The following is a 56,720-nucleotide window of genomic DNA, read 5'->3' as shown; positions in this document are numbered from 1 at the left end:
GGCGGTGAGGCCGCTGGACTGGCCCAGGTAGTCGGACACGCGGCCTTCGCGCACCGCGTGCACCTCGCCCATCGACAAGGCGTACTCGCGCAGCGCCTTGGCGGTGTGGCTGCTCGCGTGTTCACGCACCTGCTCGGGCGCGCCCTCGGCCACCACCAGACCACCGGCGTCACCGCCCTCGGGGCCGAGGTCGATCAGCCAGTCGGCCGAGCGGATCACGTCCAGGTTGTGTTCGATCACCACCAGCGAGTGGCCGGCATCGAGCAGCTTGCGCAGTGAGCGCATGAGCTTGGCGATGTCGTCGAAGTGCAGGCCGGTGGTGGGCTCGTCGAACAGGAACAGCGTGCCCTTGCGCGAGAGCGCCTGGCGGCTGGCGCTCGCACTCTTCGAGGCCTCGGCCAGAAAGCCCGCGAGCTTCAAGCGCTGCGCCTCGCCGCCCGAGAGCGTGGGCACGGGCTGGCCGAGCTTCACGTATTCCAGGCCCACGTCGACGATGGGTTGCAGCACGCGGATGACTTCGCGATCGCCGGCGAACAGGGCCGCAGCTTCGCTCACGGTGAGGTCGAGCACATCGGCCACGTTGAGCGAGCGAGCGCCGCGTTCGATGCGCACTTCCAGAATCTCGGGCCGGTAACGCTTGCCGTCACAGTCCGGGCAGCGCAAGTACACGTCGCTCAGGAACTGCATCTCCACGTGCTCGAAGCCCGAGCCACCGCAGGTCGGGCAACGTCCATCGCCGCTGTTGAAGCTGAACTTGGCGGGGGTGTAGCTGCGCTGGCGCGAGAGCGGCGCATCGGCGAACAGCGCGCGGATCGCATCCCACGCACCCACGTAGCTCACCGGGTTGGAGCGCGCGGTCTTGCCAATGGGCGACTGGTCGACGAACACGACCTCGGAGAGCAGGTCGGCACCCAGCAAGCGGTCGTGCGCGCCGGGCGTGTCGGTGGACTTGCCGAAGTGGCGCAGCAGCGCGGGGGCCAGCACGTCTTGAATGAGGCTGGACTTGCCCGAGCCCGAGACACCGGTGACCACCACCAGGCGCTGCAGCGGGAACTCGACCGAAACGTCCTTCAGGTTGTGTTCGCGCGCGCCTTCCAGGATGAGGCGCGGCGTGCTGTCGGTCACCGCGCGCTTGAAACCCATGCCGATGGTCTTGCGCGCACCCAGGTACGCGCCGGTCAGCGTGTCCGCCGAGCGGATCTGCTCGGGTGTGCCGTCGAACACGATCTGCCCGCCGCGCTCGCCCGGGCCGGGGCCCATGTCGATCAGACGGTCGGCCGCGAGCATCACGGCCGGGTCGTGCTCCACCACCACCAGCGTGTTGCCCGCGTCGCGCAGGCGCAGCATGGCGTCGTTGATGCGCGCCATGTCGCGCGGGTGCAGGCCGATGCTGGGCTCGTCGAGCACGAACAGCGTGTTCACGAGGGACGTGCCCAGCGCGGTGGTGAGGTTGATGCGCTGCACCTCGCCGCCGCTGAGCGTGCGGCTTTGCCGGTCGAGCGTGAGGTAGCCGATGCCGACCTCGCAGAGGTAACGGATGCGGGTGTTGATTTCGTCGAGCAGCAATCGCAGCGCCTGCGCCTGGCCGGCGCCGGCGGCGTCCGAGCCGGCGGGCACCAGGGTGTCGTCGAGCGAAGCAAAAAACACCCGCAGCTTGTCCAGCGGCAACAGCATCAGGTCGTGCAGACACAGGCCCGGCAAAGCCTCCACCTGCGCGCGGCTCCACTTCACGCCGCGCGGCAAGTAGCGTTTCCCCGACTGCAGCACCGCGTCGGCCTGCACCTTCGAGCCCAGGCGCCAGAGCAGGCTGTCGGTCTTCAGGCGCGCGCCACCGCAGCTCGGGCATTCGGTGTAGCTGCGGTACTTGGACAAGAGCACGCGGATGTGCATCTTGTAGGCCTTGCTCTCCAGGTATTCGAAGAAGCGGTCCACGCCGTACCAGTGCTGGTTCCACTTGCCGTTCCACTGCGGCGAGCCGGCCCTGACCCAGTGTTTTTGCTCGTCGGTGAGTTTGGCCCATGGGGTGTCGCGCGGGATGCCCGCGGCTTCGGCGTGGCGCATCATGTCGTCCTGCGCCTCTTTCCAGGCAGGCGTCTGGAACACCTTGATGGCCCCGGCGCGCAGCGTGAGCTTGTCGTTCGGAATCACCAGCCCGTAGTCCACCCCGATCACCCGCCCGAAGCCCCGGCAGGCCTCGCAAGCCCCCACCGCCGAATTGAACGAGAACATCGACGGCGTGGGCTCGCTGTAGCGGATGTCGCTCTCGGGGCAATGCAGACCGGTGCTGAATCTCCAGATTTCAGGCTCACCCGATTGGGGGTCGGATTCCGATTTCAGGGCATAGACCATCAACTTGCCGCTGCCGCGCTTCAAGCCGACCTCGATGGCCTCCATCACGCGAGCGGGTTCGGTGGTGCCGATGCGGAAACGGTCGGCCACCACGTCGAGCACCTTGATGGCCTCCATGGGCGCGGCCTTGGCCTTGCCTTTGGTCTTGGCCTTGTCGTCCACGGCGGGCGCGGCGCGCTGCACGACCCGCTCGGCCTGCACCCGCGTGTAGCCGCTGGCCGAGAGCCACTGCTCGATTTCTTCGGGCGTGGTGCTGGCCGGCAGCTCCACCGGGAACGTGACCACCAGCCTCGGATCCCCGCGCTCCACTGCCCGTTGTTTCAATTCAAGATAAATCGACTCCGGCGAGTCGTGCCGCACCAGCGCCGCGGTGTCGCGGTCGAACAGCTCGGCGCCGCGCGCGAACAACAGCTTGAGGTGGTCGTTGAGTTCGGTCATGGTGCCGACCGTGGAGCGCGAGCTGCGCACCGGGTTGGTCTGGTCGATCGCGATCGCTGGCGGCACACCCTCCACCCGGTCCACGGCGGGCTTGTCCATGCGGTCGAGAAACTGGCGCGCGTAGGCGCTGAAGGTTTCCACGTAGCGGCGCTGGCCCTCGGCGAACAGGGTGTCGAACACCAGGCTGGATTTGCCGGAACCGCTGGGTCCGGTGACGACCGTGAGCTCGCCGGTGCGGATGTCGAGATCGATGTTCTTCAGGTTGTGCTGGCGCGCGCCGCGGATGCGGATCAGGCCAGTGCCACCTTCCGTCGGTCGGTCGCGCCCCTCATCGTCGGACGCGGGTGCAATCGCGGCCACGGACAATTCGGCGGGCAAAAAGGCATCGGACATGCAGGGGCTCCAGAGGGGGACGCAAAGATTCTACGGAGCCGCGTGACATACCCCCCGTCGTGTACGTCATACCCACAATTTCCCGTCCAGCCAGGCTGCCTAGACTGTGCCCACTTCAGGAGACAAACCCATGAAAAAAACCATCGCATCGTGGCCCAAGTGCCTCGCCACCCTCGGCCTGGCCGGCCTCGTCTCCGTCACCGCGCCCACCTGGGCGCAGTTGCGCATCGGCAATCCTTCGGGCATCACCGGCTCGGTGGCGGCCGGCGTGAAGGAGAACATCGATGGCGCCAGGCTGTACTTCGACGCGGTGAACGCGCGCGGCGGTGTCAACGGGCAGAAGATCGAACTGGTGTCGGTCGACGACAAGTTCGACCCCAAGGTCACGGTGGAGGTCTCGCGAAAGCTCATCACCGAGCAGAAGGTGCTGGCCTTGTTCCTGAACCGGGGCACGCCACACTCCCAGGCGCTGCTGCCCATGCTGGCCGAACTCAAGGTACCGCTGGTGGGCCCGAGCACCGGTGCCATGGTGCTGCACGAACCCGTGAACCCCTGGGTCTTCAACGTGCGCGCCACCTACCAGCGCGAAGCGGCCAAGGCCATCGAGCACCTGGCGAGCATCGGCATGACGCGGATCGCGCTGCTGGAAACCGACGACTCCTTTGGCGCCGACTCGGCCGCCGGTGCGCTCAAAGGTTTTGCCACCGTGAAGCAAACGCCGGTGCTGCAGGAAAAATTCCCGCGCGACAAGCCCGACTTCACCGAACTGGCGGCCCGCGTCGCCAAAAGCAACGCCCAGGCGGTGATGGTCATCGGTTCGGCCGGCAACGCGGCGAACGGCATGAAGGCGATCCGCGCCGCAGGCTCGCGAGCCCAGCTGGTCACGCTGTCCAACAACGCCTCCGACGGTTTCATCAAACTGCTCGGCGAGCACGCCCGCGGCGTGATCGTGACGCAGGTGTTCCCCAATGAACGATCCGTGGCCTACCCGCTGATCAAGGAAGCGCAGGACCTGGCCAGGGCCAAGGGCCTGGAGGGCGTGTCGCCGGCCATGATGGAAGGTTTTGCGGCGGCCAAGGTGGTGACGGAGGGCCTGCGGCGCGCCGGCCCCAACCCGACACCGGTGGCCTTGCGCGACGCACTGGAAGGGATGCGCAGTTACGACATTGGTGGTCTGCAGATCAACTACAGCCCGACCGACCACACCGGTCTGGATTTTTCCGATTTGTCGATCGTGAACGCCTCCGGCAAGTTCATGCGCTAGAACCAAGTTCCCCCCCGATGCGCCTGCGGCGCTTCCCCCTCAGGGGGCAACACCTGCGGCCCGGCAAAGCCGGTTCCGCGGTGTTATGGGTTGGGTGGTCTGCACTCGTTGTAGGTTGGTGACCCTCAAGATTTGACGATCAGCACGGGGATCTTCGCGTGGGTCAGCACCTTCTGCGCCACGCTGCCCAGGATGAGCGCCTTCACGCCCTGGCGGCCGTGTGAGCCCATCACGATCAGGTCGCAGCCCTCGGCCTCGGCCGTCTCGATGATCCCTTCGTAGATCACGTTGCGCTCGATGGTGTCGCCCTCAAACGGCACACCGGCGGCCGCGCAGGCCATGCGTGCGGCATCCAGCGCCACACCGGCCGCGGCCTTGGCCTCGGTCAGGTAGGACTGCAAGCCAACCGCCGAGGCGTCGCCGATGCCGATGTAGGGGAACGGATCGATCACGTACACGCCCACCACTTGCGCGCCCTGGCTCTTGGCCAGGCCCACGGCCGCGCGGGTGGCAAAGATACCGAGTTCGGAACCGTCGGTGGGCAGCAGGATTTTTTTGAACATGGTCGATCTCCTCCAGGTGATGAATGAACAAGGCCGCTCGGGCCGCATCTCTCCATGGTAGGGAGGGCCGGACCGAGAGACCTTGCGTCAGATCAAACCCGGACCGACTCCTGCGTGGTGACCGCGGGCCGCACGTCCACAGCACAGTACTTCAGTTCGGCGATCTTGCCTACCGGATCCAGTGCAGGGTTGGTGAGCAGGTTGGCCGCTGCTTCGGCGTAGGCAAACGGGATGAAGGCCGTGTCCAGCGGCATCGCGTCGTCCAGCCGCACCGGCAGCGCCACCTCACCGCGGCGCGAACGCACCTGCGCCACCGCACCCGCCTTCAGCCCCAGCCGCCGCGCGGTGGTGCTGTGCAGGCTCACCACCGGGCCCGGTTCCAGCGCATCGAGCACCTCGCTGCGCCGCGTCATGCTGCCGGTGTGCCAGTGCTCCAGCTGGCGCCCGGTGATGAGCACCATCGGGAACGCGGCGTCGGGCACCTCGGCCGGCGGCGTGACGCTGGCACCCACCAGCGAGGCGCGCCCGCTGGCGGTGGGAAAGCCATCGGTGAACACCACCGGCTGACCAGGATCGTCCTCGCTGGCCACCGGGTAGGTCACCGCGCCTTCGCGCTGCAGCCGCGCCCACGACAGGCCGGCGATGCTGGGCATCATGGCGCGCATCTCTTCAAACACCGCGCCGATGCCGCCCCGCGCATCCGCCGCGGCGCTGCCGTCGGCCGCCACGCCGTAGGTCCAGTCCAGGCCCAGCCGGCGCGCCAGCTGTTCGGTGATCCAGGCATCGGCCATGGCCTCGCCCGGCGCTCGCACGGCCTTGCGGCCGAGCTGTACGCAGCGGTCGGTGTTGGTCACGCTGCCGGTCTTCTCGGGCCAGGCGGTGGCGGGCAGCACCACATCGGCCAGGCTCGCGGTTTCGGTCAGAAAGATGTCCTGCACCACCAGGTGGTCCAGCCCCGCGAGCGCTTCGCGCGCGTGGGTGGCGTCGGGGTCGCTCATGGCGGGGTTCTCGCCCTGGATCAGCATGGCGCGGATCTCGCGGCGGTGGGCCGCGTCGATGATCTCCACCACCGTGAGGCCCGCCTCGCTGCCCAGCGTGCCGGACGGCAGGTGCCACAACTGCTCGGCCTTCTCTCGAGCGTGCACGTCACTCACCTTCTGGTAGTCGGGCAGCACCATGGGGATCAGCCCCGCGTCGCTCGCGCCCTGCACGTTGTTCTGCCCGCGCAGCGGATGCAGCCCCGTGCCGGGCCGTCCGATCTGCCCGGTGATGAGCGAGAGCGCGATCAGGCAGCGCGCGTTGTCGGTGCCGTGCGTGTGCTGGCTGATGCCCATGCCCCAGAGGATCATGGCGTTCTTCGCCGTGGCGTAGGCGCGCGCCACCTCGCGCAGCGTGGGGGCGTCGATGCCGCACACCGGCGCCATGGCTTCGGGTGAGAAGTCGGCCAGGTGCGCCTTGAGCTGCGCGAAGTCCAGCGTGTGGGCCTCGATGTAGGCCGGGTCGGTGAGACCTTCGAACACGATGGTGTGCAGCAGCGCGTTGAGCAGGGCCACGTCGGTGCCGGACTTGAAGCCCAGGTGCTTCCAGCTGTGGCGCGCCAGCTCGGTGCTGCGCGGGTCGGCCAGCACGAGCTTCATGCCGTTGTTCTTCACCGCGTTCTTGATCCAGGTCGCGCCCACCGGGTGGTTCTGCGCCGGGTTGGCGCCGATCAGCAGCACGAAGTCGGCGTGCTGCACGTCGCGCAGCGGGTTGGTGACCACGGCCGAGCCCAGGCCTTCCATGAGCGCGGCCACGCTGGAGGCGTGGCACAGGCGCGTGCAGTGGTCCACGTTGTGGGTGGCGAACGCGGTGCGGATCAGTTTCTGGAACAGGTAGGCCTCTTCGTTCGTGCCCTTGGCCGAACCGAAACCGGCCACCGGACCCTGGCGGCCACGCGCGGTGGTGCTGGCCATCGCCTGCTTGAAGCCGTTCGCGGCGGCGTCGAGCGCTTCGTCCCAGCTGGCTTCGCGGAACAGTTCGCGCCAGTCGCGCAGCATCACCGCGTGCGGATCTTTCGGTGCGTCGGCGCGGCGGATCAGCGGGCGCGTGAGCCGCTCGGGGCTGTGCGCGTAGTCAAAGCCGAAACGACCCTTGACGCACAGTCGGCCCTCGTTGGCCGGGCCGTTGATGCCTTCGACGTGTTCTATCTTCTCGTCAGTCACGTGGTAGGTGAGCTGGCAGCCGACGCCGCAAAACGGGCAGACCGAATCCACCTGCTTGTCCGATGCCCTGGCGTAGGCGCCGTTGGCCGGTGCGATCGCGCCCGTGGGGCAGACCTGCACGCATTCACCGCAGGCCACGCAGGTGCTCTCGCCCATGGGGTCGTTCTGGTCGAACACGATCTGCGCGTGGCCGCCGCGAAACGCGAGACCCAGCACGTCGTTGCCCTGCGTCTCGCGGCAGGCGCGGATGCAGCGGGTGCACTGGATGCAGGCGTCGAGGTTGACGGACATCGCCGGATGACTCAGGTCTTGCACGGCGGCGGCACGGGCGGGAAAACGCCCGGCCCTGGCGCCTGCCTGCTCGGCCCAATGCGCCAGCTCGCTGTCGTGCTTGAGCGCAGCCGTGTCCGGCGCATCCGACAACAACAGCTCCAGCACCGTCTTCTGCGCCGCCGCCGCGCGCGGGCTGTCGGTGGTGACCACCATGCCCGGCGTGGGCGCACGGCAGCACGAAGGTGCGAGCACGCGCTCGCCCTCGATCTCCACCACACACGCCCGGCAGTTGCCCGGGCTGCGCAGGCCGTCCTTGTGGCACAGGTGCGGCACCGCCACGCCGGCGCGCCGCGCGGCTGTCAGCAGGGTCTCGCCCGGCGCGGCTTCCACCGCGCGGCCATTGAGCGTGAAGGCGATCGGCGTGGCGTGGTCCGGCAGGTCGTTGGTCTTCATGCGATCACCTCGTGAGGAAAGAACCGCAGCACGCTGTCCACCGGATTGGGCGCGGCCTGGCCCAGTCCGCAGATGCTGGCGTCGCGCATCACCTGCGAGAGTTCGGCCAGCAGCGCGGCGTCCCACACCGGCGCCTGGATCAGCTCCACCGCCTTGGTGGTGCCAGCGCGGCACGGCGTGCACTGGCCGCAGGATTCGTGTTCGAAGAACTGCATGAGATTGAGCGCCGCGTCGCGCGCCTTGTCGTGCTGCCCCAGCACCACCACCGCCATGGAACCCACGAAGGCGCCGTGCTCGGCCAGGGTGTCGAAGTCCAGCGGCACGTCGGCCAGCGCGGCCGGCAGGATGCCGCCGGACGCACCGCCAGGCAGGTACGCATACAGCGTGTGGCCCTCGGCCATGCCGCCAGCATGTTCATCAATCAGTTCTCGCAACGTGATGCCGGCGGGCGCGAGATACACACCTGGCTGCTTCACGCGACCCGACACCGAAAAGCGCCGCAGGCCGTTGCGTCCGGCGCGCCCGTGCGTGGTCAGCCACGCGCCGCCGTGCGCCAGGATCTCGGGCAACCACCACAGGGTCTCCGGGTTGTGCGCCAGCGTGGGCCGGCCAAACACGCCGTGCAGCGCGACGATGGGGGGTTTGAGGCGTGGCAGGCCGCGCTTGCCTTCCACCGATTCGATGAGCGCCGACTCCTCGCCGCAGATGTACGCCCCCGCGCCACGGCGCAGCTCGATGCGCGGCGGTGTGTAGCCCGGGTACCGCACGGCCAGCGCCTGCAGCCGGGTTTCCAGCGTGTCGAGTTCGCGCTGCAGCAGCACGCGCGCGTCGTGGTATTCGTCGCGCAGGTACAGCCACACGTGGGCGATGCCGACCACCTGCGCGGCAATCAGCATGCCTTCGAGCACCTGGGGCGCACCGGCCTGTGCGCTGGTGAGCACGTGGCCATCCTTGAAGGTGCCGACTTCGCCCTCGTCGATGTTGACCACCATGTGGCGCGGGCCGGGTTGCGCGCGCACCGTCTCCCACTTGCGCCAGGCCGGAAAACCCGCGCCACCCAGGCCGCGCAGGTTGGAGGCCTTGAGCTCGGCGAGCACCGCCTCGGCGCTGAGTTCGCCCGAGAGCAGGCGCTGCAACTGGGCCAGCTCGGACGCCTCGGGCACCGGCAGCTCGCGCGGGCCGGTGTCGCCGCTGGCGAGCAAGGCCTGCACCTCGGCCACGCTCGCATGCGGCAACTGGCGCTGGCCCACGCAGGCCGCTGGCGCGCGGTGGCACTGGCCGATGCAGGGCGCGGCCTGCACGCGCACTGAAGCGTCGTGCGCCAGGGCAGCCTGCAGGTCGGTCATCAGGGTCTCGCTGCCAGCCATCGTGCAAGAGAGGCTGTTGCACACGCGGACCACGGTGGCGGGCACGGCCGCGGCGTCGTCGACGACCTCGAAGTGGTGGTAGAAGCTCGCGACCTCGAACACCTCGACCTGGCTGAGCTTGAGGTGTTCGGCCAGCGCGGCGAGGTGCCCGTGGCGCAGCGCGCCCTCGCCGTCCTGCAGGCGGTGCAGGTGTTCGATCAGCAGGTCGGCGCGCGGCGCCAGGCCGGCACACAAGAAGGCCACCCGCTCGCGCGCGGCGGGCTGCACTTGCCGACCCTTCGGTGCGTGGCGTGGGCGGCTGCGGACGGGGCCGTTCAGGGGGCGGATGGGGATCACGGTGTTCATGTTGTCAGCCTAGCACCGCAGGCCGGCCTTAATATGTTCATCATTTCATAAACCTCCACCGCCACCATGCTGCGCATCACCCTGCAACCCCAATGGCGCGTCAGCCAGGACGACGGTCCGGCGCTGGACGCCAACACCCTGCTGCACCTGCTGGCGGCCGTGCAGGCCTCGGGCAGCATCTCAGAGGCGGGTCGGGAGCTGGACCTGTCGTACCGCCATGCCTGGGGCTTGCTGCAGCAGGCCGAGCTGCTGTTCGGCCAGGCGCTGCTGGTGCGCGGACGGGGTCGGGGATCGGTGCTGACCGAGCTGGGCGAAAAACTCATCTGGGCCGACGCCCGCATTGGCGCCCGGCTGCAGCCGCTGCTGGAGTCGCTGGCCTCGGAGCTCGAAGGTGAACTCGGGCGCGTGCAGCGCCGCCAGCGCGCCGTGCCACGCCTGCACGCCAGCCACGGATTTGCCGTGGCCGCGCTGCGCGAGCAACTCGCCGCGCGCCAGGTGCCGGTGGAGCTGCGCTACCGCAACAGCCAGGAAGCCGTGGCCGCGCTCGCCCAGGGCGACTGCGAGCTGGCCGGTTTCCACGTGCCGCTGGGGGAGTTCGAGGCCGCCGCGGCCCAGCGCTACCTGCCATGGCTCAAGCCCGACCAGCACCTGCTGGTGCACCTGGCGGTGCGCACCCAGGGCCTGTTCTGCGCGCCCGGCAACCCGCTGGCCATCCATGGCCTGGCCGACCTCACCCGGCGCGGCCTGCGCTTCGTCAACCGGCCTGAGGGTTCGGGCACCCGGGTGCTGACCGACTTGCTGCTGCAGCGCCAGGGCATCGCGCCGCGCGAGGTGGCCGGCTTCGAGAACACCGAGCTGACCCACGCCGGCGTGGCGGCCTATGTGGCCAGCGGCATGGCCGACGTGGGGCTGGGCGTGCAGACCGCCGCACACCGCTTCGGCCTGCACTTCATTCCCCTGCTGAAGGAGCGCTACTTCTTCGCCTTGCCGCCCGACGCGATGGACCGCGCGGAGCTGCGCCCGGTGCTCACCGTGCTGCGCTCACCCGCGTTCCGCTCGCGCGTGGCGGCGCTCAAGGGCTACGAGGCCGCCAGCACCGGACAGGTGACGACGGTGGGCGAGGCATTTCAAGCAGTTTGAAGCCCCCAACGCTCCGCCGCTGCGCGGGTCGCTGCCCCCCGAGGGGGCTGGACCTGCCTTGGGAGCGGCCCGGCGGCTGGCCCTAACGCCGGCGCGCGCCAAGCGGGCGATCTGTCGCGGCCGCCCACTGGGTGTCGAACCAGCCATCGCCATCGAGGTAGGCCCGCAGCATCGGCAGCGCGTCGAAGCCCCAGAACACGCGGCCGTCGACCACCATGGCCGGCACACCGAACAGGCCGAGCGCGATCGCTTCATCGGAGTTGGCACGCAGGCGCTGCTTCACCACGTCACTGTCGGGCGTGTTCCAGGACTTGTCGCGCTGGGCCATGTGGTTCTGCAAACGGCCTTGCAGTTCGGCCAGGCGAGCCGGGTCGGCGGCGTCCAGGCCGCCGTGCCACACGTGGTGGAACAACTGCTCGGTCACATACCGGTTGGTCTCGCCGGGGGCGTCGTCGGTGGCGCAGGCCAGGCCCAGGCGCAGCAGGGGCAACGGGTTGAACGGGTGCGCCGCCGGCAGATCGAGCCGCACACCGTGGTGGTGCGCCAGCCAGCTCACCTGGCGGTAGGTCCAGTCGCGCTTGCTCGGAATTTCGGCCGGGCCGAGCTGGCCGTGGGCCTTGAGCAGGGCGGCGAACAGCACCGGCTTGTAGCGCACGGCCACGCTGTGGCCCATGAGCGCCTCGGGCAGTCGCTCGAACGCGAGGTGCGCGTAGGGCGAGATGGGGTCGTAGTGGAAGGTGATCTCGCGCAGGGCGGTGCTGGGCGTGCTCACTGGACTACCCTCCGCGCTGCGCGCTCATGGCGCAGCCACCGGCAACTGCCGCGCCTCGATCTGCTGCCACACGGCCAGCTTGTCCGCATCGGCCATGCGGCTCCATTGCGAGATCTCGGCCAGCGTGCGGAAACAGCCTTTGCACGACTTCGTGCTTTCGTCCATCTCGCAGACCGAGATGCAGGGCGAGGGCACGCCGGGGGCCAGGCCGGTGCGCCGGCGCGCGGCCTGCAAAGTGACGGGGGTGGAGCGCAAGGTCATGGCGTCTTGAAGGTTCGGTCAGGTGTCGGAACGGGGTCGACAAGGATACCGCTGCGGCGTTCCACGTCACGGCCGGCAGCCACAGCGGCTTTGCCTTCGGGCCGGGGCTTGAAGACCGCGGCGGTCACGCCACCGTGACGTCGTGCACCGGCGCGCCGGTGAGCGTCTGGAGCTGGTGAGGGCTGAGGCAGAAGACGGCATGCGGATGACCGGCGGCGGCCCAGATCTCGTCGAAACGGAACAGCTGGGCATCGATCAGCGTGACCACGGGCGTGGCGTGCGCCAGCGGCGCGACGCCTCCGATCGAAAAGCCGGTGCGGGCTTTCACGAAGTCGGCATCGGCACGGCCCAGCTTGCCGCCCCCGGCGCACGCGATGGCCCGCACCTTGGTCTCGTCCACACGCAGGTCGCCCGAGGTGACGACCAGCACCGCCACGTCATCGGCTTCGCGACGAAACACGATGCTCTTGGCAATCTGGCCGAGCCTCACACCCAAAGCGTCGGCGGCTTGCTGCGCGGTGCGCGCTGCGTCGTCCAGCCAGCGCGGCAACTGGGTGTGGTTCAGCAGAACCAGCCGGTCTGTCACGCGCTGCAAGGCCTCGGTGGGGAGTGGAGATGTGTTGTTCATGGCGCTCGATGTTATCGACCCCGCATCCACCTGGCCCGTGACCGGACCGAAGCACGCCAAGCCCCTGGACCACAAGCAGGCGGTGGAGCGATCGCGTGCGCCGCGACCGGCGGTCGAACCCTCGCAGCCCAGCGCGAGCGCCGGATGGGCAACAGCCCGTCGAAGCACAAAACTGGGCAACTTCCAACCTTGGAGCAAACCATGTACGGCTACCTGAACTTCGACATCAAAAACCCCCTCACCCCCTGGATCGCCCACTATTTCGCCCTGCCGGACGTGGCCGACACGCTGCCACCCAAGCAGGAAGGGGCGCGCAAGATCGGCGTCGAATATCTGGTGAAGTCGAACTGCCCGGAACTGACCGACGCCAACAGGAAGCTGCTGTGCGACGAGGTCTACAACGTGATTCGGTTGCTGCCCGCCAACATGCTCCAGATCAGTTTTGAGTTGTACATGGCTTTGGCTCACTGCCGCCTGGACGCCGGTATGCGGGCAGCCCGCGAGCAGCGCATCGCCTCGATCATGAACGCCTACCTGCCTGAACACCCCATTGAAAGCGTGCGGCAGCGCGTCAAGGGCCTTCAAGCGCTGGCGGTGCTGGTCCCGGACGCGGCCATGAATGTCGTGCTGCGGTCACGGGTGGTTCTCACGAACCGCAGCATTCTGACCGTGCCCTATGGCCAGGCGGTGTTCAAGCGCTCCATCCATCTGTTTGACGAAATCTGCCGTGAATTCGGCTGGAAGGATCCCAGGTTCCAGGAGGCCCTGCAAGCCTGCCACTTCAGCCGCTTGCCGAGCGACCAGGCGGTCTGTCTGGACCTCATCGAACAGGCGCGGAGCGCGGACCTGAACAAATTGCTGCCCTTGCTTCTGGATCGCCTCGCGGCCTGCGAACAATATCTCTTCGAGGCAGACCTCGGCGATGCGGTCTACGGCCTGCTGCAGGGCTGGATGGCGCTGGCACAACCCCAGCGGGACGGCAGCGCCATGGAGGATCTGGTGGCCATCGAAGTGGAGCGCTTCGTGACGCAACGCACAACGCGCTGCAGCGACATCTGCTCGGCGACCCTGGACGCCATCAACCGGAAGGTCCCCTTCGACCCGGCGTCCATGGCTGCAAACACCGCCGCGATAGTGGCCTGTACCGTGATCCAGGCGGAAATAGATCTCGCCTTGAGCGGCACGCGCTTGCGCAAGGAGCTGTCCCAGGACAAACCCACACCCACGCCGGTGCAGGCACCCGAAGCACCCAAGCCCGACACCGACGCCATGCATGCGCGATCGGTGGAGTGGCTGGTGGACTGGATCGAGGGACCCGCTGCAAGCACCCAGGCACCGGTGCGCCTCAACCGCCAGGCGATCGCCAAAGCAGAAAGCGAGGGGCTCCGGCGTGCCCGCACCACGACGAAACGGTCCGCACCGGCCGAGCACAACGACGAGGACATGACCGAGAAGGACGTGGGCCTGGTGTTGGACAGCGGCCTGAGCACCTACGCCAGCTACGTGCTCGGCGACATCAGCAGCCTGCTGTCGCGCTCCAGGAGTCTGAAGCTTCAACCCGAACTGCTCGCGGTTTGTGAGGGCTTGATCAAACCGCTGCAGGACTTGGCCCAGCGGCACCACACGGACGAGCTGCAGGCGCAGGGCCTGCTGCACCGGGCGAATGCTGCCATCGCGGCCGTGGAGCAGGACATCGCCGCGACCACCAGGGCTGAAAAGCCGGAACGGGTGCATCAGCACTTCGAGCGCGCGCTCTACGAGGCGCTGAACCGTGAGCCTTTGGTTTATGGCAAGGGCCACGGCGGCGTGATCGATTGCGCCATGCGGGAGGCCGACTGGTCATGGGTCCACCAGTCGTTCCATCAGCGTTGGATCAACGCACAACGGCTGGAGATCGACGGGAGGCTCACGGCGCTGCGGGCAGATCGGGCAGTGGCGATGTACGTGACCGGCAGCAGCCACAGCGGATACGCGTTCGACATATCGGTGCACCTGTGGTGCCGCAAGTCAGGGTGCACGGGCTCGCCCTGCATGGAAGGAGGTGGACTCTACCCTCGCATGAACACGCGCACCTGGCACGACAGCCGCATCACCTGCCTGGTGCTGCACGTGCCGTCCAAAAACTGAGCGAGCGGGAAAGCTCGCAAGAACAGGCTGAAACGGCTGGGTGCCGGCCTGCTGGCCTCAGCCCGCCCGCTTGGCCAGCAAGGCGCGCGCCACGCGCGAGCCGCTCGGACGGCCGAGCTGTTCGCTGATGTACACACCGGCGTCGACGAGCGCATCCAGATCGATGCCGGTGGCTATGCCCATGCCGTGCAGCAGGTAGACCACGTCTTCGGTGGCCACGTTGCCGGTGGCGCCCTTGGCGTAGGGGCAGCCACCCAGGCCCGAGACGGACGACTGGAAATTCCAGACCCCCATCTCCAGCGCAGCCAGCGTGTTGGACAGGGCCTGGCCGTAGGTGTCGTGGAAGTGGCCGGACACCTCGTCGATGCCGTAGTGCTGCAGCGTGGCCTCCAGCGCGGCCTGCACCTTGCGCGGCGTGCCCACACCGATGGTGTCGGCCACATCCACGCGTTGCACGCCGATGCCCTTCATGAGCCCCGCGAGGTAGGCCACGCGCTCGGGCGCGATCTCGCCTTCGTACGGGCAGCCGACGGTGCAACTCATGGCGCCGCGCACGGCGATGCCGGCAGCCCTGGCCGCTTCCACCACGGGCGCGAAGCGTTCGATGCTCTCGGCGATCGAGCAGTTGATGTTCTTCTGGCTGAAGGCCTCGCTGGCGGCGCCGAACACCACGATCTCGTCGGGCTTGTCGAGCACGGCGGCATCGAAGCCCTTGAGGTTGGGCGTGAGCACCGAGTAGCGCACCCCACCCTGGCGCGACAGACCGGCCATCACGTCGTGGTTGTCGGCCATCTGCGGCACCCATTTCGGGCTCACATAGCTGGTGACCTCGATCTCTTTCAGGCCCGCGGCCTGCAGGCGGTGCACCAGCTCGATCTTCACAGCAGCGGGCACCGGCTGCTTTTCGTTCTGCAGGCCGTCGCGTGGGCCGACGTCGATGAGCTGGACGCGGGAGGGAATGTTCATGAGGGACTCGCTTTCAGCTTTCAATAACCTCGGTCGCGGTGCACCACACCGACGATCGGCTCGCCGCGCGACAGCGCCACGATCTTGCCGGCGATCTGCGCGATGCTCTCGTCGCGCAGGGTGCGCGCCGAGGTGTGCGGGGTGACGGTGACTTTGGGGTGTTTCCAGAAGGGATGCTCGGCGGGCAGCGGCTCGGTGCGGAACACATCGAGCGTGGCGCCCGACAGATGACCGCTGTCGAGCAGGGCGATCAGGTCGTCCTCGACCAGGTGCGCGCCGCGCGCGACGTTGATGACATGGCCGCCGGGCTGCAGGCGGCCCATCGTTTCGCGGTTGAGGATGTCCTGGGTGTCGGGCGTGAGCGGCAGCAGGTTGACCAGCACCTTGCTGGCGGCCAGAAACCCGTTGAAGCCGGCGGCGCCCGAATGGCAGGTGATGCCGTCGATCTGCTTGGGGCTGCGGCTCCAGCCATGCACCGGGAACTCGAACACGCTCAGGGCCCGCGCCACGCGCTCGCCCAGCACGCCCAGGCCCATCACGCCCACGGGCCAGTCGGCGCGGTTGCGCGGCTTGCGGTAGGACCACTGGCCGGCCGCGACGTCGGCCTCGTAGCCGTCGAACTCGCGGAAGTGGCGGATGACGGCGTGGCACACGTACTCGGCCATCTGCACCGACATGCCGGCGTCGTCCAGCCGCACCACCTGGGCCTGCGGCGGCAGGCGCAGCTTCATGATCGCGTCCACGCCGGCGCCGATGTTGAACATGGCCTTGAGGCCGGGTTGTTCGTCCAGAAACGCTTGCGGCGGCGACCACACGATGGCGTAGTCGGCCTGCGGGTCGCCTGTTTTCCAGGTGCTCACGTGGGCACCGGGCAGCAGGGAGCGAAAGCCCTCTTCCCAGGGGGCGGCCTTGGTTTGGGCAACGCAGATGGTGATGTTCATGCGTCGAGCTTAAAAGAAGCGGCCCGCGCGCGCTGTCACGGGGCCATCGCCTCGATCACGCCGTGGTGATCTTGAGCAACTCGGCGCCTTCGCTCACCTGGTCACCGGGCGCGTACAACAGCTCGGCCACGGTACCGTCGGCGGGGGCGGCGATGGTGTGCTCCATCTTCATCGCCTCCATCACGGCCAGGGCCTGACCCTTCTTGATCACGTCACCGGCCTTCACCGCGAACGACAGCACCTTGCCCGGCATGGGGGCGGTGAGCCGCCCACCGTCGGCCGCGGCCACGCCGGCGTGGGCCAGCGCGTCGATCTCGGTGATCTGCGTGGCACCCAGAGCGCAGAACACATGCACGATCTCGCCCAACTGCCAGGTCTGCACGGTCTGCCGCTGGCCCTGGAATTGCAGATCCATGCGGGCGCCGCCCTCGGTGGGCAAGGTCTCGAACCGCAGCACGCCGCTGACCTCACCGAAAGCGAGCTGCAATGCGCCGTCGTGCAGGTAGGTGAGGTGCGCGAGCAGGGACTCGCCCAGGTACTCGAAGTCGAAGCGGCGCACGGTGAGCCCGTGCGGACGCCAGCCGTCGCGGCGCGAGAACGGGTCGGCGGCCTGCGCGGCACGCTCGACCACCAGCGTCTGCGCCACGGCCGAGGCCACCGCCAGCGCCAGGCCCACCTTGTCCTGGTGGAACAACACCGCGGCCTCGCGCGGGATCAGCGCGGTGTCCAGGTTGGCCTGCGCGAACGACGGGCTGTTGACCACGTGGCGCAGGAACTGCACGTTGGTGGACAAGCCGACGATGCGCGTCTCGGCCAGGGCCGCGTCCATGCGCGCCAGGGCCTCCGCGCGCGTGGCGCCATGCACGATGAGCTTGGCGACCATGGAGTCGTAGAACGGGCTGATGGTGTCGCCCTCGCGCACGCCGTCGTCCACGCGCACCACGCCCCGTTCAAACGCGGTGCAATCGGGCTTGCGGTAGACCGTGAGCGTGCCGGTGGCGGGCAGAAAGTTGTTGTCGGGCGTTTCGGCGCAGATGCGCGCCTCGATCGCGTGGCCGTGAATGCGCAGGTCTTCCTGCTTCAGCGGCAACGGCTCGCCGCTGGCCACGCGCAGCTGCCACTCCACCAGATCGAGCCCGGTGATGGCTTCGGTCACCGGGTGCTCGACCTGCAGGCGCGTGTTCATCTCCATGAAGTAGAAGCGCATGCCGCCTTCGGGTGGCTGTTCGACGATGAACTCCACCGTGCCGGCGCCCACGTAGTTCACCGCCTTGGCCGCGGCCACCGCGGCCGCGCCCATCTGCGCGCGGAACTCGGGCGTCATGCCGGGCGCGGGCGCCTCTTCCAGCACCTTCTGGTGGCGGCGCTGCACCGAGCAGTCGCGCTCGAACAGGTACACGCAGTTGCCGTGCGTGTCGCCGAACACCTGGATCTCGATGTGGCGCGGCCGTTGCACGTACTTTTCGATCAACACCGCGTCGCTGCCGAAGCTGTTGCGCGCCTCGCGCTGGCAGCTCGCGAGCGCCGCTGCAAAGTCTTCCGCCTTGTCCACGGCGCGCATGCCCTTGCCGCCGCCGCCCGCGCTGGCCTTGATCAGCACCGGGTAACCGATGCGGTTGGCCTCGTGCTGCAGCATGGCGGGGTCCTGGTCGGCCTCGTGGTAACCGGGCACCAGCGGCACGCCGGCTTTTTCCATCAGTTGTTTGGACTCGGCCTTCAGACCCATGGCCAGGATGGCGGAGGCTGGCGGGCCGATGAAGGCGATGCCGGCGTTGGCGCAGGCGTTGGCGAACGCATCGTTCTCGCTCAGGAAACCGTAGCCGGGGTGGATGGCCTGTGCACCGGTGGCCTTCGCGGCCTCGATGATGCGCTCCCACTGCAGGTAACTCTCCTTGGGCGCGCTGCCGCCGATGTGCACCGCCTCATCGCAAGCGGCCACGTGCTTGGCGCTGGCGTCGGCGTCGGAATACACGGCCACGGTGCGCACGCCGAGCCGGCGGGCGGTGGCCGCCACACGGCAGGCGATCTCTCCACGGTTGGCAATCAGGATTTTGGTGAACATCAGGTTTCCTTGACAGGTCCGGAGAAGAAGCCCTGCGCGCGACGGAACACCACGCGCAGGAATTTGAAAAGCATCCAGGTGACGATCCACATCAGCACCACGGTGATGACCAGCAGGACGCCGAAGGCAACGGGGTGGTGGGTGGCCAGCCACACCGCGCCGACCACCAGGCCGTCCTCGACCAGGCTCATGGCGATGTTGGAGAACGGTTCGGGCGAGGCGTTGATGGCCGCGCGGGTGGTGGTCTTGGCGGCCTGGCTGGTGGCCGCGAGCGAGCCGCCCAGCAACGCGGCGGCGAGGGCCATGGCACCACTGTCGGCACCGAACACGCCGGCCGCCAGCGCGGCGCCGGCGGGGATGCGCACCACGCTGTTGACCATGTCCCACAGGGAGTCGACCACCGGGATCTTGTCGGCGAAAAACTCGACGAAGAGCATGAAGCCGCTGGCCCCCAGCAAGGCGGGGTGCTGCAGCACCTGCAGACCGGCGGGCAGCTCCATCCAGCCCAGCGCGCCGGCCGCGCCCACCAGAAACACCACCGCGTAGAGACGGAACCCGCTGGCCCAGCCGAGCGCCCCGGCCAGGGCCAGCAGCTCGGGCGTTCCCAGGGAGGCGAGGGTTTCCGCCATGGTCGATCAGGCCGGTGGCAGCCAGCCGGGTGCGCGCTTGCCCAGGAAGGACTGCAGGCCTTCGCGGCCCTCGTCGCTGGCGCGGATGTCGGCGATGCGGCGCGCGGTCTCGCCGCGCAACTCGGCGGTGATGGGCACACCGCTCACGTCGCGCACCAGGCGCTTGCATTCGCGCGCGGCCTTCGGGCCGTTGGCCACCAGGGTGGCCACGATCTCGTCGACCCGGGCGTCCAGCGCCTCCGGTGTGGCGAGTTCGTGCACCATGCCCAGCGCGTGTGCGCGCACCGCCGAAAAGCGCTCGGCCGTGACCATGTAGCGGCGCGAAGCCTGTTCCCCCAAGGCGCGCACCACGTAGGGGCTGATGGTCGCGGGCAGCAGGCCCAGGCGTGCCTCGGACAGGCAGAAGGTGGCGCCCTCGACGGCCACCAGCACGTCACAGATGGCGGCCAGCCCCATGCCCCCGGCGTAGCAGTCGCCCTGGATGCGGCCCACCACCGGCACCGGGCACTGGTCCAGCGTCCACAGCATGTCGGCGAGCTTTTGCGCATCGGCGCGGTTCTCGTCCCAGCTGTAGCCGGCCATGGTCTTCATCCAGTTCAGGTCGGCGCCGGCGCAGAAGGCCTTGCCGTGCGCCCCGAGCACCACCACGCGTAGTTCTTCGTCCTTCGACAGGCCGGTGAAGGTCTCGGTGAGCGCGGCGATCACGTCGTCGTTGAACGCATTGCGCACGTCGGGGCGGTTGAGCCACACGCGCGCCACGTGCGGGTTCGGTCGGGTCACATCAAGCACGTTCGTCATGGTCAGTACCTTTTCGCTACTTCTTCGAGCATCACTTCGGTGGCCCCACCGCCGATGGCCAGCACACGCGCGTCGCGCCACAGGCGCTCAATGGCGGTCTCGCGGATGAAGCCCATGCCGCCGTGGAACTGCTGGCAGGTCTGCACCACCTCGTTGACCAGCTCGCCGGTGAGCGCCTTGAGCATGGAGACTTCCTGCACGATGTCGTGACCCTGGGTCACGCTCCAGGCGCAGTGGTACATGAACTGCCGCGCCGCGCGCACCTTGGCGTCGAGCATCGAGAGACGCTGGCGGATGGTCTGCTGGTCCCACAGCGTGGCGCCAAAGGCCTGGCGCTGGCGCACATGGTCCAGCGTGATCCTGAGGGCCTGCGTGCAGTGGCCGATGGCCATGGCGCCCAGCGCAATGCGCTCGGTCTGAAAGTTCTTCATCACCGAATAGAAGCCCTTGCCCTCTTCGCCCAGCAGGTTCGCGGCCGGGACGCGAACGTTGTCAAAGACGAGTTCGGCCGTGTCGCTGGAGAGCCAGCCGGTCTTCTTGAGCGCGCGTCCGACGGTGAAGCCCGGCGTGCCTTTTTCGACGATGAACATCGACATGTCGTGCCGCGCCGTGCCGGTCTTGGCGGCCACGAAGTACAGGTCGCCGTGCACGCCGTTGGTGATGAACATCTTGGTGCCGTTGATCACCCACCCATCGCCCTCGCCATCGCTGACACGCTTGGCAGTGGTGCGCATGCCGGCCACATCCGAGCCGGCGCCCGGCTCGCTGATGCCCACCGCGGTGATCAGCTCGCCCGATGTCACCTTGGGCAGGTATTTCGCTTTCTGCGCCGGCGTGCCGGCGTGGTGCAGGTGAGGGCCAGCCATGTCGGTGTGCACGAGCACGGTGATGATGAAACCGGCGAAGGTGCTTTGCGACAACGCTTCGGCGAACACCAGGTTGGTCAACGCGTCGGCGTCGGCGCCACCGTATTCGCTCTCGAAGGCGATGCCGAGCAGACCCGCCTGGCCCATGCGGCGCAACACATCGCGCGGCACCATGCCGGTCTCTTCCCACGCGGCTGCGTGCGGCTCCACTTCGCGCTCGAGAAAACGTGCCACCTGGTCGCGCAGCAGTTCGTGGTCGGGGTTGTCGTAGATGGTGGCACTCATGGGTTTGTCTCGTTTGTTGTTGTCGTGAGGCTCAAGCCGTCTGCTGCAGGAAATACACCAGGTCCAGCACGGGTGCGGGTTGGCCCAGCATGGTGAGCGCTGCGCTGATCTGGCCCCGGTGGTGCGTGCCATGGTTGAACACGTGAGCCAGCGTGGCGGCGAACGGCAGGCTCATGGCCTGGCCACGCGTGTTGGTGTAGTCGAGCTTGCCGTCGAAGCGCTCGGCGGGCCAGCTGGCAATCAACGGCTCCCACACCTTGGCGCCGCCCTTCAAGGCCTGGGCAAGGCGGTCGCGCTCGGGCTCGGCTTCCAGGTCCAGTTCCAGCTTCGGCGATTCGCCGCGCGCGAAGCGCCGCTGCCACAGCATGTGCTCGCCCACCAGCAGGTGGTTGAGCGTGCCGTGGATGCTCTTGAAGAACAGCCGCAGGTCACGCCGGTAGTCGAACTCGTTGACCGGTTCGATGGCAACGAGCAGCCGCTCGGTCGCCCACACGTTGTAGCGGGCGAGCTGGGTGAAATGCTGGTGCGCCTGCATGGCGTCACATTCTGAAAACACCAAACTTCGGTTCGCCGATCGGCGCGTTGAGCGCGGCCGAGAGCGCCAGGCCGAGCACGCGGCGCGTGTCGGCCGGGTCGATCACACCGTCGTCCCACAGGCGGGCGCTGGAGTAGTAGGGATGCGACTGGCGCCCGAACTGGTCGAGCACCGGCTGTTTGAAGGCCGCCTCTTCCTCGGCACTCCATGTGCCTCCCCGCGCCTCGATGCCGTCGCGCTTGACGGTGGCCAGCACGCCGGCGGCCTGCTCGCCGCCCATGACACAAATGCGCGCGTTGGGCCACATCCAGAGGAAGCGCGGGCTGTAGGCGCGACCGCACATGCCGTAGTTTCCGGCGCCGTAGCTGCCGCCGATGATCACGGTGAACTTGGGCACCTGGGCCGTGGCCACGGCGGTGACCATCTTGGCGCCGTGGCGAGCGATGCCTTCGCTTTCGTATTTCTTGCCGACCATGAAGCCGGTGATGTTCTGCAGGAACAGCAGCGGCACCTTGCGCTGGCAACACAGTTCGATGAAGTGCGCACCCTTCTGCGCGCTCTCGGAGAACAGCACACCGTTGTTGGCGACGATGCCGATCGGCATGCCCTCGATGTGCGCGAAGCCGCACACCAGCGTGGCGCCATAGCGCGCCTTGAACTCGTGGAATTCACTGCCATCGACGATGCGGGCAATGATTTCGCGCACGTCGTAGGGCTTGCGCGTGTCCACCGGGATCACGCCGTAAATGTCTTCGGTGGGATAGAGCGGTGCGCGCGGCTCACGCAACGCCTGCGTGGCCAGCTTGCGCTTGTTGAGCGTGGCCACCGCCTGGCGCGCCAAGGCCAGCGCGTGCGCGTCGTTCTGCGCCAGGTGGTCGGCCACGCCCGAGAGGCGCGTGTGCACGTCGCCACCGCCCAGGTCTTCGGCCGAGACGATCTCGCCGATGGCGGCCTTCACCAGCGGTGGGCCGCCCAGAAAAATGGTGCCCTGGTTCTTGACGATGATGGTCTCGTCGCTCATGGCAGGCACATACGCGCCGCCGGCCGTGCAGGAGCCCATGACGACCGCGATCTGCGCGATGCCGTTGGCACTCATGTTGGCCTGGTTGTAGAAGATGCGGCCGAAGTGGTCCCGATCGGGGAACACGTCATCCTGGTTGGGCAAATTGGCACCACCCGAGTCCACCAGGTAGATGCAGGTGAGGTTGTTCTGCATCGCCACCTCCTGCGCCCGCAGGTGTTTCTTCACCGTCATCGGGTAGTAGGTGCCGCCCTTGACGGTGGCGTCGTTGCAGACGATGAGGCAGTCCACGCCGCTGACGCGGCCGATGCCGGTGATCACGCCGGCGCAGGGCGCGCTGTCGGTGCCGTCGCGGTCGGGGTACATGTTGAGAGCGGCCAGCGGGCTCAACTCCAGGAAGGGCGTGCCCGGGTCCAGCAGCATCTGCACGCGGTCGCGCGGCAACAGCTTGCCGCGTTTGGTGTGCCGGGCCCGGGCGACGTCGCCGCCGCCAAAGGTGGACTTGGCCACCTGCGCCCGCAGGTCGTCGACCACCGCGCGCATCGCGGCGGCGTTGGCCTGAAAGTCGGCGGAGCGGGCGTTGAGTTGTGTCTCCAGGGTCGACATGTCGCGGTCCTGTCAGGTTGTCTGTGGGGGAAGCGGTCATTTTGGCGGATAGGGCTGACCCCGTGTCGGTCACTTGGGTTGCAAATGCTGCCAGCGCCCTTCAAAATCAGGGTATGCCCCAAGCCGTCCACCGCCGTCTGCCCCAACTGAGCGATACCACCCGCCTGCTCGGCGGACCGGCCCTCACGCCCATGGCGTTGATCCGTGCCATGGTGCTGGCCTATCAGGCGCGTGGCATGAACCCCGCACAGGCGCTTGAGCAGGCACAAATACCGCCAGCACAATTGAAGAACCCCGCCGCCAGCATCACCGCGACACAAATGGAGGTGATCTCGGGTGCGGCCATGCGCGAACTCGACGACGAAGGCCTGGGCTGTTTCGCACGGGCTCTGCCCTGGGGCAGCTACGGCCTGCTCGCCCGCGCTTCGCTCTCCAGCCCCACGCTGGGTGTGGCGCTCAAGCGCTGGTGCCGGCACCACGGCCTGCTGGCGCCCGATGCCACACTGTCCCTGGAGGTCGATGGCGAGGTGGCCAGCATCGTCCTGCACCTGCACCGCGACCGCGGGCCGATGACCGAACTCTGCGCGGTCTCGTTGCTGCGCAACATCCACGGCCTGGCCAGCTGGTATGTGGACTCGCGCATCGCTTTGCTGGGTGCGCAGTTTCCCTACGCCGCGCCACCGCATGCCGAGGCCTATGCCGTGCTGTTTGACGGGCCCACCCGATTCGGCGCGGAGCACGCCGCCATCCACTTCGACGCCCGCTACCTGAGCCTGCCTGTGCGGCGCGACGAAGCCGCCATGAACCAGTTGCTGCAGCGCGCCCTGCCCCTGACCGTGCGCTCCTACCGGCGCGACCGCCTGCTGGTGCAGCGCGTGCGCCAGGTGCTGGCCAGTCGACCGCAAGACGCCCACAACGCCAACGACCTCGCCGCGCTGCTCAACACCTCGCCGCGCACCTTGCACCGCCAGCTGAAGGACGAAGGCGCATCGCTGCAGGGCCTGAAGGACGAGGTGCGTCGGCAGCGCGCCACCGAGCTGTTGCTGCGCACGAAGCGCCCGATCAAGCAGGTGGCCGAGGCGGCGGGCTTTCAGAACGAGAAGAGTTTCATCCGCGCCTTCAAGGGCTGGACGGGGCAGTCACCCGGCGATTGGCGGGGGGAGTGAGGCACCCCCGCCGCGCTGCGCGCGACCCCCTCAATGGGGCGATGCCTGTGGCCTGGCGGAGCCAGTTCCACGGCATCTGCTGAAGTGGGACACGCGCTCCGGCAAGACCTGATGGGTCAGACGCGCAACTCGCGCATGTGGCTGAACACGCGCGCGACCGCCAGGCCTTGGAACGCCCGGCCATGGCCCTCGGGGCAGTACCCCCACACCGTGGCGCCGGCGGCCAGACCGGCCTGTGCGCCGGGTGCCGTGTCTTCGATGACCAGACAACGCCTCGGGTCCACGCCCAGGTGCGCGGCAGCGGCCAGGTAGACGTCGGGCGCGGGTTTTGAGCGCGGCAGGTCGTGCCCGCTGAAGACCGCGTCGCCAAACCAGCTCGCCAGGCCCACGTGCTCCAGCTGCATCACCACCTTGGCCCGATCGGCGCCCGAAGCGCAGGCGATGCGACCGCCGACGCGGCCGTGCAGCTGGGCCACCGCCTCGTGAACCCCGTCGACGGCCTTGAGCTCGGCCAGCAGGCGCGCGTTGCGCCGCGCATAGAAAGCCTGCATCCATTCCTCCGTCAGCGGTTTTCCGGTTTCGGCCTCGATGCGCGCACGCTCGTCGCGCACCGCCTTGCCGATGAAGATCTGCATGCACTCGGCCTGCGTGAGCGCCCAGCCGCTCTCGTTGAGCACCTCGCGCAGCACACCGTTGGTGATGGGTTCGCTGTCCACGAGCACACCGTCGCAATCAAAGAGAACACCGTCGAACTGCGTCACAAGAGATCTCCATCCACATATAACCAATGTCCTTCCTCGCACACGAAGCGGCTGCGCTCGTGCAGGCGTTGTCCGCGGCCCTGCAGCCTCGATCGCGCGACGAACTCCACTTCGGCACGGGCGGCGTCCAGGGGCGTGTGCCGTTTCACCTCCAGGCCCAGCCACTTCAGGCCCGGCTCCAGCTCCAGCGTGCGTGGCCGCGTGCTCGCGTGCCAGGTGGCCAGCAGATGCGCCGCGTCGCCACGCACGAAGGCGGTGTATCGCGAGCGCATGAGCGATTCGGCGTCGGGGGTGGCCACACCCGTGCCCATGTAGCGGCCGCAGCAAGCCTCGAAGGCCGCACCGAGCCCGCAGGGGCATGCTTCTTTCATCCGGCCTTCTTCGCCTTGCGTTGCTCCAGCGTCTCCACCGGCGCGCCCTGCGTCACCCAGTCGGTGAAGCCGCCGTCGATGTGGGCCACGTTGGTCATGCCCATGTCCTGCAGGGTCTTGGTGGCCAGCGCGCTGCGCCAGCCGGCACCGCAAAAGAGCACGAACTCGCGGCCTTCGTCGGCAAACACGGGCTTGAAATACGGCGAGGCCGGGTCGACCCAGAACTCGAGCATGCCGCGCGGCGCGTGCAGCGCACCCACCGCCGTGCCTTCGCGCTCAAGCTCGCGAACATCGCGGATGTCGACCAGCTGCAGGCGCGCATCGCCCGCTGCCAGACGGGCCTGGATCTCGGCCACGCTGTAGGTGGTGATCTGTGCGCTGGCCTCAGCCACGAGCGCCTGGGAGCCTTTGATGATCGGCATGTCTTGTCTCCGGTGGATACGGAATTATCGATGCCCTTGCAGAGCCCGGGTCATGCGGGACGGGTGTTCAATGCGGCTCTCATTCAGGAAAGGCATTCATGACATCTCTCGACAGATTCCCCATCACGCAGAAGTGGCCCGCACAGCATCCCGAGCGCCTGCAGCTGTATTCGCTGCCCACGCCCAACGGCGTGAAGGTCTCGATCATGCTGGAGGAAACCGGCCTGCCCTACGAGCCGCACCTGGTGAGCTTCGACACCAACGACCAGACGTCGCCGGCCTTCCTCTCGCTGAACCCGAACAACAAGATCCCGGCCATCATCGACCCCGACGGTCCGGGCGGCCAGCCACTGGCATTGTTCGAGTCGGGCGCCATCCTGGTGTACCTCGCCGAGAAGACCGGGAAGTTCCTGCCGCAGGACCCGGCCGCGCGCTACGAGACGCTGCAGTGGCTGATGTTCCAGATGGGGGGCGTGGGCCCCATGTTCGGGCAGCTCGGCTTCTTCCACAAATTCGCCGGCAAGGACTTTGAGGACAAGCGGCCGCGCGACCGTTACGTGAGCGAAACCAAGCGACTGCTGGCGGTGCTGAACCAGCGCATGGCCGGGCGCGAGTGGATCATGGGCGCGGACTACTCCATCGCCGACATCGCGATCTGGCCCTGGGTGCGCAACCTGGTGGGCTTCTACGGCGCGGGCGAGATCGTGGGCTTCCAGGACTTCCCCGAACTCGCACGCGTGCTGGAAGCCTTCGGTGCGCGCCCCGCGGTGATCAAGGGCCTCGCCATTCCGGCGCGAGGCTGAAACGCGCGAGTGAAGTGCCCCCAAACCCAGGATGCCGCGGAACTGGCTCTGCCAGGCCGCAGGCATCGCCCCCTTGAGGGGGTGACGCGCTGAAAGCGCGGCGCGGGGGCGGGCCTACTTCCTCCAGAAGTGGCCCGTGAACAAAACCAACACCGTCAACAGCTCAAGTCGGCCCAGCAGCATCGCAAACGTCAACACCCAGATCTGGAACTCGTTGAGCACGCCGAAGTTGCTCGCCGGCCCCACATCGCCCAGACCGGGACCGATGTTGTTGACCGTGGCGACCACGGCCGAGAACGAGGTCACGATGTCCAGTCCGGTGAACAGCAGCAGCATGGTCAGGCCCATGGTGGCCGCGCCGTAGATCAGCATGTACCCCAGCACGGCGGTCATGACCGACGCGGGCATGATGGCGCCGCCCAGCGTGACGGGATTGACCACGCGCGGATGCACGATGCGCACCAGCTCGCGCCGCGCCTGCTTGATCAGCAGCACCATGCGCACCAGCTTGATGCCGCCGCCGGTGGATCCCGCGCACGACACGAAACAGCCCAGGAACATGAGCAGCACGGGTGCAAACACCGGCCACCGCGCGTAGTCGGTGGAGGCATAGCCCGTGGTGGTGGCCACCGACACCACGTGAAAGGCACTGGTTCGCAGCGCCTCGGGGAAACCGGCGATCACGCCCTGCGCTGTCAGCAGGAAGGCCACCAACACCACGGACGCCACCAGCACGGTGACGTAGGTGCGAATTTCGCGGTCGCGGGTGAGCGGGCGCAGCGAACGCTGGCGCAACACGATGAAATAGCGCATGAAGCTCACACCGGCCAGCGTCATGAAGACCGTGGCCACAGCCTCGATCTTCGGCGAATCCCAATAGCCAAAGCTGGCATCGTGCGACGAGAAGCCGCCCAGGCCCATGGTGGTGCACATGTGCATGAAGGCGTCGGCCCAGCTCATGCCGGCCCAGCGGTAGGCCACCATGCAGGCCACTGAAAACAGCACGTACACCCCCCACAGGCCACGCGCGGTTTCGGAAATGCGCGGGGTGAACTTGGTGTCCTTCATGGGCCCGGGCGTCTCCGCGCGGTAGAGCTGCACCCCGCCCAGACCCAACATCGGCAACACCGCCACCACCAGCAGCATGATGCCCAGGCCGCCCAGCAATTGAAGGAAGCAGCGCCAGACGTTGACCGACACCGGCAGCTCGTCGAGCCCGGACAAGGCGGTCGAACCGGTGGCCGTGAGCGCGCTCATGGCTTCGAAATACGCCTTTGTCCAGCTGATGTCGGGCACGGTGAACATGAGCGGCACCGCGGCGAACGCGGGCAGCAGCATCCAGACCAGGTTGACCAGCAGGAAACCGTCCTTGGCCTGCAATTCGCGGCGGAACCGGTGGGTGGCCCGCCACAGGATCAGACCGCAGACGGTGGTGAAGGCGAAGCCGTACGCCCACACCAGCGCGTGGTGCCGGGCGTCCAGAAACCAGGCCCAGGCCAGCGGCACGAGGAAGGCCGGCGCAAACGCCAGCAGGATGCGCGAGAACACCGAGAGGACGGGCAACAGGGTGAACAGCATGTGACGTCTATTTGCGCCAGAAGCCGGGGGTGAACAGCACGAGGAACGACAGCATTTCCAGCCGGCCCAGCAACATGGCCACGGCACACACCCAGGTCTGGAAATCGGTCAATCCCTGGAAGTTGCCCGCCGGCCCCACCTCGTTGAGACCAGGGCCCATGTTGTTCACACTGGCCACCACCGCCGAGAACGCGGTGTCGAACGGCAGATCGGAGACCAGCAACAACAAGGTCAGCCCGATGATGGTGCCGCCGTAAACCAGCATGAAGCCCAGCACCGACAGCAGCGTGCCGGTGCTCACCACATGGCCCCCGAGGTGCACGGGATACACCGCGCGTGGATGGATGATGCGCGACATCTCCCGCTTCGCCTGCTTGAGCAGAATGAGCACGCGCGCCATCTTGATGCCTGCGCCGGTGGAGCCTGCGCTGGTGGCCACGCCCGACAGCAGGATCATGAACAAGGGCGCGAACACCGGCCAGGTGGTGTAGTCCACCGTCGAATAACCGGTGGTCGATCCGATGGAGATCACGTTGAACAGGGCCACCCGCAAGGTCTCCAGGGGATCGGTCATGGTGCCCTTGGCCAGCAGCAGCGCGGCAACCAACACGCTGGAACCCAACAGCAGGATCATGGAGCCACGCCACTCGGCGTCGCGCCAGATGCGCCCGGGGTGGCGCTTGGCCATGGCCACGAAGTACAGCGCAAAGTTGCAGCTGGCCACCAGCATGAAGAAGATCGCCACCCACTCCAGCGTGGGTGACTGGAAGTAGCCGAAACTGCTGTCGTGCGACGACAGGCCGCCCAGGCTCATGGTGGTGAACATGTGCGCCCAGGCATCCAGTGGTGTCATGCCGCCCAACCAGTAGGCGAACACGCAGGCGGCCGACAGCAGGCAGTACACGGTCCACAGGCCCTTGGCGGTTTCGGTGATGCGCGGTGTGAGCTTGGCGTCTTTCATCGGGCCGGTGGCCTCGGCGCGAAACAACTGGCTGCCGCCCACGCCCAGCATGGGCAGGATCGCCACGGCCAGCACCAGGATGCCCATGCCACCGAGCCACTGCAGGAAACAGCGCCACAGGTTGATCGAACCGGGCAAGGCATCCAACCCGCTGAGCACGGTGGCACCGGTGGTGGTCAGGCCAGAGATGGCCTCGAAGTAGGCGTCGGTCCAGCTGATGGGGGTGGCCGTCTGGCCAAAATACAGCAGCAGCGGCAGGCTGGCAAACAGCGGCAGCAGCGTCCAGACCAGCCCCACCAGCAAGATGCCGTCGCGCGTCTGCAACTCCACCTTGCGACCCACCTTGAACACGGCGCTGCGTATCAGCAGGCCAACGACAAAGGTGACGGCCACGGCCGGCAAGTAAGCCGCCTGGGCGCCGTCCTGCGACAACCAGGAAACCAGCCAGGGGACAAGCAGGGTGAGGGAGAACACCATCAAGATGGCGCCCAGCACAGGAAAGATGCGCAGCAATGGCATGAAGGCAGCTTTCGGTTTCAGCCGAAGAAGGTGGCGCCGACCTGGAACAGCTTTTCGACCTCGCGCACCAGGCGCTTGTTCGGGATGAACATGATGATGTGGTCATCGGTCTGGATGACGGTGTCGTGGTGGGGCATGAGCACTTCCGATCGGCTCCCTTCGCCACGCACGATGGCGCCGATGCGAACGCCCTTGGGCAGCTTGAGCTCTTCCACCTTGCGACCCACCAGCTTGCTGGTCTTCACGTCGCCACGCGCAATGCCTTCGAGCGCCTCGGCCGCACCGCGCCGCAGGCTGTGCACGGCCGCCACGTCGCCGCGGCGCAGGTGCGTGAGCAGTTCACCGATGACGGTCTGGGAAGGCGAAATCGCGATGTCGATGGTGCTGCCCTGCATCATGTCGGCGTAGGCACGGCGGTTGATCAGGGCCATGACGCGCCCGGCGCCCATGCGCTTGGCCAGCATGGCCGACATGATGTTGTCCTCGTCGTCGCTGGTGAGCGCGAGAAACATGTCCATCTCGCCCACGCTTTCCTCCAGCAGCAGGTCTTCGTCGGCGCCATCGCCGTTGAGGATGAGCATGCTGGAGGGCAACTGACTGGCCAGGTATTCGCAGCGGGCCTTGTAGTGCTCGATGATCTTCACCTGGCACTGGCCTTCCAGCGAACGCGCCAGGCGCAGCCCGACCTTGCCACCGCCAGCGATCATGATGCGGCGCACCGGTTTGTCGATGTTGTGGATGGCACCCAGCACGTAGCGGATCTTTTGCGTGTCGGCCAGCACGAACACCTCGTCGCCCGCGAGGATGCGGGTGGTCTTGGTGGCTTCCATCTCGGTGTCGAGCCGGTACAGCGCCACCACGCGCATCTCGGCGTGGGGGAAGCGTTCGCGGAATTCGCCGATGGTGTGGCCCACCAGCGAGCCGCCGTGCGTGGCACGGATCGCGATCAGGCTGGCGCGGCCATCGGCGAACTCCAGCACCTGCAGGGCTTCGGGGTAGCTGATGAGCTGGTGGATGTAGCGCGTGACCGACTCTTCGGGGCAGATCACATGGTCCACCGCAAAACCGTTGCGGCCCAGCAGTTCGTCGCCCTCGGCGAATTCGGGTGAGCGCAGCCGGGCGATGGTGCTGGGCACGTTGAAGATGTCGTGCGCCACCTTGCACACCACCAGGTTGGTTTCGTCGTTGGCGGCGCAGGCGATCACCATGTCGGCGTCCTTGGCGCCCGCTTCGCGCAACACGGAGGGCTGGATGCCGTTGCCCACCACGCCACGCAGGTCGATCCGCTCCTCCAGGAGCCGCAGGCGGGCCGGATCCATGTCGATCACGGTGATGTCGTTCTGTTCGGAGACCAGGCTCTCCGCGACGCTTTCGCCGACTCGGCCGGCACCCAGGATGATGATGTTCATGGTGGGCGATGGTACCCCCCGCGCCGCCTGCGGCGTCACCCCCCAGGGGGCGATGCCTGTGGCCCGGCAAAGCCGGTTCCACGGCATCCTGCGTGCAAGACATTTCGCGCCGAACACGGCGCAGGGGGTCACAACGCTCTTTGAATGATGATCTTCTGAATGTCGGAGGTGCCTTCGTAGATCTGGCACACCCGCACGTCCCGGTAAATGCGTTCCACCGGAAAGTCGCTCACGTAGCCGTAGCCGCCGAACACCTGAATGGCGGCGGTGCACACGGCTTCGGCCATCTCGCTGGCAAACAGCTTGGCCATCGCGGCTTCCTTCAGGCAGGGCTGGCCCGCGTCGCGCAGCGCGGCGGCGTGGTGCGTGAGCGCGCGGGCTGCTTCGATCTGCGTGGCCATGTCGGCCAGTCGAAAACCCACCGCCTGGTGGTTGAAGATCGGTTGGCCAAAACTTTCGCGCTCTTTCGAATAGGCCAGCGCGCAGTCGAAGGCGCTGCGCGCCATGCCGATGCTTTGCGCGGCAATGCCGATGCGCCCGCCTTCAAGTGCCGAGAGCGCGATCCTGTAGCCCTCCCCTTCGGCGCCGATCAGGTTGTCGGCCGGGATGCGGCAGTTGTCGAAGTTGATCTGCGCGGTGTCGCTGCTGTGCTGGCCGAGCTTGTCTTCCAGCCGCGCGACCACATAACCCGGGGTGCTGGTGGGGACGACGAAGGCGCTCATGCCTTTCTTGCCGGCGCCCTTGTCCGTCACCGCGATCACGATCGCCAGTTGCCCGTTCTTGCCACTGGTGATGAACTGCTTGACGCCGTTGATGACGTACTCGTCACCCTGCTTCACCGCCGTCGTGCGCAGGGCCGAGGCGTCCGAGCCCACGTGCGGCTCGGTCAGGCAGAACACGCCGAGCATCTGGCCGGCGGCCAGTGGGCGCAGCCACTGCTCCTGCTGCTGCGCATTGCCGTAGCGCATCAGGATTGCGTTGACCGGGCAGTTGGTGACAGAGATCGCGGTGCTGGTGCCGCCGTCACCGGCCGCAATTTCTTCCAGCACCACGGCCAGCGTCACATAGTCCAGCCCCGCGCCACCCAGCGCCTCGGGCACGCAGATGCCGTAGGCGCCGAGCTCCGCCAGCCCCTGGTGCACGTCTGCCGGAAAGTGGTGTTCCTTGTCCCACTTCGCCGCGTTCGGCCAGAGCTGCTCCTGGGCAAAGCTGCGGACCGCGTCGCGGATCATGAGTTGGTCTTGGTTGAGTGGCATGGAGCGTCTTTCGAGGGGTTCACCAGGTGGTGGCACGCCGGCCATCGCGGTGGATGAGGCGGCCATTGTCGTCGGGGGTGAGGGCGGCAATCGTGCGGCGCAGGTCGGCCACGCTGCGCTCGGCCGTCAAGGGTGCCGAGCCGCCGCCCATGTCGGTGCGCACCCAGCCCGGGTCGAGCGCGACGCAGGTGGCCGCCGGGTAGCTGTGGCGGGCGCTGACCAGGGCCATGTTGAGCGCGGCCTTGCTCACGCGGTAGAGCCAGGCGTTGCTGGCGGAGACGTCGCCGATCTGGCTCATGCCGCTGGAGAGCACGCCGAACACGCCGCGGGCCGCTTCGACCGCCGGCAGCACCTGCGGCATGGCCTGCATGGCACCCAGCACATTGGTGTGCATCACGCGATCGAAGGCCTCGCGGGTGGGTGGGGTCTGCGCGTCGCTGGTGTCGTACACGCCCGCGACGTACAGCGCCACGCCGATCTCCTGCCCATCGAGCGACCAGGCCAGGCCGCTCACGCTGGCCGGGTCGGCCACGTCCAGGCGCAGTGGCTCGGCGCCAAGCTCGCGCAGGCGTTGCAGGCCGGCATCGTCGCGCGCGGTGGCGATCACGCGCTCGCCTGCGGCGAGGTACTGGCGCGCGAACTCGAGGCCGATGCCGCGCGACGCGCCGATCACAAGAATGGTGTTCATGGAGTGAAGGGTGTTTACACCAGGGCTACCGCGGAACCGGCTTTGCCGGGCCGCTGGTGGCGCCCCCTTGAGGGGGTGACACCGAAGGCGGCGCGGGGGTGTTACATCAATTCAATCGCCATGGCCGTGGCTTCGCCGCCACCGATGCACAAGGTGGCCACGCCCTTCTTGCCGCCGCGCGCCTGCAGCGCGTGAATCAGCGTGACCAGGATGCGCGCGCCGCTGGCGCCGATGGGGTGGCCCAGGGCGCAGGCGCCGCCGTTGACGTTGACCTTCTCGTGCGGAATGCTCAGCTCGGTCATGAGCGCCATGGGCACGACGGCAAAGGCTTCGTTGATTTCCCACAGGTCCACGTCGGCCACGCTCCAGCCGGTTTTTGCCAGCAGCTTCTGCGTGGCACCCACCGGAGCGGTGGCAAACCAGTTGGGCTCCTGCGCGTGGGTGCTGTGGGCCACGATGCGCGCCAGCGGCTTGCAACCCAGCTGCTGCGCGGTGGACTGGCGCATGAGCACCAGCGCGGCCGCGCCGTCGTTGATGGACGAGCTGGACGCCGCGGTGATGGTGCCGTCCTTCTTGAACGCGGGCTTGAGGCTGGTGACCTTGTCGAGCTTGACCTTGCCCGGGCCTTCGTCGGTGGACACCACGCGCTCGCCGCTGCGGTCTTTCACCGTCACGGGGGTGATCTCGGTGGCAAACGCGCCGCTCTCGGTGGCCGCCTTGGCGCGCGTGACCGACGCGATGGCGAAGGCGTCCTGCTGCTCGCGGGTGAAGCTGTACTTGGCCGCGCAGTCTTCACCAAAGGTGCCCATGGAGCGGCCGGCCTCGTAGGCGTCTTCCAGACCGTCGAGCATCATGTGGTCGAAGATCTTGTCGTGGCCCATGCGGTAACCGCCGCGGCCCTTTTGCAGCAGGTAGGGTGCGTTGGTCATGCTTTCCATGCCGCCAGCCACCATCACGGTGGCGCTGCCGGCGACGATCATGTCGTGCGCCAGCATGGTGGCCTTCATGCCCGAACCGCACATCTTGGAGAGCGTGACGGCGCCGGCCGATTTCGGCAGCCCGCCCTTGAACGCGGCCTGGCGCGCCGGGGCCTGGCCCTGGCCAGCCATCAGGCAGTTGCCGAACAGCACTTCATCGACCGTTTCCGGGTTCACGCCGGCGCGCTCGACCGCCGCCTTGATGGCGGCACCGCCCAGGTCGTGGGCAGACAGGCTGGCGAAGTCGCTCTGGAACGAGCCCATGGGGGTGCGGGCGGCGCCGACGATGACGATGGGGTCTTGGGACATGGTGAATCTCCTTGAAAAGCTGAGGACAAAAAAGGGTTTCAGGCGAGCGCATGGGCAAGAAACCGCCGATCGCGCTCGTAGGGGAAAACGTCGTGCACATGGCCGGCGGCGATGCGCTCCTTGTTCGCCTGCCAGAAGGCGGCATCGAGCAGGTCGGCGTGGTGCTTCATGAAGACCTCGCGCACGGCATCGTTGCCGAGCAGGAAGGGGCCGAAGGTCTCGGGGAACACGTCGCGCTTGCCGACCGTGTACCAGACCTCGCCCGACATTTCCTCCTCCGCGGTGCGCGGCTCGGGCACGCGGCGAAAGTTGCAGTCGGTGATGTATTCGATTTCGTCGTAGTCGTAGAACACGACCTTGCCGTGGCGGGTGATGCCGAAGTTCTTCCACAGCATGTCGCCAGGAAAGATGTTGGCGGCCACCAGGTCCTTGATGGCGTTGCCGTATTCGACCACCGCGCGCTCGATCTGCGCCAGGGCCGTGGGGTCGGCGGCCTGCACCTGCAGCGCGTCGAACGCTTCCCGCAGGTAGATGTTGAGCGGAATCATGCGGCGCTCGATATAGCAGTGCTTGAGCACCACCTCGATGTCGCCATCGCCGTCGCGGTCGCTGATCTCGAGCTGGCTGGGCGCGAACTTCTGGATCTCGGCGATCAGCTCGTCGGTGAAGCGGTTGCGCGGAAAACCCACCTCTGAGAACTCCAGCGTGTCGGCCATGCGGCCCACGCGGTCGTGCTGCTTGACCAGCAGGTACTTGCCGCGGATCTGCTCGCGCGAGGTGTCCTTCTGCGGTGGGTAGAAGTCCTTGATGACCTTGAACACGAACGGAAAACTCGGCAGATCGAACACCAGCATGACCATGCCCTTGATGCCGGGCGCAATGCGGAACTTGTCGGTGGAGTGCCGCATGTGGAAGAGGAAGTCGCGGTAGAACAGCGTCTTGCCCTGCTTGGCCAGGCCCAGCGCGTTGTAGAACTCGGCGCGCGGCTTGCGCGGCATCATGCTGCGCAAGAACTGCACATAGGCGCTCGGGATCTCCATGTCGACCATGAAGTAGGCGCGCGCAAAGCTGAACAGGATCAGCAGGTCGTCCTCGCCGAAGAGCGCGGCGTCCACCACCAGTTTGCCGTCGGTGTTGTGCAGGATGGGCAGGGCAAACGGCACCTCCTGGAAGCCGTTGATGATCTTGCCGACCACATACGCGCCCTTGTTGCGGAAGAACAGGCCCGAGAGCACCTGGAACTGGAAGTTGGCGCGCAGCTTCACATGATCGAAGTGCTGCTTCATCGCACCGAGCACCAGCTCGGCGTCGCGCTCCAGGTTCTCGAACGGCACGCGCAGGGCGAAGTCCTGGAGCATGCGCAAGGCCTCGGCCCGCATGGTCTCGGCGGTGGGGTAGTAGCAGCGGTAGGTGGGCTTCGCGCTGGGCTCCTCGTTCTCGATGTACTCGGTGGAGACCGCCGGGCGCACGAAGATGAAATCGTTCTGGAAGTAGGCGCGCTGCAGGATCTTGGTGGTGACCGAGTTGAAGAAGGTCTCTGCCAGCTCGGGCTGGTGGTGATTCACCAGCAGGCCGATGTAGTGCAGCTTGACCTGCTCCCACACGTCCATGGGTTGTTCGTCGGCGCCGAATTCCTTCATGAGCCGCATCACGCATTCCTTGACCCGCAGGTCGTAGAACTCGATGCGCTCGCGCTGCGCGCGCTGCTGGCCCAGCCAGTCGCGCGTCTCGAAGCGGTGTTTGGCGCGCGCCGACTCGGTGCGGAACAGCCGGTAGTGCCGGTTGAAACCGTCCATCATGGCCTTGGCGATGGCGTAGGCCAGTGTCGAGTCGAGGCGCTGGGGGAGCATGGCGCCGTTGGTGTTCAGCCGAAGTGCCGTGCCGTCACGCCATCCACGGCCGCACGGTAAATGGCATCCAGTCCCTGCGAGCCCTCGGCCGTGATCAACAGGTCCTTCAGCAAGCCGTCGCTCAGGCCATACACCCAGCCGTGCAGCGTGAGCGCCTGGCCGCGCGCCCAGGCATCCTGCACCACCGTGGTCTGGGCCACGTTCATCACCTGTTCGATCGCATTGAGCTCACACAGCGCGTCGGCTCGGCGGTGATCGGGCAGGCCGTCGATCAGCCCGGCATGGCGGTCGCGCACGTCCTTGATGTGGCGCAGCCAGTTGTCGGCCAGCCCCACGCGCACATCCTTGAGCGCGGCCAGCACACCACCACAGCCGTAGTGGCCGACCACCATCAGGTGCTCGACCTTGAGCACGTCCACCGCGTACTGGATGGTCGACAGGCAATTGAGGTCGGTGGGCACGACCACGTTGGCCACGTTGCGGTGCACGAACACCTCGCCCGGCGCCAGACCGGTGATCTGGTTGGCCGGCACGCGGCTGTCGGAGCATCCGATCCACATGTAGCGCGGACTTTGCTGCTTGAGCAGCTCGGTGAAAAAAGTCGGGCGCGCGGCCACCATCTCGGCGGCCCAGGCGCGGTTGTGGTCAAACAGGTTTTGCAGGTGCGAGGTCATGCGGTGTTCTCAGGGGTGGCGACGCGGCCAGGGGGTGCGCACTCGCGCCGGGAAGCCACTGAAGTTAGCAGGTCTCCGCGAAAAGTTCACGGCCGATCAACATGCGGCGGATCTCGCTGGTGCCGGCGCCGATCTCGTAGAGCTTGGCGTCGCGCCAGAGGCGACCCAGCGGGTATTCGTTGATGTAGCCGTTGCCACCGAAGATCTGGATGCCGTTGCCGGCCATCTTGGTCGCCTCTTCGGCGCACCACAGGATGACGGAGGCGCAGTCCTTGCGCACCTGGCGCACGTGTTCGGCGCCGAGCAGGTCGAGGTTTTTCGCCACCGTGTAGGCGAACGAGCGACCGGCCTGCAACACGGTGTACATGTCGGCCACCTTGCCCTGGATGAGCTGGAATTCGCCGATGCTCTGGCCGAACTGCTTGCGGTCGTGGATGTAGGGGACGATGTTGTCCATGACGGCCTGCATGATGCCCAGTGGCCCGCCGGTGAGCACGGCGCGCTCGTAATCCAGGCCGCTCATGAGCACCTTGGCGCCGTTGTTCAGGCCACCCAGGATGTTCTCGACCGGCACTTCCACGTTGTTGAACACCATCTCGCCGGTGTGGCTTCCGCGCATGCCGAGCTTGTCGAGCTTCTGCGCGGTGCTGAAGCCTTTCATGCCTTTCTCGACGATGAAGGCCGTGACGCCACGCGCACCCATCTCGGGCTCGGACTTGGCGTAGACCACCATGGTGTCGGCATCGGGCCCGTTGGTGATCCACATCTTGCTGCCGTTGAGCAGGTAGTAGCCCCCCTTGTCTTCGGCTTTCAGCTTCATGCTGATCACGTCGCTGCCCGCGCCCGGCTCGCTCATGGCGAGTGCGCCCACGTGTTCGCCGCTGATGAGCCTGGGCAGGTATTTCTGGCGCTGCGCGTCGCTGCCGTTGCGCTTGATCTGGTTCACGCAGAGGTTGCTGTGCGCGCCGTACGAGAGGCCCACGCTGGCCGAGGCGCGCGAGATCTCTTCCATGGCGATCATGTGGGCCAGGTAGCCCATGTTGGCACCGCCGTATTCCTCGCTCACGGTGATGCCGAGCACGCCGAGATCGCCCATCTTGCGCCACAGGTCCATGGGGAACTGGTCGCTCTGGTCGATCTCGGCCGCGCGCGGCGCGATCTCGGCTTGCGCAAAGTCGCGCACCGCGTCGCGCAAGGCATCGATGTCTTCACCGAGCTGGAAATTGAGGCCGGGCAGGTTGGTCATGGGTGTTGTCTCCGATGAAAAGGGAAGCGGGCTTCAGCCCTGGATGTTGTCGCGGCCGACCACGGCCATGAGCGTGCAGCCCATGGTGGCCACCAGTTTTTCGCGTCCGCCGTCGATGGCGTAAGCATGCCCCTCGCACACCGTGACGGTGCGCCCGGGCTTGATGACCGTGCCGACCATGCGGAAGCTCTGGCCCTGGGCGGGTGCCAGCAGGTTGATCTTGAACTCGATCGTGAGCACCGCCGCGTCCGCCGCCATCAGTGAGAACCCGGCGTAACCACAGGCCGAATCGAGTCCCGTGGCAACCATGCCGGCGTGCAGAAAGCCGTGTTGCTGGGTCAGGGGCTCAGCCCACGGCAGCGTGATCTCCACCCGTCCGGGCTTGACGACGGCGAGCGTGGCGCCCAAGGTGCGCATGGCGGCCTGGCGGGCGAAGCTCTCGCGCACGCGGGCTTCAAAGTCGGGGTTGCGGGGCTCGAAGGTGGGCAGGCTCACGGCGTTCTCGGTGCGTGGGGGGAAGCCCTGGATTCTACGTTGACGTTTACGTAAACGTCAATTTCAGACCGGCGTCGCGACCAGTGGCCAAGGCTATGCTCAAGCGGCCATGCCCTTCACCCTGACCGCCCCCGTCCACAGCGACCTGACCCTCAAGAAGAGCCGCTTCATCGGCTGCGTGGAGCCGGTGGCCGACCGCGCTGCCGCTTTGGCGCGTGTGGCCGGGCTGCGCGCAGAACACCCTGGCGCGACCCACGTGTGCTGGGCGCTCATGGCGGGCGGGCACTCGGCGGCCAACGACGATGGGGAACCGGGTGGCACGGCCGGACGGCCGATGCTGGAAGTGCTGCGCCACCAGGATCTGGAAGGTGTGCTGGCCACGGTGGTGCGCTACTACGGCGGCACACCGCTGGGCGCGGGCGGCCTGGTGCGCGCCTACACCGACAGCGTGGCCCAGGCCCTGTTGACGGCGGACAAGGTACCGGTGATCCGCTGGCAGCTGCTGCGCTGTGTGCTGCCCTACGCGCTGGAGGGCTGGTTGCGGCGCGAACTCGGCGCTTTCGGCGCCACGCTGGCCGAGGTGCAGCACGGCGACGGGGTGGACGCCACCCTGCGCGTGCCCCAGCCACGCGCTGCGGCGCTGGTGGCGCGCATCAACGACGCCGGGCAAGGCCGGGTGGTGTGGCGAAACGTCGAAGACGCCGATCCGGGCTGACCCGTCAGGCCGCGCGACTCAGATACACCAGCACCAGGCCCACGGCCGCCGGCAGCGCCTGCACGAACAGGATCTTGCGGCTCGCGGTGGCCGCGCCATACAGGCCCGCCACCAGCACGCACAGCAGGAAGAACACCTTCACGCCAAACCCCGCGGGGCCCAGCCACAAGCCCCAGAGCAGGCCAGCGGCCAGGAAGCCGTTGTACAGGCCCTGATTGGCAGCGAGCACCTTGGTGGCGGCGGCCGATGCGGGCGTCTGACCGAAGGCCTTCAGCCCGGCGGGCTTGTCCCAGAGGAACATCTCGAGCACCAGGAAGTAGAGATGCAGGAGCGCGACGAGCGCGACGACGATGTTGGCGATCAGGGACATGACAACTCCTTCAATGGACGGATTCAAGCTTTCTTTTCCACCTTGCCCAGCAGGGCGCGGGCTTCCTTTTCGTGCACCTTCACCTCGTCGAGGTTGGCCACCAGATCGGCCATCTGCTCTTCGAGCTGGCGGCGGTGGTCGGCCAGCACGGTGAGGAACTTGCGCAGCTGCGGACCGGTGTCGCGCGGGCTGTCGTACATGTCGATGATGTCCTTGGCCTCGGTCAGCGACAGGCCCAGGCGTTTGGCGCGCAGTGTGAGCTTCAGACGTGTGCGGTCGCGCGAGGTGTAGACCCGGTTGCGACCACCCGGGCCTTCGCGCTGCGGTTGCAGCAGTCCCATGTCTTCGTAGAAACGGATGGCGCGGGTGGTGAGGTCGAACTCGCGCGCCAGGTCGCTGATGGTGTAGGTCGGGTTCGTCGCCATGGGTTCGTGCCCTGTAATTGACGTTTACGTCAACGTCGGTCGGCGATCTTAACGGAATCGCCGTCGCCGGCGCCCACGCCTCGGACCGTCACTCGCCCAGAGGCACGGCCGCGCTGCGCAGCGCCTTGCGCCGCTGCGCATGGTCGGGCATGACGCTGGCCACCACGTCCCAGAACTGCGGGCTGTGGTCCATGTGGTGCAGGTGGCTGAGCTCGTGCACCACCACGTAGTCCACCATCTCCAGCTTGAGGTGGATCAGGCGCCAGTTGAGGCGGATGGTGCCGTCGGCGCTGGCGCTGCCCCAGCGTGTGCCCGCGCTGGACAGGCGCAGCTTGGTATAGCGCACGCCCAGCTGCGGGGCGAAGTGGTCCAGCCGCTGGGCGAACAGGCCCTTGGCCTGCTTCATCAGCCAGGCCTGCGCCGCGTCGCGGATCTGCGATTCAGCGGCGTTGCGCGCCAGCCCCAGGCGCAATGTGGCCAGGGCAGCGGGCGCGGCCGCGGCCTCGAACACCGCCCCCACCTGCGTGAAACCGTGCGCCGGGTCGAGCACCAGGCGCAGACGCTCACCCAGGTAGTCGAACTCGGCGCCATCGGCCCACGTGATGCGGGCCTGCGCCATCTCACCGGCGCGTTCGCGCGCGTTCTGCAGCTTCTCCAGCACCCAGGCCGACTTGTCGTGCAGCAGGGCTTCGACCTCACCCACCGGCGTCCAGCGCGGCGCACTCACGCTCAGGCCGTCCGGGCTCACCGACAGGCCGATGGTGCGGCGCTTGCCGCGCTTGAATTCGTACGCCACCTCGCACGAACCCAGCCGCAGCATGCGGTTGGCGCGTGGGTGGTGCCAGGCCGCGGGCTGGAACACCTGGCTCATCGGCAGTGCCGGTGCAGCGGCCACCACCGGCGGCGGGGGAGCCGGGCGCAGTGGCTCGGGATCGGGTCCACCGAGGAAGTCGAGCGCCAGCTGGAGGAAGCGCTGCATGGCCAGCCTCAGCCCTGGGGGTAGGCCGTGGGGTCGAGGCGGCGCATTTCCGCCTCGATCCAGGCCTCGACTTCGCGCATCAGCTCATCGGGCTCACGGCCCGCGCTGGGAATGGGCTTGCCGATGGAAAACTCCACGGTGCCGGGCTTCTTGATGAAGGCCTTGCGCGGCCAGCATTTGGCCGAGGTCACGGCAATCGGGATCACCGGCGCGCCGGTCTCCACCGCCAGGCGCGTGCCGCCATTCTTGTAGTTGCCCTTCTGTCCGCGCGGGATGCGGGTGCCCTCGGGAAACATGATCACCCAGGTGCCCTGGTTGAGCAGGCGCTGGCCCTGTTCCACCACCTTGTTGAAAGCCTGGGCGCGCTTGCTGCGGTCGATGTGGATCATGTCCATGCGGCCCATGGCCCAGCCGAAGAACGGCACGTAGAGCAACTCTTTCTTGAACACGTAGGCCAGCGGGTGGGGCATGAGGGCGGGCATGCAGAAGGTTTCCCAGGTGGACTGGTGCTTGACCAGCAACACCGCGGGCGCGGTGCTGCCCACGGGCAGGTTCTCGAACCCGATCACGTGGTTCTTGATGCCCAGGATCACCGTGCCACCGTTGACCGCCAGCTTGAGCCAGCCGGCGCACATCCAGTAGATCTGCGTGCTGTTGAGGAACGGGGCGGCGATCAGCACCGCGAGTGCCCATGGCACCACCGTCACTGCCATGAACAGCGTGTGCAGGATCGAACGAAGAAGGTTGATGAGAAGCATGAAAACCGTTCAGGTCGTGGGTTGCGCGAGCAGCCAGTCGACGAACACGCCGAGGTCGTCGTGTACGTGGGTGCCGGGCGGCAGGTCGGGTGCCAGCGCTGAGAGATCGCCGCCCGAGCCCTGGCCGACACGGCCGCGCAGGTGTTCGGACTGGCCGGTGAGCAGCAGGTGCGCGGGACAGCCGGCGACGGCCGCGGCGCGGACATGTCGCAGCGCATTGCCGGCCGCCGGAACCGTCGCCAGGGGCACGCCGAAACGATCCCCGATCTGCTTGAACAGCCCCGGCAGCGGCTTGCGGCAGCTGCAACCTTCGTCGGGTGCGTGGGGGCAGAAGAACACGGCCTCCACGCGAGCACCCGCGGCCGCCAGCTGACGGTGCATCTTGGCGTGGATGGCGTTGAGCGAGGCCATGTCGAACAAGCCCCGCCCGATGCCGGACTGGTTGGTGGCCAGCACCACGCGCCAGCCCCCTTGGTTGAGCCGCGCCACCGCCTCGAGCGCACCGGGCAGCGCCTCCCACTCGTCCGGCGAGGCGACGTAGTCGTCGCGGCTGCGGTTGAGCGTGCCGTCGCGGTCGAGGATGAGGAGTTTCATGGCGGGCTCAGGTGGCGAGGCGCGACAGATCGGCCACGCGGTTCATGGCATTGTGCAGTTCGCGCAGCAGGCCCAGGCGGTTGGCCTTGAGCGCGGGGTCGTCGGCGTTGACCATCACGCCGTCGAAGAAAGCGTCGACGGGTGCGCGCAGCGCGGCGAGCGACTGCAGGCTGGCGGTGTGGTCGCCGACGTCGAACCTCGCGTTGGCGGCGGGCACGGTGGTCTGCATGGCGGCAAACAGCGCCTGCTCGGCGGGCTCGACCAACAATGCTTGCTGAACCGCAGCGCCCTCGCCTTCGGATTTCTTGAGGATGTTGCCGATGCGCTTGTTGGCGGCGGCGAGAGCCGGGGCTTCGGGCAGGGCGGCGAAGGCGCGCACGGCGGCCAAACGCCTCGCCACTTCACCCAGGCGTTGCGGTTGGAGTGCCAACACCGCATCCACCTCTTGCGAGGTGTAGCCCTGCTCACGCAGGCTTCCGGCGAGGCGGTCGAATATGAAGCTCTTCAACTCCAACCCAGTCGACTTCTCAACACCGAAGTGCTGATTCAGAGCGTACAGGTAGTTTTCGTCAGCATCAGGCGGCATCAGTTCAACGGGCACAAGCCCACTGCCACCCGGCAAAAGTTGCTCAACAAACGGGCGGGCAGCCAATGCAACCAGGCGATTCAAGGAAAGCGGCAAATCCTTGTCGACCAACATGCGCACAACCCCCAGCGCATGCCGGCGCAGCGCAAACGGGTCCTTGTCGCCGGTGGGCAAATTGCCGATCCCGAACATGCCGACCAGCGTCTCCAGCTTGTCGGCCAGCGCCACCACCACACCCACGTTGCTGCGCGGCAGCTCGTCGCCCGCAAAGCGCGGACGGTAGTGGTCTTCGATCGCAAACGCGATGTCTTCGGTCAGGCCGTCGTGGCGCGCGTAGTAGCCGCCCATGATGCCCTGCAGCTCGGGGAACTCGCCCACCATGTCGGTGAGCAGGTCGGTCTTGGCCAGTTGCGCGGCGTTGTCGGCGCTCTTTGCCAGCACATCACCACCGAGCTGCTGGCCGATCGCGCGCGCAATCGAGCGCACCCGCTCCGTGCGCTCACCCTGTGTGCCCAGCTTGTTGTGATAGACCACCTTGCCCAGGCCTTCGACGCGCGAGGCCAGCGTCTTCTTGCGATCCTGGTCAAAGAAAAACTTGGCGTCGGCCAGACGCGGTCGCACCACGCGCTCGTTGCCGCCGATCACCGCGCTGGCGTCGGTGGGGCTGATGTTGCTGACCACGAGAAACTTGTTCGTCAGCTTGCCCTGTGCGTCAAGCAGCGGGAAGTACTTCTGGTTCGCCTTCATCGTGAGGATCAGGCATTCCTGCGGCACGCCGAGGAACTGGCTTTCGAATTCGCAGATCAGCACGTTGGGCCGCTCCACCAGCGCCGTCACTTCATCGAGCAGGGCGTCGTCTTCGATCGGCCGGCAACCGCCGCCCACCTTTGCAGCGGCTGCGGCCAGCTGGCGGACGATCTCGGCCTTGCGTTCGGCGAACGAGGCGATCACCGAGCCGTCTTTCAACAGCGTGACTGCGTAGCTGTCGGCGTCCTTCAACACCACCGGCGACACCGCGGCTTCAAAGCGGTGGCCTCGTGTGCTGTTGCCCGAGGTCAGCCCCAAGGCCTTCACCGGCACCACGGTGCTGCCGTGCAAAGCCACCAGTCCGTGCGCCGGCCGCACAAAGTTCACGCTGCTCCAGCCGGGCAGCTCGCAATCGGTCTCCAGCTGGTAGCTCATGACCTTGGGAATGGGCAGCTTGGCGAGCGATTCGTCCAGCGCTTTCTGCAGGCCTGCGGCCAGCTCAACGCCGGGCGCCACGCTCTCGTAAAACAGCGCCTCGGCCTTGCCGTCGGGTGCACGCTTGAGGCCGGCCACCGCCGACGCATCGGCACCGAGCGCGCCCAGGCGCTTGAGCAGCGCGGGGGTGGGCTGGCCGCTGGCGTCCAGGCCCACGCTCACCGGCATGAGCTTTTGCGACACGGCCTTGTCGGCCGCTCGGGCCAGCACACCGGTGACGTGCGCGGCCAGGCGGCGCGGCGAGGCGAAGGCCGTCACCACCGCGTCGGCGGGCGCCAGGCCCTGGGCCTTGAGCTGGTCGGCCAGCACGCTGGCGAAGGCATCGCCGAGTTTCTTCAGGGCCTTGGGGGGCAGCTCTTCAACAAACAGTTCAACGAGCAGGTTCTGTGCAGTCATTCTTGTTCTTTCTCCGGGCGCTCACGCAACCTTCTTCGTCATCTGGTCCACCCACTCACGCGGCGCCATGGGGAAGCCCAGGCGCTCCCGGCTCTCGTAATAGCTCTGGGCCACACCGCGCGCGAGGTTGCGGATGCGGCCGATGTAGGCGGCGCGTTCGGTCACGCTGATGGCGCCGCGCGCGTCCAGCAGGTTGAAGCTGTGCGCGCACTTGAGCACCTGCTCATACGCCGGCAGTGCGAGCTGCTGCTCCATCAGGTGTTTGGCCTGCTTTTCGTGCGCCGTGAAGGCGGTGAAGAGGAAGTCGGCATCGCTGTGCTCGAAGTTGTAGGCCGACTGCTCCTTCTCGTTCTGCAGGTAGACGTCGCCGTAGCTCAGCGTGTCGGTCCACTTGAGGTTGTAGACGTTGTCCACGCCCTGCAGGTACATGGCCAGGCGCTCCAGGCCGTAGGTGATCTCGCCGGTGATGGGCCTGCAGTCGATGCCACCCACCTGCTGGAAGTAGGTGAACTGCGTGACCTCCATGCCGTTGAGCCAGACTTCCCAGCCCAGGCCCCAGGCACCCAGCGTGGGGTTTTCCCAGTCGTCTTCCACGAAGCGGATGTCGTTCTTCTTCAGGTCGAAGCCCAGCGCCTCCAGGCTGCCAAGGTAGAGCTCCAGGATGTTGCTGGGCGCTGGCTTCAAGACCACCTGGTATTGGTAGTAGTGCTGCAGGCGGTTGGGGTTTTCGCCGTAGCGGCCGTCCTTGGGACGGCGGCTGGGCTGCACGTAGGCGGCTTTCCAGGGCTCGGGGCCGAGCGCGCGCAGGAAGGTGGCGGTGTGGCTGGTGCCGGCGCCCACTTCCATGTCGTAGGGTTGGAGCAGGGCACAGCCTTGCTTGTCCCAGTAGGACTGCAAGGTCAGGATGATTTGCTGGAAGGTCAACATGAGGCTGGCGCGCGGGCCGCGAAGGATGGGGAAGGAGCGCGCCGACCACGGCTGCGCAAACACCCGATTTTACGGGGGTGGCCCGGCCGCCCCGCAGCGCCCGGTCACCTCGGCGGGGGGGTCTTGCCGGCAGCGGGATCGCTCTTGGCCTTGGCCATCGAGAAGTACTTGTCGAGCCAAAGACGCGCGATGTGCTTCCTGGAGATCTTCTTGAAGAAGAAGCTGATGGGAATACCCACTGATTTTGGATCCACCAACTGGGTGATGTAGTTGTCGAACGCGTTCATCAGTGTGTTGAGGTCCACCACCTTGTTGCTGCCGTGGTCGATGGTGCCCAGGCCATGCATGACGCTTTGCATCAGGCCGCTCTGCATGGCCATCTGCTGGCCGCCGCGCACCGCGACTTCCGCCATGGAGCTGGTGGTCTGGCGCGTTTCGTGAGAGGTGCCCGGCACTTTGCTGGCTGCGCGTTGTTGATCGTCGAGCAGGCTGGTCACGCCCATGCGCAGCTGCGACGAAGCAATGGAGGGGACGGAGCCGAGCACGATGAGGTTGGCATGGGTGGACACATTCTGTGTGCTCAGCAGCTTGCGCACCTGCTCCAGCACCCCTTCGTCCACGCCAAAGCCGCCGGTGGCGGCTTTCATCCAGCCGCCCAGACGCATCTGCTCCTGCAAGGCAGCCTCCTGCGCGGCGGTCGGCCCGGTGCTGCTCATCTCGTTGTTGACCATGTGCACCATGCCGATGAAGCTGGAGCCGTAGTTGGCGCCGGTCAACAGCGCGAGGCTCTTTGCGTTGGCAGCGCCTTCGGCGGCTTCGGAAACCTCGATCACCGACGCCAGGTCGGCGGTATTGATGCCATCGCCATTGGCGCCGTGCAGGCTGTTCCACACGTCCACCGCCTTGTCCGGGTCGAGTTTGATCGGCTCCAGCATGGCGGTGGATCGGTGCGTGGCGCTGGCGGTGATCACCAAGGTCCCGGTCAGGCTGTGGTTCTTGAGCTGCCGGCTGACCTGGGCGGCCACTTCCTTGGGCACGTCCTTGGTGGCGGAGCTGATCTGGGTGGCTTCCCGGACCATCTCCTCAATGCCCGAGATGGCCTCCATGCTGCTGCTGTCGTTGCTGCCGTATGAAAAGTACTGGACATCCATCTTGATGGAGTCGGCGGCCAGCGGCAGCCGCTGGACCTGCACTCCTGTGAAGTCGAGCGGGCTTTCAAGCCCCGCCACGTTCTCGATGGTGGCCACCTGTTCGCGCAACTGCTGCACGCCGGTGTCGTTGGCGATGCGCGCCGTCATGTAGTCGCGCGCGGCCTCGCTCACGTTCTGGTTGAGTTCCACAATCTTCGCTTTGAGCGCGGTGATGTCCACGCCCAGCGCCAGCAGTTCGTTGATCGTCATGCTCAGTCCGCGCCGCATGGCGATGAACGAATTCATGCGCTCGAACGCGGCATCCGTCTTGGCCTGCAGGCTCGCGATCTTCTCGAGCAGCGTGAGCAGATCGGTATTGACAACGTGTCCCAGCACCAGCGAGGGATGATCGAACGGAATGGATGACGCCATGGAAAGCTCCCTCAATGAGTCCTCACCGACGTGGTGAAGCCCTTGAGTTGTACCCACCCGCAGGGCAAAGCATCTGATGGACACGTGACCGATTTCTGCCGAATCGGTGACGGGTGCAGACCCTGCTCAGCGCCGTCGGGTGCGTCCACCACGCCGGCCCAGGCTGCGCAGCGACGCGATGACGAGCACCAGCACCAGGCAGCCGACCCACATCGGCATCAGTCCCCAGCGCGCGGTCCACTGGGCATAGGGCGTGATGCCGTTGCGCCCCTGCACCGTGGCTTCCAGTCGGCCGCGCGTGAGGCGTTCAAGCTGGTGCGTGACCACTCCATTGTGGTCGATCACGGCCGTGGCGCCGGTGTTGGTCGCCCGCAGCATGGGTCGGCCCAGTTCGATGGCACGCAGCCGGGAAATCTGCAGATGCTGATCGATGGCCACAGAATCCCCGAACCAGGCGATGTTGCTGAGGTTGATCAGCACGGTGGGGGCGGTGGCGGCACTGCCGAACGACGCCGCCAGCTCTTCGCCAAAGAGGTCTTCAAAGCAGATGTTGGGTGCAATGCGCTGCCCGGCCACCGCCCACGAGGGCTGGGCCAGGCCGCCCCGGTTGAAGTCGCCCAGGGGGATGTTCATCAAATCGGTGAACCAGCGAAACAGCGGCGGAATGAACTCGCCAAATGGCACCAGGTGGTTCTTGTCGTAGCGGTAGATCCCTGCACCGAGCGCGCCAGGCACATCGACCCGGTCTCGCTCCTTCGCTGCGGTTTCGGGATTCAAACCCCACACCGAATTGGTGTAACCCTGCTCCAGGCTGCCCAGGGGCAGGCCGACCAGGGTGCTCACCCCACCGACCGTTTGCTCCGCCAGGCTGCCGAGCAGCGGCTTCCAGAACTCGGGACCCAGCTGGTTGGGCAGCAGAGGAATGGCCGTCTCGGGCGCCACCACCAGTTGCGGCCCGGTGGTGGTGTTGGCGCGCGCAGCATCCACCGCCAGGCCGATCTGTTGCGGATACCAGGACAGGGCCTGGGCGATGCCGGTCCCGGGCTCGAATTTCTGATCTTGTGGAATGTTGCCTTGCAGCAGCCACACCCGCAGTTCACCCGCGCTGGTGGTTCCGCGGTGGCCCAACGTTCGCCAGGCCTGGCCGCCTGCGAGCATGCTCACGAGCAAGGCCGCCACCGCCAACAGCAGCAGACACGTGCGCATCAGGCCCCACCAGCCATCCGTGAGCCCCGGCACCACGCGCGCCTGCACACGCGGGCCTGGCGCCCCGGTTCGCCCGCCCGCACCGGGGCGGCTGGACGGACGGCTCACCGGCGACAGCAACCAGGTGCTCAGGCGCCGCCACAGGCCCGAGACCAGTGAAGCCAGCGCATAGGCCAGGATCGCGGCCAGGAATCCCATGCCGTACACGCCCACCAGCGGAGCCCATGGCGCCATCAGGTCCACCTGGGCGTAACCACCGGCGCCCCACGGGAAACCGGTGAACCAGTGGCCACGCGCCAGCTCGGCCAACGTCCAGAGCGATGCAAACAGCAGCGCCTGGGCGGTCCGCGAAACCGGCGCCCAGCTGCACAACAAGCCCACGGCCGCGGCGTAGTAGATGGACAGCAAGCCCGCCAGCACCAACACCGCCACAACCGCCAGCCAGGCTGGCAGACCACCATAGGTGTGCAGCGAGATGAACAACCACCAGAAGGTGCCGGACAGCCATGCCGTGGAGAACACCCAGCCCCGCCAAGCCGCCTGCCCCACACGTGTGGCGTATTGCAGGGCCAGCACCAGCATGGACAACGAAACAATCTGCCAGAAGCCACTGGGCTGGCCCGCGCTCATGCCCGGCAAGCTCCAGCCGGTGAACGGCCATGCGACGGAGGCCGCCTGCAGGACACCGCCTGCCAGGCAGATCCACCACCAGAAATACCCGCTGCCTCGGGCGCTGCGCCCTGGAGGGCGGCGGCTCATCGGGTTGAAACTCGACGGCGTGTGAAGCGATCCGAACAGGCTGCGCATAAACCGGGCGGCTTCAGAGCTCGGCCGGAACGGGCACGACTTTGAACCACTTCACCGCGCCACCCTTGGTGTGCAGCACGGTGAAGCGCAGGTCCTCGAGCTCATGCACCTCACCGCGTTTGGGCACATGACCCATGGCGTGGGCGATCATGCCGCCGATGGTGTCGAAGTCGTCTTCCGAGAGCTTCAGCCCGAAGGATTCGTTGATGCGTTCGATCGGCGTGTCACCGCTCACACGCCAGGTGCTGTCGGCCAGACCAAAGATGTCGCCCTCGTCTTCGGCCACATCGAATTCGTCCTCGATCTCACCGACGATTTCCTCCAGCACGTCCTCGATTGTGATGAGGCCAGCCACGCGGCCGAACTCGTCGATGACGATCGCCAGGTGGTTGCGGTTGCCACGGAACTCGCGCAGCAGGTCGTTGAGCCCCTTGGTCTCGGGCACGAAGGTGGCCGGGCGCAGCAGGGCACGGATGTTGAGTTCGGGAGCGCGCTGCAGCTTGAGCAGATCCTTGGCCAGCAGGATGCCGATGATGTTCTCGCGCTCGCCTTCAAAGACCGGAAAGCGCGAGTGCGCGGTGTCGATGACCAGATGAAGCAACTCGTCGTAGGGCGCATCGATGTCCAGCACATCCATGCGGGGCGTGGCCACCATCACGTCGCCAGCGGTCATGTCGGCGATGCGGATCACGCCTTCGAGCATCACCCGCGACTCGGCGTTGATGATGTCGTTGTCCTCGGCGTCGGCGAGGGTCTCGATCAGTTCATCCTTGGAGTCCGGCCCCGGGTGGATGAACTCCGCGAGCTTTTGCAGGAAACCACGTTTGTCGGCATGCCGCAGGCTGCGCTGCGGCCCACTACTGGGAGGGGATTCGGCCACTGAAGGTTGGGGGGAGTTGTAACGGTGCGAAAGGATACCCCAAGCCGGTGTCCCAGAGCAAAAAGGCGGCCAGGCCGCCACCGCGCTCGCGGGCAGCGTCAGCCGCGGACCCGCTCGCGCGCTTCGCGCACGCCCTGACGAATGTCTTGCAGCACGGCAAGCAGGCGCCAGAACTGTTTGGCCTGAACCTTGAGGTGGTAGTCGGTGAGGGCCACCTGCTGGTTGACCAGCTCGGTCATGCGCGAATCGAAATTCGCCGGTGGCAGGCGCAGGTGGGCTTCCGACTCGGAGCCGTCGCGCTCGATGATGGCGCCAGCGTGGCGCGCGATCTTGAGCATGGCGGTGTTCTCCGAGAGGGCGTGGATGAACAGCTGCGTCACGCCTTCGTTGCGAGCGTGCATCACAGCGCGTTCGAACAGCCGACTGCCATAGCCCCGGCCGCGTGCGCTCTTGGCCACCGACACGCCGAACTCGGCGCAACTGGTGTACTGCGGGTCGATCGAGAACGCCAGGTGGGCCATGGCGATCAGGTCGAGTTTGCGGTTGAAAATGCCGAAGAGTTCGTCGCGCTCGAAGTTGAGCTGATCCACGTAGCGGGTGATCTGCTCGTCGTTGGCCGCGTACCCAAAGCGCAGATAACGGTCGTGCGGCTCCAGCGACAGCAGGTGATCCAGGATGCGATCACGTTGGCCGGGGCCGATGGATCGGATGGGCACCACCACGCTGGTGGTCGGAAAGCTGTGGTCATCGGGCGCACGCGACCCGCTCGCAGCTGCGCTGACCGGCGCCTGGGCGGGTGGTGTTGCAGACTTGAACCAACGGGTGGGATCGACCATGGCAGAACTGTAAGGGTTATCCCTATATCGACAAGGACTGAAGTCCCTAAACCCTCAGGCACCCGATGGGCGGGCAGCAAGCGACCGCCGGTCGCCTCGCGTCACGGTCTAAAGCGGCAAAGCGGTCGTGCTTTTCACGCGGTCCATCACGAAACTGGTCTTGCAATCCTGCACGCTCGGGTGCTTGAGCAAGGTATCCATCATGAAGCGTGAATAGGCCGCCATGTCGGCCACCACCAGGCGCAACTGAAAATCCATCTCGCCGGTGAGCGCCGCGCATTCCACCACCTCGGGCCACGACAGAACACTGGCGCGAAACTGGTCCATGGGGTTGCGCTTGGCGCTGCCGGCGTGCTTCTCCAGTCGCACGTTCACATGCGCTGTGAGGCCCAGGCCCACGGCTTCCGGGCGCACCAAAGCCACATAGCGATCGATGACGTGCGCCTCTTCGAGCCGGCGCACGCGCCGCAGCACAGCGCTGGGCGACAGGCCCACGGATTCGGCGATCTGGTCGTAGGTGGCGCGACCGTCGGCCTGCAGGTTGCGCAAAATGTGTCGATCGAGCTTGTCCAGTGCTTCCATCCTTTGAACTATGCATGTTTCCTGCAAGAACGACAAGTGGAGCGCCCCAAAACGCCGGAATCGTGACACGCTGCGCCGATACAGTGGCGAATCACCCTCGCCCCACGGAGACAGCCATGAACAACGCCTTGCCCACCACCGCCCAGACCGCCGCCACCGAATGGGAAAACCCCATGGGCACCGACGGTTTTGAATTCATCGAATACGCCGCACCGGACCCGGTGGCCATGGGCGCCCTGTTCGAGCGCATGGGCTTCAAACCGATCGCGAAGCATCGCCACAAGGCGGTGACGCTGTACCGCCAGGGGGAGATCAACTTCATCATCAACGCCGAGCCCGACAGCTTTGCGCAACGCTTCGCGCGCCTGCATGGACCCAGTGTGTGCGCGATCGCCTTTCGCGTGCGCGATGCCAAGGCCGCCTACGAGCGCGCCATTGCGCTCGGTGCCTGGGGCTACGCGCAGTCGGCCGGCCCGGGCGAGCTGAACATCCCGGCCATCAAGGGCATTGGCGACTCCATCATCTATTTCATCGACCGCTGGCGTGGCAAGAATGGTGCCCAAGAAGGCGACATCGGCAACATCGGCTTCTTCGACGTGGACTTCGAGCCGCTGCCCGGTGCCGAGCTCAACCCCGTGGGCCACGGTCTGACCTACATCGACCACCTCACGCACAACGTGCACCGCGGCCGCATGGACGAGTGGGCCGGCTTCTACGAGCGCCTGTTCAACTTCCGCGAGGTGCGCTACTTCGACATCGAAGGCCAGGCCACTGGCGTGAAGAGCAAGGCCATGACCAGCCCCTGCGGCAAGATCCGCATCCCGATCAACGAAGAAGGCAACGAGAAGGCGGGGCAGATCCAGGAGTACCTGGACCGCTACCACGGCGAAGGCATCCAGCACATCGCGATGGGCTCGATCAACCTGTACGACACGGTCGATGCGCTCGAGCTCAGTGGCGTGAAGCTGCTCAACACCAGTGACACCTACTACGAGCTGCTGCCCAAGCGCATCCCGAATCACGGTGAAGACGTGGAGGCGTTGAAGCAGCGCAACATCCTGGTGGACGGCGTGCCCGGCGAGCTGCTGCTGCAGATCTTCAGCGAGAACCAGCTCGGCCCGATCTTTTTCGAGTTCATCCAGCGCAAGGGCAACCAGGGCTTTGGCGAGGGCAACTTCAAGGCCCTGTTCGAGACGATGGAGCTGGATCAGGTGCGTCGTGGCGTGCTCAAGGCCTGACGGAGCGCGCCATGGCTGTTGAACCCGTCGTTTATGGGGCCAGTGACCGCCCCCCGCGCGGTGACTACTCACGCGCGCAGGTCGATTACACCTGCCCACAGAACTGGGCCTCCTACACCGAGGCCGACCATGACACCTACCGTCGCCTCTACGAGCGCCAGACCGCGCTGCTGCCCGGCTTGGCATGTGACACCTTCATCGAGGCGCTCCCCTCGCTGGGCGTGAAGGACCGCATTCCGCGCTTCGAGGAAATCAACGAGCGCCTCCGGCCCGCAACCGGTTGGGAAATTGTGGCCGTGCCCGGCCTCATCCCGGAACGTCCGTTCTTCGACCTGCTGGCCCACCGGCGCTTTCCCGTCACCGACTGGATTCGCCAGCCCGAGGAGTTCGACTACATCGTCGAGCCCGACGTGTTCCACGATCTGTTCGGCCATGTGCCGCTGCTGTTCAACCCGGTGTTCGCCGACTACGTGCAGCGCTACGGCGCGGGTGGCCTGAAAGCACACGACCTGGGCGCAGGCGAGCTGCTCTCGCGGCTGTACTGGTACACCATCGAATTCGGCCTGATCCGCCAGGCCGACGGTCTGCGCGCCTATGGCGCCGGCATCCTCAGCTCGTCAGGGGAACTGCGCCACAGCGTCACCAGCCCGCAACCGCAGCGCATTGCGCTGGATCTGCTGCGATGCATGCGCACGCGCTACAAGATCGACGACTACCAGGCCACCTACTTCGTCATCGACAGTTTCGAGGAACTGTTCACGATGACCGCACCCGACTTCGCACCGCTCTATGAGGCGGTGCGCTCGCTCGGCGAGCTCGAACCCGAGGCCACCATCGCCAGCGACTCGTCCATCACCCTCGGGTGAAACGCCAGCGCCACGTGAGGGGCCCCGGCCACCAGGCGGTTGTCGGCATCGGGCAATGTGGCCGTGGAGGCTGGAAAGACGATGTTGTCGGTGTTGCTGTACCAGCAGACGAACCGATCGGCGTTGCGCCGCGAATGGAGCAGCAGTTCGCGCGACAGCAGGTCCTGCTGCCAGTCGCAGTCGTGGCGCATCTGGCGGCCATTGTTCAGGCGGCTGAATCGGGCCAGCCAGGTCCCGCGGTGCGGCGTTCCGATCGTGATGATCCTGTCGATGCGGGCAACTGCGTCGGTTGAGCTGGCCAGCCATGCCCTGGCGGCGAGCCCACCCATGCTGTGGCAGATCAGCGTCGGCGCCTGGCCTGTCAACGCTGTGGCCCGCGCCACAGCTGCGTCCACAAGCGGCACATACTCGTCAATCGAGCCAAAGACTGGCTCCAGGTTGAGTGACACGTAGGGCACATTGAGGGCCCGCAGTCGCTTCATCCAGGGCAACCAGAACCCGCGGTTGCAGACGAACCCATGGATCAGGACCACCGCCCGTTGAGAGGCCCTCCCCTCGACGCTGTCCGGCAGTTGCCTCCAGCAAAATGGCTGCCTCCATGCAAACACGAGCGGCGCCACCCGCACCTCTTGCCACCAGGCCGCCATCCATTGGGCGGCATGGGCCCTGGGCGCCGCATCATTGAGGTTGACCATCGCGGCAGCGACCATCTCCACCGCCAGAATGACGGCATACCCCAAGAACACGGCGGCCACACCCGCCACGGCCCAAGCCGCAGAACGTGGCCCCATCCACCACAACCATGCCACGGCCACAGCGAAGGCCATCAGGACCATCGACTGCTGGAGCCTGGCGAGCGAGGAAAACATGGGACGGGTTGCAGCGGCCGAGGATGTAGTCGACGATTTCATCCTCAAACTATCGCATGCCTGCCCCCATCCTGGCCGATCACGCGATCATCATCCGCGACACTTGGCCTTGGGCTCTCCGTCTAGACTCGTCGCAAGCCTCTTGTCCCTCATGAGTGAAGATCCCACCGCCGCCAACCTGATACGAGCGCATCTGGCGCGCGTGGAGCAACTGCGTGTGCGGGCACAGGCTGAAGGACTGCAGTCGGCTGTTGACGACATCAAGCGATTGCAGGCCCTTCGGTTTCGCGCAACGTACACCGACTTTCTGGGACAGGCGCGATACGCTCCCGCCACCCGATTTTTTCTCGACGAACTCTATGGCGTGCACGACTTCATGCAGCGCGACGCCCAGTTCTCACGAATTGCCGGTGCCCTGGAGCGCTTGTTTCCCGAAGCCGTTGCACAACTGGCCGTCGACTTGGCCGAGACTCACGCGCTCACCGAGGTACTGGATCAACAGCTCGCCACACACTGGCTCACGCTGGACAGCGCGCTACCGACGGCGACGCGTTACATCCTGAGCTGGCGGTTGACCGATTCGCGGCCTGCTCGAGATCGACAACTGTCCGTCGTCCAGCACATGGGGCTTGAATTGCAACGCCTCACGCGCATGAAAAGCCTCCGGCTGGGACTGCGGATGATGCGCAACCCAGCGCACCTGGCTGGACTGGACGCATTGCAGCACTTTCTCGAAAGCGGATTTGACGCCTTCTCCGCACTGGGTGATGCGCGCGCATTTCTTGACACAATCCAAGAACGGGAGTCGCGATGGATAGCCGAGCTATTCGACCAGCCACTGGAGGCCTGCAGCGCGGCCTTGAGCCGTGAGTTGGCGCGCCAAGGGTGATCGCTGGCCACACGGCCGCGTTACAAAGTTGTTCTTCAACACAAGCGGTGCATTGAATGCTTCCCCTTCACGACAACCCCACCGTCATTTCAAACCTGGCCGAGAAGGGTGTCACCGTCTTTGAACGTGGCTGGCTTTCGTCCAACAACATCCTGCTGCAAGGCGATGGACCCAGCGCCTTGGTTGACTCGGGCTACTGCACACACGCGCAACAGACGCTCGCCTTGCTGCGGGACAACTTGCACGGACGCCCTCTGGACCTGCTGTTGAACACCCACCTTCACAGCGATCACTGCGGTGGCAACGCTCAACTGCAAAGCGCGTTTCCTGATCTGCAAATCCTGATTCCTCCAGGTCAGGCTGCGGCGGTGGCGACATGGGATCCCGTCGCACTGACCTACGTCCCCACAGGGCAATCCTGTCCCCCATTCACCCACCAAGGCGTGTTGAGCCCTGGCACCAGCATGCGATTGGGTCAGGAGACATGGGAAATACACGCCGCCAAGGGCCACGATCCGCATTCCGTGATCCTGTTTCAACGCGAGTCGCGCATCCTCATCTCAGCAGATGCACTGTGGGAGAACGGGTTTGGCATCGTCTTCCCGGAACTGGAAGGCATCGACGCATTCAACGAAGTTTCAGATACCCTGGACCTGATCGAATCCTTGGCTCCCAGCATCATCATTCCCGGTCATGGCTCGGTATTTGAGGGAATCACTGGAGCACTGCGGCGCGCCAGAAGCCGTCTCGACCAATTCACTCGGCATCCTGCCAAGCATCGTCGACATGCGCTCAAAGTCCTCATCAAGTTCAAATTGCTCGAATGGCAATCCGTATCGATTCAAGAACTCTTTGACTGGTACCGGAGCACGCCTTACATCGCCTCCATTGAACAACGGTCGAGCGCCGCTGCTGAGCACCTTCTACGTGAATCGCTTGATACGTTGATCAGCGAATTGATTGCCAGTCAGGCCCTCCGTATTGAATCTGACCGTATCTACAACATTTGAACGAACCGTCGCCTCTGAGGCAACTCTGGATTCAGATCCCCAAAAGCCCAAACCCCCAGGCACCATGAGGCACGAGGGGGTTTGGGGGCTGGGTAAGAGCCTGACGATGACCTACTTTCACACGGGAACCCGCACTATCATCGGCGCAAAGGCGTTTCACTGTCCTGTTCGGGATGGGAAGGAGTGGTACCACCTCGCTATGGTCGTCAGGCATA

The 56,720-nt window shown here is 66.5% G+C and carries 51 protein-coding genes and 1 rRNA gene (1 of these 52 running past the window's edge); 10 read left to right on the top strand and 42 right to left on the bottom strand.

Features of this window, described 5'->3' with window-relative positions; genetic code table 11:
- On the bottom strand, window positions 1-3,180 hold part of the coding region annotated (gene uvrA, locus V6M63_RS07890; RefSeq protein WP_332741034.1) for an excinuclease ABC subunit UvrA (this coding region is incomplete at its 3' end). Its footprint begins 2,183 nt before the window's first position; 3,180 of 5,363 annotated nt are visible.
- Between the two features lie 130 nt (window positions 3,181-3,310).
- On the opposite strand from uvrA, the gene V6M63_RS07885 reads away from it, so the two are divergent.
- Window positions 3,311-4,444: an ABC transporter substrate-binding protein gene (locus V6M63_RS07885; RefSeq protein WP_332741033.1), complete on the top strand. Its 1,134-nt coding sequence runs from the start codon at window positions 3,311-3,313 to the stop codon at window positions 4,442-4,444.
- Between the two features lie 125 nt (window positions 4,445-4,569).
- Here the strand turns inward: V6M63_RS07885 and V6M63_RS07880 are convergent, their stop codons facing one another.
- The 3 genes from V6M63_RS07880 to V6M63_RS07870 all read right to left on the bottom strand — a co-directional run bounded on the left by V6M63_RS07880 (window position 4,570) and on the right by V6M63_RS07870 (window position 9,646).
- Window positions 4,570-5,007, bottom strand: a complete 438-nt coding sequence (locus tag V6M63_RS07880) for a universal stress protein (RefSeq protein WP_332741032.1) — start codon at window positions 5,005-5,007, stop codon at window positions 4,570-4,572.
- A 92-nt stretch (window positions 5,008-5,099) separates the two neighbouring features.
- Complete coding sequence (locus tag V6M63_RS07875; protein WP_332741031.1) at window positions 5,100-7,934, bottom strand: molybdopterin-dependent oxidoreductase; 2,835 nt, start codon at window positions 7,932-7,934, stop codon at window positions 5,100-5,102.
- Window positions 7,931-9,646: an NADH-ubiquinone oxidoreductase-F iron-sulfur binding region domain-containing protein gene (locus tag V6M63_RS07870; protein WP_332741030.1), complete on the bottom strand. Its 1,716-nt coding sequence runs from the start codon at window positions 9,644-9,646 to the stop codon at window positions 7,931-7,933. The genes V6M63_RS07875 and V6M63_RS07870 overlap by 4 nt, the downstream gene beginning before the upstream one ends.
- Before the next feature lie 66 nt (window positions 9,647-9,712).
- Here V6M63_RS07870 and V6M63_RS07865 point away from each other — a divergent pair, with 66 nt between their 5' ends.
- Window positions 9,713-10,786, top strand: a complete 1,074-nt coding sequence (locus V6M63_RS07865) for a substrate-binding domain-containing protein (RefSeq protein ID WP_332741029.1) — start codon at window positions 9,713-9,715, stop codon at window positions 10,784-10,786.
- A gap of 82 nt (window positions 10,787-10,868) precedes the next feature.
- Here V6M63_RS07865 and V6M63_RS07860 read toward each other — a convergent pair whose 3' ends face one another.
- From V6M63_RS07860 to V6M63_RS07850, 3 genes are all read right to left on the bottom strand, one after another.
- On the bottom strand, window positions 10,869-11,537 hold the full coding sequence (locus V6M63_RS07860) for a 2-hydroxychromene-2-carboxylate isomerase (RefSeq protein ID WP_332741038.1): 669 nt from the start codon (window positions 11,535-11,537) through the stop codon (window positions 10,869-10,871).
- Window positions 11,538-11,582: 45 nt separating this feature from the next.
- Window positions 11,583-11,819, bottom strand: a complete 237-nt coding sequence (locus V6M63_RS07855; RefSeq protein ID WP_332741028.1) for a DUF1289 domain-containing protein — start codon at window positions 11,817-11,819, stop codon at window positions 11,583-11,585.
- A 124-nt stretch (window positions 11,820-11,943) separates the two neighbouring features.
- Complete coding sequence (locus V6M63_RS07850; protein ID WP_332741027.1) at window positions 11,944-12,447, bottom strand: YbaK/EbsC family protein; 504 nt, start codon at window positions 12,445-12,447, stop codon at window positions 11,944-11,946.
- Here V6M63_RS07850 and V6M63_RS07845 point away from each other — a divergent pair.
- Complete coding sequence (locus V6M63_RS07845; RefSeq protein WP_332741026.1) at window positions 12,376-14,574, top strand: hypothetical protein; 2,199 nt, start codon at window positions 12,376-12,378, stop codon at window positions 14,572-14,574. The genes V6M63_RS07850 and V6M63_RS07845 overlap by 72 nt on opposite strands.
- Before the next feature lie 57 nt (window positions 14,575-14,631).
- Here V6M63_RS07845 and V6M63_RS07840 read toward each other — a convergent pair whose 3' ends face one another.
- From V6M63_RS07840 to V6M63_RS07805, 8 genes are read right to left on the bottom strand one after another with little or no spacing between them, the layout of a single operon-like run.
- Window positions 14,632-15,540 carry a hydroxymethylglutaryl-CoA lyase gene (locus V6M63_RS07840; protein WP_332741025.1) on the bottom strand — a complete coding sequence of 303 codons (909 nt, stop codon included), beginning with the start codon at window positions 15,538-15,540 and terminating at the stop codon, window positions 14,632-14,634.
- Window positions 15,541-15,560: 20 nt separating this feature from the next.
- The gene (locus V6M63_RS07835) at window positions 15,561-16,481 is read right to left on the bottom strand and encodes a 2-hydroxyacid dehydrogenase (RefSeq protein ID WP_332741024.1); all 921 of its coding nucleotides are present in this window, start codon (window positions 16,479-16,481) and stop codon (window positions 15,561-15,563) included.
- Between the two features lie 55 nt (window positions 16,482-16,536).
- A complete protein-coding gene (locus V6M63_RS07830; protein WP_332741023.1) occupies window positions 16,537-18,543 on the bottom strand; it encodes an acetyl/propionyl/methylcrotonyl-CoA carboxylase subunit alpha in 2,007 nt (668 codons plus the stop codon).
- Window positions 18,543-19,172, bottom strand: coding sequence for a DUF4126 domain-containing protein (locus V6M63_RS07825; protein ID WP_332741022.1), 630 nt, complete (start codon window positions 19,170-19,172; stop codon window positions 18,543-18,545). The genes V6M63_RS07830 and V6M63_RS07825 overlap by 1 nt, the downstream gene beginning before the upstream one ends.
- A gap of 6 nt (window positions 19,173-19,178) precedes the next feature.
- A complete protein-coding gene (locus tag V6M63_RS07820) occupies window positions 19,179-19,970 on the bottom strand; it encodes an enoyl-CoA hydratase/isomerase family protein (protein WP_332741021.1) in 792 nt (263 codons plus the stop codon).
- 2 nt (window positions 19,971-19,972) lie between these two features.
- Window positions 19,973-21,121 (bottom strand): acyl-CoA dehydrogenase family protein, encoded by a 1,149-nt coding sequence (locus V6M63_RS07815; protein ID WP_332741020.1) that lies wholly within the window; start codon window positions 21,119-21,121, stop codon window positions 19,973-19,975.
- Between the two features lie 31 nt (window positions 21,122-21,152).
- Window positions 21,153-21,656, bottom strand: a complete 504-nt coding sequence (locus V6M63_RS07810; RefSeq protein WP_332741019.1) for a DinB family protein — start codon at window positions 21,654-21,656, stop codon at window positions 21,153-21,155.
- A gap of 4 nt (window positions 21,657-21,660) precedes the next feature.
- Window positions 21,661-23,283, bottom strand: coding sequence for a carboxyl transferase domain-containing protein (locus tag V6M63_RS07805; protein ID WP_332741018.1), 1,623 nt, complete (start codon window positions 23,281-23,283; stop codon window positions 21,661-21,663).
- 113 nt (window positions 23,284-23,396) lie between these two features.
- Here V6M63_RS07805 and V6M63_RS07800 point away from each other — a divergent pair, with 113 nt between their 5' ends.
- Entirely contained in the window at window positions 23,397-24,449 is a 1,053-nt protein-coding gene (locus V6M63_RS07800) for an AraC family transcriptional regulator (protein WP_442909558.1), read from the top strand.
- Window positions 24,450-24,565: 116 nt separating this feature from the next.
- On the opposite strand, the gene V6M63_RS07795 is transcribed toward V6M63_RS07800, so the two are convergent.
- The 3 genes from V6M63_RS07795 to V6M63_RS07785 are packed head-to-tail and all read right to left on the bottom strand — an operon-like array spanning window position 24,566 to window position 26,003.
- A complete protein-coding gene (locus tag V6M63_RS07795) occupies window positions 24,566-25,210 on the bottom strand; it encodes an HAD family hydrolase (protein WP_332741017.1) in 645 nt (214 codons plus the stop codon).
- Window positions 25,207-25,581: a YchJ family protein gene (locus V6M63_RS07790; RefSeq protein WP_332741016.1), complete on the bottom strand. Its 375-nt coding sequence runs from the start codon at window positions 25,579-25,581 to the stop codon at window positions 25,207-25,209. Before V6M63_RS07790 ends, V6M63_RS07795 begins: the two co-directional genes overlap by 4 nt.
- A complete protein-coding gene (locus tag V6M63_RS07785; RefSeq protein ID WP_332741015.1) occupies window positions 25,578-26,003 on the bottom strand; it encodes a rhodanese-like domain-containing protein in 426 nt (141 codons plus the stop codon). Before V6M63_RS07785 ends, V6M63_RS07790 begins: the two co-directional genes overlap by 4 nt.
- Window positions 26,004-26,101: 98 nt before the next feature.
- Here V6M63_RS07785 and V6M63_RS07780 point away from each other — a divergent pair, with 98 nt between their 5' ends.
- The gene (locus tag V6M63_RS07780; RefSeq protein ID WP_332741014.1) at window positions 26,102-26,806 is read left to right on the top strand and encodes a glutathione S-transferase N-terminal domain-containing protein; all 705 of its coding nucleotides are present in this window, start codon (window positions 26,102-26,104) and stop codon (window positions 26,804-26,806) included.
- A gap of 114 nt (window positions 26,807-26,920) precedes the next feature.
- Here V6M63_RS07780 and V6M63_RS07775 read toward each other — a convergent pair whose 3' ends face one another.
- The 10 genes from V6M63_RS07775 to V6M63_RS07730 all read right to left on the bottom strand — a co-directional run bounded on the left by V6M63_RS07775 (window position 26,921) and on the right by V6M63_RS07730 (window position 38,690).
- Entirely contained in the window at window positions 26,921-28,381 is a 1,461-nt protein-coding gene (locus tag V6M63_RS07775) for a TrkH family potassium uptake protein (protein ID WP_442909560.1), read from the bottom strand.
- Between the two features lie 10 nt (window positions 28,382-28,391).
- Window positions 28,392-29,864 carry a TrkH family potassium uptake protein gene (locus V6M63_RS07770; RefSeq protein WP_332741012.1) on the bottom strand — a complete coding sequence of 491 codons (1,473 nt, stop codon included), beginning with the start codon at window positions 29,862-29,864 and terminating at the stop codon, window positions 28,392-28,394.
- Window positions 29,865-29,881: 17 nt separating this feature from the next.
- A complete protein-coding gene (gene trkA, locus V6M63_RS07765) occupies window positions 29,882-31,273 on the bottom strand; it encodes a Trk system potassium transporter TrkA (RefSeq protein ID WP_332741011.1) in 1,392 nt (463 codons plus the stop codon).
- A 128-nt stretch (window positions 31,274-31,401) separates the two neighbouring features.
- Window positions 31,402-32,529: an acyl-CoA dehydrogenase family protein gene (locus V6M63_RS07760; RefSeq protein ID WP_332741010.1), complete on the bottom strand. Its 1,128-nt coding sequence runs from the start codon at window positions 32,527-32,529 to the stop codon at window positions 31,402-31,404.
- Between the two features lie 19 nt (window positions 32,530-32,548).
- On the bottom strand, window positions 32,549-33,217 hold the full coding sequence (locus V6M63_RS07755) for an SDR family oxidoreductase (protein WP_332741009.1): 669 nt from the start codon (window positions 33,215-33,217) through the stop codon (window positions 32,549-32,551).
- A 101-nt stretch (window positions 33,218-33,318) separates the two neighbouring features.
- Window positions 33,319-34,503 (bottom strand): acetyl-CoA C-acyltransferase, encoded by a 1,185-nt coding sequence (locus V6M63_RS07750; protein ID WP_332741008.1) that lies wholly within the window; start codon window positions 34,501-34,503, stop codon window positions 33,319-33,321.
- A 38-nt stretch (window positions 34,504-34,541) separates the two neighbouring features.
- Complete coding sequence (gene aceK / locus V6M63_RS07745) at window positions 34,542-36,353, bottom strand: bifunctional isocitrate dehydrogenase kinase/phosphatase (RefSeq protein ID WP_332741007.1); 1,812 nt, start codon at window positions 36,351-36,353, stop codon at window positions 34,542-34,544.
- A gap of 14 nt (window positions 36,354-36,367) precedes the next feature.
- Complete coding sequence (gene can / locus V6M63_RS07740; RefSeq protein WP_332741006.1) at window positions 36,368-37,027, bottom strand: carbonate dehydratase; 660 nt, start codon at window positions 37,025-37,027, stop codon at window positions 36,368-36,370.
- A gap of 64 nt (window positions 37,028-37,091) precedes the next feature.
- Window positions 37,092-38,273, bottom strand: a complete 1,182-nt coding sequence (locus V6M63_RS07735; RefSeq protein WP_332741005.1) for an isovaleryl-CoA dehydrogenase — start codon at window positions 38,271-38,273, stop codon at window positions 37,092-37,094.
- Between the two features lie 33 nt (window positions 38,274-38,306).
- Window positions 38,307-38,690 (bottom strand): PaaI family thioesterase, encoded by a 384-nt coding sequence (locus V6M63_RS07730; RefSeq protein ID WP_442909559.1) that lies wholly within the window; start codon window positions 38,688-38,690, stop codon window positions 38,307-38,309.
- Between the two features lie 187 nt (window positions 38,691-38,877).
- Here V6M63_RS07730 and V6M63_RS07725 point away from each other — a divergent pair, with 187 nt between their 5' ends.
- Window positions 38,878-39,483: an IMPACT family protein gene (locus V6M63_RS07725; protein ID WP_332741003.1), complete on the top strand. Its 606-nt coding sequence runs from the start codon at window positions 38,878-38,880 to the stop codon at window positions 39,481-39,483.
- Window positions 39,484-39,487: 4 nt separating this feature from the next.
- Here the strand turns inward: V6M63_RS07725 and V6M63_RS07720 are convergent, their stop codons facing one another.
- The 12 genes from V6M63_RS07720 to V6M63_RS07665 all read right to left on the bottom strand — a co-directional run bounded on the left by V6M63_RS07720 (window position 39,488) and on the right by V6M63_RS07665 (window position 51,633).
- The gene (locus V6M63_RS07720; protein WP_332741002.1) at window positions 39,488-39,853 is read right to left on the bottom strand and encodes a DUF1304 domain-containing protein; all 366 of its coding nucleotides are present in this window, start codon (window positions 39,851-39,853) and stop codon (window positions 39,488-39,490) included.
- 23 nt (window positions 39,854-39,876) lie between these two features.
- Window positions 39,877-40,278: a MerR family transcriptional regulator gene (locus tag V6M63_RS07715; RefSeq protein ID WP_056267588.1), complete on the bottom strand. Its 402-nt coding sequence runs from the start codon at window positions 40,276-40,278 to the stop codon at window positions 39,877-39,879.
- A gap of 88 nt (window positions 40,279-40,366) precedes the next feature.
- Window positions 40,367-41,257, bottom strand: coding sequence for a M48 family metallopeptidase (locus V6M63_RS07710; RefSeq protein WP_332741001.1), 891 nt, complete (start codon window positions 41,255-41,257; stop codon window positions 40,367-40,369).
- 8 nt (window positions 41,258-41,265) lie between these two features.
- Window positions 41,266-42,006: a lysophospholipid acyltransferase family protein gene (locus tag V6M63_RS07705; protein ID WP_332741036.1), complete on the bottom strand. Its 741-nt coding sequence runs from the start codon at window positions 42,004-42,006 to the stop codon at window positions 41,266-41,268.
- An 18-nt stretch (window positions 42,007-42,024) separates the two neighbouring features.
- Entirely contained in the window at window positions 42,025-42,609 is a 585-nt protein-coding gene (gmhB, locus tag V6M63_RS07700; protein WP_332741000.1) for a D-glycero-beta-D-manno-heptose 1,7-bisphosphate 7-phosphatase, read from the bottom strand.
- Window positions 42,610-42,616: 7 nt separating this feature from the next.
- The gene (glyS, locus tag V6M63_RS07695) at window positions 42,617-44,833 is read right to left on the bottom strand and encodes a glycine--tRNA ligase subunit beta (protein WP_332740999.1); all 2,217 of its coding nucleotides are present in this window, start codon (window positions 44,831-44,833) and stop codon (window positions 42,617-42,619) included.
- 21 nt (window positions 44,834-44,854) lie between these two features.
- Complete coding sequence (gene glyQ, locus V6M63_RS07690) at window positions 44,855-45,760, bottom strand: glycine--tRNA ligase subunit alpha (RefSeq protein WP_332741035.1); 906 nt, start codon at window positions 45,758-45,760, stop codon at window positions 44,855-44,857.
- 104 nt (window positions 45,761-45,864) lie between these two features.
- Window positions 45,865-47,322 (bottom strand): hypothetical protein, encoded by a 1,458-nt coding sequence (locus V6M63_RS07685; RefSeq protein ID WP_332740998.1) that lies wholly within the window; start codon window positions 47,320-47,322, stop codon window positions 45,865-45,867.
- A 126-nt stretch (window positions 47,323-47,448) separates the two neighbouring features.
- Complete coding sequence (gene lnt / locus V6M63_RS07680; protein WP_332740997.1) at window positions 47,449-49,287, bottom strand: apolipoprotein N-acyltransferase; 1,839 nt, start codon at window positions 49,285-49,287, stop codon at window positions 47,449-47,451.
- A gap of 61 nt (window positions 49,288-49,348) precedes the next feature.
- Window positions 49,349-50,215 carry an HlyC/CorC family transporter gene (locus V6M63_RS07675; RefSeq protein ID WP_332740996.1) on the bottom strand — a complete coding sequence of 289 codons (867 nt, stop codon included), beginning with the start codon at window positions 50,213-50,215 and terminating at the stop codon, window positions 49,349-49,351.
- A gap of 98 nt (window positions 50,216-50,313) precedes the next feature.
- Window positions 50,314-51,051 (bottom strand): GNAT family N-acetyltransferase, encoded by a 738-nt coding sequence (locus V6M63_RS07670; RefSeq protein WP_332740995.1) that lies wholly within the window; start codon window positions 51,049-51,051, stop codon window positions 50,314-50,316.
- Between the two features lie 108 nt (window positions 51,052-51,159).
- Window positions 51,160-51,633 (bottom strand): Lrp/AsnC family transcriptional regulator, encoded by a 474-nt coding sequence (locus V6M63_RS07665; RefSeq protein ID WP_332740994.1) that lies wholly within the window; start codon window positions 51,631-51,633, stop codon window positions 51,160-51,162.
- A 116-nt stretch (window positions 51,634-51,749) separates the two neighbouring features.
- On the opposite strand from V6M63_RS07665, the gene hppD reads away from it, so the two are divergent.
- Both hppD and phhA read left to right on the top strand, forming a co-directional pair.
- The gene (gene hppD / locus V6M63_RS07660; RefSeq protein ID WP_332740993.1) at window positions 51,750-52,871 is read left to right on the top strand and encodes a 4-hydroxyphenylpyruvate dioxygenase; all 1,122 of its coding nucleotides are present in this window, start codon (window positions 51,750-51,752) and stop codon (window positions 52,869-52,871) included.
- An 11-nt stretch (window positions 52,872-52,882) separates the two neighbouring features.
- Window positions 52,883-53,737: a phenylalanine 4-monooxygenase gene (gene phhA, locus V6M63_RS07655; RefSeq protein ID WP_332740992.1), complete on the top strand. Its 855-nt coding sequence runs from the start codon at window positions 52,883-52,885 to the stop codon at window positions 53,735-53,737.
- Here phhA and V6M63_RS07650 read toward each other — a convergent pair.
- Entirely contained in the window at window positions 53,659-54,492 is an 834-nt protein-coding gene (locus V6M63_RS07650; protein WP_332740991.1) for an esterase/lipase family protein, read from the bottom strand. The genes phhA and V6M63_RS07650 overlap by 79 nt on opposite strands.
- A gap of 265 nt (window positions 54,493-54,757) precedes the next feature.
- On the opposite strand from V6M63_RS07650, the gene V6M63_RS07645 reads away from it, so the two are divergent.
- Window positions 54,758-55,495 (top strand): FFLEELY motif protein, encoded by a 738-nt coding sequence (locus tag V6M63_RS07645; RefSeq protein ID WP_332740990.1) that lies wholly within the window; start codon window positions 54,758-54,760, stop codon window positions 55,493-55,495.
- 56 nt (window positions 55,496-55,551) lie between these two features.
- A complete protein-coding gene (locus V6M63_RS07640) occupies window positions 55,552-56,505 on the top strand; it encodes an MBL fold metallo-hydrolase (RefSeq protein ID WP_332740989.1) in 954 nt (317 codons plus the stop codon).
- Window positions 56,506-56,603: 98 nt separating this feature from the next.
- On the opposite strand, the gene rrf is transcribed toward V6M63_RS07640, so the two are convergent.
- Window positions 56,604-56,716: ribosomal RNA gene (gene rrf / locus V6M63_RS07635) — 5S ribosomal RNA — on the bottom strand.
- Window positions 56,717-56,720: the final 4 nt, after the last annotated feature.

The sequence above is a fragment of the Hydrogenophaga sp. genome (assembly GCF_036675665.1).
Lineage (GTDB): Bacteria > Pseudomonadota > Gammaproteobacteria > Burkholderiales > Burkholderiaceae_C > Hydrogenophaga.
Note: the sequence above shows the minus strand (reverse complement) of the source record. Positions and strands in the feature narration are given on the sequence as shown.

Coding starts and splice junctions, on each gene's coding strand:
- V6M63_RS07665 (WP_332740994.1), bottom strand. CDS start 51,633: ATGGAAGCACTGGACAAGCTCGATCGACACATTTTGCGCAACCTGCAG.
- V6M63_RS07785 (WP_332741015.1), bottom strand. CDS start 26,003: ATGCCGATCATCAAAGGCTCCCAGGCGCTCGTGGCTGAGGCCAGCGCA.
- aceK (WP_332741007.1), bottom strand. CDS start 36,353: ATGCTCCCCCAGCGCCTCGACTCGACACTGGCCTACGCCATCGCCAAG.
- V6M63_RS07670 (WP_332740995.1), bottom strand. CDS start 51,051: ATGGTCGATCCCACCCGTTGGTTCAAGTCTGCAACACCACCCGCCCAG.
- V6M63_RS07755 (WP_332741009.1), bottom strand. CDS start 33,217: ATGAACACCATTCTTGTGATCGGCGCGTCGCGCGGCATCGGCCTCGAG.
- V6M63_RS07750 (WP_332741008.1), bottom strand. CDS start 34,503: ATGTCCCAAGACCCCATCGTCATCGTCGGCGCCGCCCGCACCCCCATG.
- V6M63_RS07790 (WP_332741016.1), bottom strand. CDS start 25,581: ATGAAAGAAGCATGCCCCTGCGGGCTCGGTGCGGCCTTCGAGGCTTGC.
- gmhB (WP_332741000.1), bottom strand. CDS start 42,609: ATGAAACTCCTCATCCTCGACCGCGACGGCACGCTCAACCGCAGCCGC.
- V6M63_RS07780 (WP_332741014.1), top strand. CDS start 26,102: ATGACATCTCTCGACAGATTCCCCATCACGCAGAAGTGGCCCGCACAG.
- V6M63_RS07710 (WP_332741001.1), bottom strand. CDS start 41,257: ATGCAGCGCTTCCTCCAGCTGGCGCTCGACTTCCTCGGTGGACCCGAT.
- V6M63_RS07800 (WP_442909558.1), top strand. CDS start 23,397: ATGCCCCAAGCCGTCCACCGCCGTCTGCCCCAACTGAGCGATACCACC.
- V6M63_RS07875 (WP_332741031.1), bottom strand. CDS start 7,934: ATGAAGACCAACGACCTGCCGGACCACGCCACGCCGATCGCCTTCACG.
- can (WP_332741006.1), bottom strand. CDS start 37,027: ATGACCTCGCACCTGCAAAACCTGTTTGACCACAACCGCGCCTGGGCC.
- V6M63_RS07815 (WP_332741020.1), bottom strand. CDS start 21,121: ATGAGTGCCACCATCTACGACAACCCCGACCACGAACTGCTGCGCGAC.
- V6M63_RS07640 (WP_332740989.1), top strand. CDS start 55,552: ATGCTTCCCCTTCACGACAACCCCACCGTCATTTCAAACCTGGCCGAG.
- V6M63_RS07825 (WP_332741022.1), bottom strand. CDS start 19,172: ATGGCGGAAACCCTCGCCTCCCTGGGAACGCCCGAGCTGCTGGCCCTG.
- glyQ (WP_332741035.1), bottom strand. CDS start 45,760: ATGTTGACCTTCCAGCAAATCATCCTGACCTTGCAGTCCTACTGGGAC.
- phhA (WP_332740992.1), top strand. CDS start 52,883: ATGGCTGTTGAACCCGTCGTTTATGGGGCCAGTGACCGCCCCCCGCGC.
- V6M63_RS07855 (WP_332741028.1), bottom strand. CDS start 11,819: ATGACCTTGCGCTCCACCCCCGTCACTTTGCAGGCCGCGCGCCGGCGC.
- glyS (WP_332740999.1), bottom strand. CDS start 44,833: ATGACTGCACAGAACCTGCTCGTTGAACTGTTTGTTGAAGAGCTGCCC.
- V6M63_RS07725 (WP_332741003.1), top strand. CDS start 38,878: ATGCCCTTCACCCTGACCGCCCCCGTCCACAGCGACCTGACCCTCAAG.
- V6M63_RS07810 (WP_332741019.1), bottom strand. CDS start 21,656: ATGCAGGCGCACCAGCATTTCACCCAGCTCGCCCGCTACAACGTGTGG.
- lnt (WP_332740997.1), bottom strand. CDS start 49,287: ATGAGCCGCCGCCCTCCAGGGCGCAGCGCCCGAGGCAGCGGGTATTTC.
- V6M63_RS07850 (WP_332741027.1), bottom strand. CDS start 12,447: ATGAACAACACATCTCCACTCCCCACCGAGGCCTTGCAGCGCGTGACA.
- V6M63_RS07735 (WP_332741005.1), bottom strand. CDS start 38,273: ATGACCAACCTGCCCGGCCTCAATTTCCAGCTCGGTGAAGACATCGAT.
- trkA (WP_332741011.1), bottom strand. CDS start 31,273: ATGAACATCATCATCCTGGGTGCCGGCCGAGTCGGCGAAAGCGTCGCG.
- hppD (WP_332740993.1), top strand. CDS start 51,750: ATGAACAACGCCTTGCCCACCACCGCCCAGACCGCCGCCACCGAATGG.
- V6M63_RS07840 (WP_332741025.1), bottom strand. CDS start 15,540: ATGAACATTCCCTCCCGCGTCCAGCTCATCGACGTCGGCCCACGCGAC.
- V6M63_RS07805 (WP_332741018.1), bottom strand. CDS start 23,283: ATGTCGACCCTGGAGACACAACTCAACGCCCGCTCCGCCGACTTTCAG.
- V6M63_RS07720 (WP_332741002.1), bottom strand. CDS start 39,853: ATGTCCCTGATCGCCAACATCGTCGTCGCGCTCGTCGCGCTCCTGCAT.
- V6M63_RS07730 (WP_442909559.1), bottom strand. CDS start 38,690: ATGCGCACCTTGGGCGCCACGCTCGCCGTCGTCAAGCCCGGACGGGTG.
- V6M63_RS07770 (WP_332741012.1), bottom strand. CDS start 29,864: ATGCCATTGCTGCGCATCTTTCCTGTGCTGGGCGCCATCTTGATGGTG.
- V6M63_RS07760 (WP_332741010.1), bottom strand. CDS start 32,529: ATGCCACTCAACCAAGACCAACTCATGATCCGCGACGCGGTCCGCAGC.
- V6M63_RS07835 (WP_332741024.1), bottom strand. CDS start 16,481: ATGAACATCACCATCTGCGTTGCCCAAACCAAGGCCGCCCCCTGGGAA.
- V6M63_RS07820 (WP_332741021.1), bottom strand. CDS start 19,970: ATGACGAACGTGCTTGATGTGACCCGACCGAACCCGCACGTGGCGCGC.
- V6M63_RS07685 (WP_332740998.1), bottom strand. CDS start 47,322: ATGGCGTCATCCATTCCGTTCGATCATCCCTCGCTGGTGCTGGGACAC.
- V6M63_RS07645 (WP_332740990.1), top strand. CDS start 54,758: ATGAGTGAAGATCCCACCGCCGCCAACCTGATACGAGCGCATCTGGCG.
- V6M63_RS07830 (WP_332741023.1), bottom strand. CDS start 18,543: ATGTTCACCAAAATCCTGATTGCCAACCGTGGAGAGATCGCCTGCCGT.
- V6M63_RS07885 (WP_332741033.1), top strand. CDS start 3,311: ATGAAAAAAACCATCGCATCGTGGCCCAAGTGCCTCGCCACCCTCGGC.
- V6M63_RS07865 (WP_332741029.1), top strand. CDS start 9,713: ATGCTGCGCATCACCCTGCAACCCCAATGGCGCGTCAGCCAGGACGAC.
- V6M63_RS07870 (WP_332741030.1), bottom strand. CDS start 9,646: ATGAACACCGTGATCCCCATCCGCCCCCTGAACGGCCCCGTCCGCAGC.
- V6M63_RS07880 (WP_332741032.1), bottom strand. CDS start 5,007: ATGTTCAAAAAAATCCTGCTGCCCACCGACGGTTCCGAACTCGGTATC.
- V6M63_RS07715 (WP_056267588.1), bottom strand. CDS start 40,278: ATGGCGACGAACCCGACCTACACCATCAGCGACCTGGCGCGCGAGTTC.